General features: G+C 63.6%; 58 protein-coding genes (1 of these 58 cut by a window edge). 28 read left to right on the forward strand and 30 right to left on the reverse strand.

Translation table 11 applies throughout. From position 1 onward, the window contains the following. The 8 genes from VKR55_RS06745 to pqqA all read right to left on the reverse strand — a co-directional run. Positions 1–767 (reverse strand): FAD-dependent oxidoreductase (locus VKR55_RS06745; RefSeq protein WP_324401026.1); only part of this gene is annotated, 767 nt, incomplete at its 3' end. A gap of 247 nt (positions 768–1,014) precedes the next feature. Then, positions 1,015–1,689, reverse strand: a complete 675-nt coding sequence (locus tag VKR55_RS06750; RefSeq protein ID WP_324401027.1) for a hypothetical protein — start codon at positions 1,687–1,689, stop codon at positions 1,015–1,017. A 144-nt stretch (positions 1,690–1,833) separates the two neighbouring features. Beyond that, a complete protein-coding gene (pip, locus tag VKR55_RS06755; RefSeq protein WP_324401029.1) occupies positions 1,834–2,808 on the reverse strand; it encodes a prolyl aminopeptidase in 975 nt (324 codons plus the stop codon). Continuing rightward, positions 2,798–3,997 carry a pyrroloquinoline quinone biosynthesis protein PqqE gene (gene pqqE / locus VKR55_RS06760; RefSeq protein ID WP_324401031.1) on the reverse strand — a complete coding sequence of 400 codons (1,200 nt, stop codon included), beginning with the start codon at positions 3,995–3,997 and terminating at the stop codon, positions 2,798–2,800. Before pqqE ends, pip begins: the two co-directional genes overlap by 11 nt. Continuing rightward, a complete protein-coding gene (gene pqqD / locus VKR55_RS06765; RefSeq protein WP_324401033.1) occupies positions 3,994–4,305 on the reverse strand; it encodes a pyrroloquinoline quinone biosynthesis peptide chaperone PqqD in 312 nt (103 codons plus the stop codon). The genes pqqE and pqqD overlap by 4 nt, the downstream gene beginning before the upstream one ends. A 4-nt stretch (positions 4,306–4,309) precedes the next feature. Then, positions 4,310–5,062 (reverse strand): pyrroloquinoline-quinone synthase PqqC, encoded by a 753-nt coding sequence (gene pqqC / locus VKR55_RS06770; RefSeq protein WP_324401150.1) that lies wholly within the window; start codon positions 5,060–5,062, stop codon positions 4,310–4,312. Positions 5,063–5,082: 20 nt separating this feature from the next. Then, positions 5,083–6,012, reverse strand: a complete 930-nt coding sequence (pqqB, locus tag VKR55_RS06775) for a pyrroloquinoline quinone biosynthesis protein PqqB (RefSeq protein WP_324401035.1) — start codon at positions 6,010–6,012, stop codon at positions 5,083–5,085. 144 nt (positions 6,013–6,156) lie between these two features. Continuing rightward, entirely contained in the window at positions 6,157–6,237 is an 81-nt protein-coding gene (gene pqqA, locus VKR55_RS06780) for a pyrroloquinoline quinone precursor peptide PqqA (protein WP_280971080.1), read from the reverse strand. A gap of 307 nt (positions 6,238–6,544) precedes the next feature. On the opposite strand from pqqA, the gene VKR55_RS06785 reads away from it, so the two are divergent. The 7 genes from VKR55_RS06785 to VKR55_RS06815 all read left to right on the forward strand — a co-directional run bounded on the left by VKR55_RS06785 (position 6,545) and on the right by VKR55_RS06815 (position 12,205). Then, a complete protein-coding gene (locus VKR55_RS06785) occupies positions 6,545–6,802 on the forward strand; it encodes a DUF6894 family protein (RefSeq protein ID WP_324401038.1) in 258 nt (85 codons plus the stop codon). A 127-nt stretch (positions 6,803–6,929) separates the two neighbouring features. Then, positions 6,930–8,330 carry an amidase family protein gene (locus tag VKR55_RS06790; RefSeq protein WP_324401040.1) on the forward strand — a complete coding sequence of 467 codons (1,401 nt, stop codon included), beginning with the start codon at positions 6,930–6,932 and terminating at the stop codon, positions 8,328–8,330. A gap of 12 nt (positions 8,331–8,342) precedes the next feature. Further along, the gene (locus tag VKR55_RS06795) at positions 8,343–8,819 is read left to right on the forward strand and encodes a glutathione peroxidase (RefSeq protein WP_324401042.1); all 477 of its coding nucleotides are present in this window, start codon (positions 8,343–8,345) and stop codon (positions 8,817–8,819) included. Further along, a complete protein-coding gene (locus VKR55_RS06800) occupies positions 8,816–9,079 on the forward strand; it encodes a DUF3297 family protein (RefSeq protein WP_324401044.1) in 264 nt (87 codons plus the stop codon). The genes VKR55_RS06795 and VKR55_RS06800 overlap by 4 nt, the downstream gene beginning before the upstream one ends. Before the next feature lie 118 nt (positions 9,080–9,197). Next, positions 9,198–10,367, forward strand: coding sequence for a mandelate racemase/muconate lactonizing enzyme family protein (locus VKR55_RS06805; RefSeq protein ID WP_324401047.1), 1,170 nt, complete (start codon positions 9,198–9,200; stop codon positions 10,365–10,367). Between the two features lie 549 nt (positions 10,368–10,916). Further along, positions 10,917–11,252, forward strand: a complete 336-nt coding sequence (locus VKR55_RS06810) for a carboxymuconolactone decarboxylase family protein (protein ID WP_324401049.1) — start codon at positions 10,917–10,919, stop codon at positions 11,250–11,252. Between the two features lie 2 nt (positions 11,253–11,254). Next, positions 11,255–12,205 (forward strand): NAD(P)-dependent oxidoreductase, encoded by a 951-nt coding sequence (locus VKR55_RS06815; RefSeq protein ID WP_324401052.1) that lies wholly within the window; start codon positions 11,255–11,257, stop codon positions 12,203–12,205. 198 nt (positions 12,206–12,403) lie between these two features. Here VKR55_RS06815 and VKR55_RS06820 read toward each other — a convergent pair whose 3' ends face one another. From VKR55_RS06820 to VKR55_RS06830, 3 genes are all read right to left on the reverse strand, one after another. Further along, entirely contained in the window at positions 12,404–13,684 is a 1,281-nt protein-coding gene (locus VKR55_RS06820; RefSeq protein ID WP_324401054.1) for an adenylate/guanylate cyclase domain-containing protein, read from the reverse strand. A 1,022-nt stretch (positions 13,685–14,706) separates the two neighbouring features. Then, positions 14,707–16,059 carry a malonyl-CoA decarboxylase gene (locus tag VKR55_RS06825; RefSeq protein ID WP_324401056.1) on the reverse strand — a complete coding sequence of 451 codons (1,353 nt, stop codon included), beginning with the start codon at positions 16,057–16,059 and terminating at the stop codon, positions 14,707–14,709. Between the two features lie 208 nt (positions 16,060–16,267). Next, positions 16,268–17,065 (reverse strand): AraC family transcriptional regulator, encoded by a 798-nt coding sequence (locus VKR55_RS06830; protein WP_324401058.1) that lies wholly within the window; start codon positions 17,063–17,065, stop codon positions 16,268–16,270. A gap of 73 nt (positions 17,066–17,138) precedes the next feature. Between VKR55_RS06830 and VKR55_RS06835 the strand changes: the two genes are divergently transcribed. Further along, the gene (locus VKR55_RS06835; RefSeq protein ID WP_324401060.1) at positions 17,139–18,314 is read left to right on the forward strand and encodes an MFS transporter; all 1,176 of its coding nucleotides are present in this window, start codon (positions 17,139–17,141) and stop codon (positions 18,312–18,314) included. Positions 18,315–18,316: 2 nt separating this feature from the next. Here VKR55_RS06835 and VKR55_RS06840 read toward each other — a convergent pair whose 3' ends face one another. From VKR55_RS06840 to VKR55_RS06855, 4 genes are all read right to left on the reverse strand, one after another. Further along, positions 18,317–21,463 (reverse strand): efflux RND transporter permease subunit, encoded by a 3,147-nt coding sequence (locus tag VKR55_RS06840; RefSeq protein WP_324401062.1) that lies wholly within the window; start codon positions 21,461–21,463, stop codon positions 18,317–18,319. Between the two features lie 9 nt (positions 21,464–21,472). Continuing rightward, positions 21,473–22,681, reverse strand: coding sequence for an efflux RND transporter periplasmic adaptor subunit (locus tag VKR55_RS06845; RefSeq protein ID WP_324401156.1), 1,209 nt, complete (start codon positions 22,679–22,681; stop codon positions 21,473–21,475). Positions 22,682–23,002: 321 nt separating this feature from the next. After that, complete coding sequence (locus VKR55_RS06850; RefSeq protein WP_324401064.1) at positions 23,003–24,493, reverse strand: flavin-containing monooxygenase; 1,491 nt, start codon at positions 24,491–24,493, stop codon at positions 23,003–23,005. Between the two features lie 87 nt (positions 24,494–24,580). Next, a complete protein-coding gene (locus VKR55_RS06855; protein ID WP_324401066.1) occupies positions 24,581–25,030 on the reverse strand; it encodes a cupin domain-containing protein in 450 nt (149 codons plus the stop codon). Positions 25,031–25,216: 186 nt separating this feature from the next. Here VKR55_RS06855 and VKR55_RS06860 point away from each other — a divergent pair, with 186 nt between their 5' ends. After that, complete coding sequence (locus VKR55_RS06860) at positions 25,217–26,248, forward strand: AraC family transcriptional regulator (RefSeq protein WP_324401068.1); 1,032 nt, start codon at positions 25,217–25,219, stop codon at positions 26,246–26,248. Positions 26,249–26,387: 139 nt separating this feature from the next. Here VKR55_RS06860 and VKR55_RS06865 read toward each other — a convergent pair whose 3' ends face one another. Continuing rightward, positions 26,388–27,611, reverse strand: a complete 1,224-nt coding sequence (locus VKR55_RS06865) for a polyhydroxyalkanoate depolymerase (RefSeq protein ID WP_324401070.1) — start codon at positions 27,609–27,611, stop codon at positions 26,388–26,390. 173 nt (positions 27,612–27,784) lie between these two features. Here VKR55_RS06865 and VKR55_RS06870 point away from each other — a divergent pair, with 173 nt between their 5' ends. Further along, a complete protein-coding gene (locus tag VKR55_RS06870; protein ID WP_324401072.1) occupies positions 27,785–28,438 on the forward strand; it encodes a glutathione S-transferase family protein in 654 nt (217 codons plus the stop codon). Positions 28,439–28,680: 242 nt separating this feature from the next. Here the strand turns inward: VKR55_RS06870 and VKR55_RS06875 are convergent, their stop codons facing one another. Beyond that, positions 28,681–28,887 (reverse strand): hypothetical protein, encoded by a 207-nt coding sequence (locus VKR55_RS06875; RefSeq protein WP_324401074.1) that lies wholly within the window; start codon positions 28,885–28,887, stop codon positions 28,681–28,683. Between the two features lie 178 nt (positions 28,888–29,065). On the opposite strand from VKR55_RS06875, the gene VKR55_RS06880 reads away from it, so the two are divergent. Then, positions 29,066–29,437, forward strand: coding sequence for a hypothetical protein (locus VKR55_RS06880; RefSeq protein ID WP_324401077.1), 372 nt, complete (start codon positions 29,066–29,068; stop codon positions 29,435–29,437). An 11-nt stretch (positions 29,438–29,448) separates the two neighbouring features. On the opposite strand, the gene VKR55_RS06885 is transcribed toward VKR55_RS06880, so the two are convergent. Further along, complete coding sequence (locus VKR55_RS06885; protein ID WP_324401079.1) at positions 29,449–30,552, reverse strand: mandelate racemase/muconate lactonizing enzyme family protein; 1,104 nt, start codon at positions 30,550–30,552, stop codon at positions 29,449–29,451. A gap of 197 nt (positions 30,553–30,749) precedes the next feature. On the opposite strand from VKR55_RS06885, the gene VKR55_RS06890 reads away from it, so the two are divergent. The 4 genes from VKR55_RS06890 (at position 30,750) to VKR55_RS06905 (ending at position 35,055) form a co-directional block, all read left to right on the forward strand. Continuing rightward, entirely contained in the window at positions 30,750–31,583 is an 834-nt protein-coding gene (locus VKR55_RS06890) for an AraC family transcriptional regulator (RefSeq protein WP_324401081.1), read from the forward strand. 144 nt (positions 31,584–31,727) lie between these two features. Next, positions 31,728–32,654, forward strand: coding sequence for an SMP-30/gluconolactonase/LRE family protein (locus VKR55_RS06895; RefSeq protein WP_324401083.1), 927 nt, complete (start codon positions 31,728–31,730; stop codon positions 32,652–32,654). Positions 32,655–32,774: 120 nt separating this feature from the next. After that, positions 32,775–33,371: a GNAT family N-acetyltransferase gene (locus tag VKR55_RS06900; RefSeq protein ID WP_324401085.1), complete on the forward strand. Its 597-nt coding sequence runs from the start codon at positions 32,775–32,777 to the stop codon at positions 33,369–33,371. A 34-nt stretch (positions 33,372–33,405) separates the two neighbouring features. Next, the gene (locus VKR55_RS06905) at positions 33,406–35,055 is read left to right on the forward strand and encodes a GMC family oxidoreductase (RefSeq protein ID WP_324401087.1); all 1,650 of its coding nucleotides are present in this window, start codon (positions 33,406–33,408) and stop codon (positions 35,053–35,055) included. 106 nt (positions 35,056–35,161) lie between these two features. Here VKR55_RS06905 and VKR55_RS06910 read toward each other — a convergent pair whose 3' ends face one another. Then, positions 35,162–36,004, reverse strand: coding sequence for an AAA family ATPase (locus VKR55_RS06910; RefSeq protein ID WP_324401089.1), 843 nt, complete (start codon positions 36,002–36,004; stop codon positions 35,162–35,164). A gap of 118 nt (positions 36,005–36,122) precedes the next feature. Then, positions 36,123–36,368 (reverse strand): GlsB/YeaQ/YmgE family stress response membrane protein, encoded by a 246-nt coding sequence (locus tag VKR55_RS06915; protein ID WP_324401091.1) that lies wholly within the window; start codon positions 36,366–36,368, stop codon positions 36,123–36,125. 123 nt (positions 36,369–36,491) lie between these two features. Here VKR55_RS06915 and VKR55_RS06920 point away from each other — a divergent pair, with 123 nt between their 5' ends. The 3 genes from VKR55_RS06920 (at position 36,492) to sseA (ending at position 39,168) form a co-directional block, all read left to right on the forward strand. Further along, the gene (locus VKR55_RS06920; protein WP_324401093.1) at positions 36,492–37,667 is read left to right on the forward strand and encodes a vWA domain-containing protein; all 1,176 of its coding nucleotides are present in this window, start codon (positions 36,492–36,494) and stop codon (positions 37,665–37,667) included. Positions 37,668–37,723: 56 nt separating this feature from the next. Beyond that, the gene (locus VKR55_RS06925) at positions 37,724–38,137 is read left to right on the forward strand and encodes a rhodanese-like domain-containing protein (RefSeq protein WP_324401095.1); all 414 of its coding nucleotides are present in this window, start codon (positions 37,724–37,726) and stop codon (positions 38,135–38,137) included. 173 nt (positions 38,138–38,310) lie between these two features. Next, positions 38,311–39,168, forward strand: a complete 858-nt coding sequence (gene sseA, locus VKR55_RS06930; RefSeq protein ID WP_324401097.1) for a 3-mercaptopyruvate sulfurtransferase — start codon at positions 38,311–38,313, stop codon at positions 39,166–39,168. A 10-nt stretch (positions 39,169–39,178) separates the two neighbouring features. Here the strand turns inward: sseA and VKR55_RS06935 are convergent, their stop codons facing one another. Further along, positions 39,179–40,396, reverse strand: coding sequence for a hypothetical protein (locus tag VKR55_RS06935; RefSeq protein WP_324401099.1), 1,218 nt, complete (start codon positions 40,394–40,396; stop codon positions 39,179–39,181). 353 nt (positions 40,397–40,749) lie between these two features. Here VKR55_RS06935 and VKR55_RS06940 point away from each other — a divergent pair, with 353 nt between their 5' ends. After that, positions 40,750–41,949 (forward strand): L,D-transpeptidase, encoded by a 1,200-nt coding sequence (locus VKR55_RS06940; protein ID WP_324401101.1) that lies wholly within the window; start codon positions 40,750–40,752, stop codon positions 41,947–41,949. Positions 41,950–42,007: 58 nt separating this feature from the next. Here VKR55_RS06940 and VKR55_RS06945 read toward each other — a convergent pair whose 3' ends face one another. After that, the gene (locus tag VKR55_RS06945; RefSeq protein ID WP_324401103.1) at positions 42,008–42,967 is read right to left on the reverse strand and encodes a D-2-hydroxyacid dehydrogenase family protein; all 960 of its coding nucleotides are present in this window, start codon (positions 42,965–42,967) and stop codon (positions 42,008–42,010) included. Positions 42,968–43,094: 127 nt separating this feature from the next. After that, positions 43,095–43,307 carry a hypothetical protein gene (locus VKR55_RS06950; RefSeq protein WP_324401105.1) on the reverse strand — a complete coding sequence of 71 codons (213 nt, stop codon included), beginning with the start codon at positions 43,305–43,307 and terminating at the stop codon, positions 43,095–43,097. Between the two features lie 255 nt (positions 43,308–43,562). Here VKR55_RS06950 and ettA point away from each other — a divergent pair, with 255 nt between their 5' ends. The 3 genes from ettA to VKR55_RS06965 are packed head-to-tail and all read left to right on the forward strand — an operon-like array spanning position 43,563 to position 47,217. Further along, positions 43,563–45,212 (forward strand): energy-dependent translational throttle protein EttA, encoded by a 1,650-nt coding sequence (ettA, locus tag VKR55_RS06955; protein ID WP_324401107.1) that lies wholly within the window; start codon positions 43,563–43,565, stop codon positions 45,210–45,212. An 11-nt stretch (positions 45,213–45,223) separates the two neighbouring features. Next, the gene (tam, locus tag VKR55_RS06960) at positions 45,224–45,994 is read left to right on the forward strand and encodes a trans-aconitate 2-methyltransferase (protein WP_324401109.1); all 771 of its coding nucleotides are present in this window, start codon (positions 45,224–45,226) and stop codon (positions 45,992–45,994) included. Then, positions 45,991–47,217: a lytic murein transglycosylase gene (locus VKR55_RS06965; RefSeq protein WP_324401111.1), complete on the forward strand. Its 1,227-nt coding sequence runs from the start codon at positions 45,991–45,993 to the stop codon at positions 47,215–47,217. The genes tam and VKR55_RS06965 overlap by 4 nt, the downstream gene beginning before the upstream one ends. A gap of 81 nt (positions 47,218–47,298) precedes the next feature. Here the strand turns inward: VKR55_RS06965 and VKR55_RS06970 are convergent, their stop codons facing one another. Beyond that, positions 47,299–47,589 carry a hypothetical protein gene (locus tag VKR55_RS06970; RefSeq protein ID WP_324401113.1) on the reverse strand — a complete coding sequence of 97 codons (291 nt, stop codon included), beginning with the start codon at positions 47,587–47,589 and terminating at the stop codon, positions 47,299–47,301. 230 nt (positions 47,590–47,819) lie between these two features. After that, complete coding sequence (locus tag VKR55_RS06975; protein WP_324401115.1) at positions 47,820–48,116, reverse strand: hypothetical protein; 297 nt, start codon at positions 48,114–48,116, stop codon at positions 47,820–47,822. A 415-nt stretch (positions 48,117–48,531) separates the two neighbouring features. Between VKR55_RS06975 and VKR55_RS06980 the strand changes: the two genes are divergently transcribed. Then, on the forward strand, positions 48,532–48,798 hold the full coding sequence (locus VKR55_RS06980; protein WP_324401117.1) for a (2Fe-2S)-binding protein: 267 nt from the start codon (positions 48,532–48,534) through the stop codon (positions 48,796–48,798). 131 nt (positions 48,799–48,929) lie between these two features. Next, positions 48,930–49,412, forward strand: a complete 483-nt coding sequence (bfr, locus tag VKR55_RS06985; RefSeq protein ID WP_324401120.1) for a bacterioferritin — start codon at positions 48,930–48,932, stop codon at positions 49,410–49,412. A gap of 101 nt (positions 49,413–49,513) precedes the next feature. Here bfr and VKR55_RS06990 read toward each other — a convergent pair whose 3' ends face one another. Together VKR55_RS06990 and VKR55_RS06995 are read right to left on the reverse strand one after the other, a co-directional pair. Further along, positions 49,514–50,116, reverse strand: coding sequence for an MSMEG_1061 family FMN-dependent PPOX-type flavoprotein (locus VKR55_RS06990; protein ID WP_324401122.1), 603 nt, complete (start codon positions 50,114–50,116; stop codon positions 49,514–49,516). A 249-nt stretch (positions 50,117–50,365) separates the two neighbouring features. Then, positions 50,366–50,779, reverse strand: a complete 414-nt coding sequence (locus VKR55_RS06995) for a nuclear transport factor 2 family protein (protein WP_324401124.1) — start codon at positions 50,777–50,779, stop codon at positions 50,366–50,368. A gap of 125 nt (positions 50,780–50,904) precedes the next feature. On the opposite strand from VKR55_RS06995, the gene VKR55_RS07000 reads away from it, so the two are divergent. Beyond that, positions 50,905–51,600 (forward strand): ArsR/SmtB family transcription factor, encoded by a 696-nt coding sequence (locus tag VKR55_RS07000; protein WP_324401126.1) that lies wholly within the window; start codon positions 50,905–50,907, stop codon positions 51,598–51,600. Between the two features lie 3 nt (positions 51,601–51,603). On the opposite strand, the gene VKR55_RS07005 is transcribed toward VKR55_RS07000, so the two are convergent. Beyond that, positions 51,604–51,849 (reverse strand): DUF2188 domain-containing protein, encoded by a 246-nt coding sequence (locus VKR55_RS07005; RefSeq protein WP_324401128.1) that lies wholly within the window; start codon positions 51,847–51,849, stop codon positions 51,604–51,606. A gap of 119 nt (positions 51,850–51,968) precedes the next feature. On the opposite strand from VKR55_RS07005, the gene VKR55_RS07010 reads away from it, so the two are divergent. Next, entirely contained in the window at positions 51,969–52,235 is a 267-nt protein-coding gene (locus VKR55_RS07010; protein ID WP_324401130.1) for a DUF2277 domain-containing protein, read from the forward strand. A 162-nt stretch (positions 52,236–52,397) separates the two neighbouring features. After that, positions 52,398–52,814: a hypothetical protein gene (locus VKR55_RS07015; protein WP_324401132.1), complete on the forward strand. Its 417-nt coding sequence runs from the start codon at positions 52,398–52,400 to the stop codon at positions 52,812–52,814. An 86-nt stretch (positions 52,815–52,900) separates the two neighbouring features. Here VKR55_RS07015 and VKR55_RS07020 read toward each other — a convergent pair whose 3' ends face one another. Both VKR55_RS07020 and VKR55_RS07025 read right to left on the reverse strand, forming a co-directional pair. Further along, the gene (locus VKR55_RS07020) at positions 52,901–53,365 is read right to left on the reverse strand and encodes a collagen-like protein (protein WP_414642314.1); all 465 of its coding nucleotides are present in this window, start codon (positions 53,363–53,365) and stop codon (positions 52,901–52,903) included. A 113-nt stretch (positions 53,366–53,478) separates the two neighbouring features. Continuing rightward, positions 53,479–54,246, reverse strand: a complete 768-nt coding sequence (locus VKR55_RS07025; RefSeq protein WP_324401134.1) for an SDR family NAD(P)-dependent oxidoreductase — start codon at positions 54,244–54,246, stop codon at positions 53,479–53,481. A gap of 245 nt (positions 54,247–54,491) precedes the next feature. On the opposite strand from VKR55_RS07025, the gene VKR55_RS07030 reads away from it, so the two are divergent. Further along, positions 54,492–54,730 carry the beginning of a hypothetical protein gene (locus VKR55_RS07030; RefSeq protein ID WP_324401136.1) on the forward strand. 247 nt of this gene lie beyond the right edge of the window, so only the first 239 of its 486 coding nucleotides appear in the window; it begins with the start codon at positions 54,492–54,494; its stop codon lies off the right edge, out of view.

Here is a 54,730-nt window from a genome sequence, read left to right on the forward strand (position 1 = left end):
GACGTCCGGCAGCAGTCCATCGCCGTGTTGCCGACGCCGATGATGAGCACGCGCTCGCCGATCTTCGTCGTGTGCCCGAAGGCGACGGAGCCGAGCCAGTCGATGCCGATGTGGATGCGATCGGTGTCGTAGCGGCCGGGGATCTCGAGGTTCTTGCCGCGCGGCGCGCCGCTGCCGACGAAGACCGCGTCGTAGCCCTCGCGCAGGAGGGCCTTCATGCTCGTGATGGGGGCGCCGTAGCGGACCTGCACGCCCATGCCGAGGATCGCGTCGATCTCTTCCTGCAGGACCTTCTCGGGCAGGCGGAAGGAGGGGATGTTCGAGCGCATCAAGCCGCCTGCGACCGGGAGCTTCTCGTAGATCGTGACGTCGTAGCCGAGGGGCGCCAGGTCGTTCGCGACCGCGAGCGACGCCGGCCCGGCGCCGATGCACGCGACTCGCTTTCCGTTCTTCTGCGCCGGCGCCTTCGGCAGGCGATCGCGGATGTCACCGCGCAGGTCGGAGGCGACCCGCTTCAAGCGGCAGATCGCGACCGGGGTTTCCTCGACGCGGCCGCGACGGCAGGCCGGCTCGCAGGGTCGGTCGCAGGTGCGACCCAGAATTCCGGGAAACACGTTCGATTTCCAATTGATCATGTAGGCGTCGCTGTAGCGGCCTTCGGCGATCAAGCGGATGTATTCCGGGACGGGGGTATGTGCAGGGCAGGCCCACTGGCAATCGACTACCTTGTGGAAGTAGTCGGGGGCCGAAATATCAGTCGGTCTCATTCCTACCTACTATATCCGCGCAAGCACCCGGTCAGCGCGGCCTTTTCTCATTCAGAACGCAAAGTCCGCGCTCTTGTCGTTTCCGAATTGGATCATAGGCTTACCTTATTAGAGCCATTCAACTTGCTGCACAAAGCCAAATTTGCCTGATCGACTGCTTTTGACAGTACAGCCCCAAAAATTACCGTCACAGCGCCGCTTATGCGGCACTGCAGCAATCGAAATGATGCAAATTGACGCTCTGCTCTCAGGATGGCGGAAGGTCGCTTTTCGCGAGGTCCCACAACAGGTCGTAAATCCCCGATGAGATGAGCTGCGCATCTGCGGGGGCTGCGGTGCCGGTGAAGCGGGCGGCGAGCACGCCCGTGATCGCGCCGACATCCGTGCCGTCGATCAACACAAACCAGTCGGCCGCGCCGCCGCCTGCGGCCGGGATTTCCGAGGTGGCGCCGGAGAGCTTTGCATCGCTTTCGAGCAGGTGCATGGAGATGATGCCGGCGAGATCGCCGGGATCGAGCTTCTGCGTCAGCTCGGCGCGCAATGCGGCTTCCTTGCCCGCCTGCGGGCGCAGGCGCACGATGCCGAGTTTCGCCCCGCGGCCGACGCCGCGGCTATGGGTGATGCGCGCCACCACACGGATCATGTTCTTGAACCGCGCCATGGTCTTCTTCGACGCTTCGGTCGGGCTGTTGAGCCGCGCCCGATAGGGTGGGCTGTCCAGCACCTCGATCGTCCTGGTCGAATAGAGGAACAGGAATCGCGGGCTGCCGGCATGCGCGACGTAGCGCCGCGCCTCGAGGAAGCCGTCGATGGCGACGCGCTCCTCCAGATGCTCGCGGTCATACCAGTGGTTGAACTCGTCCTCATGCGCCGCGTCGATGTCCATCGACGTCAGCAACATGCCCTTTCCCGCAAGCGGCATTCCCTTATCCTTCCCCGTTTGGCCTATCCCCTCATGGTGAGGAGCCGCGAAGCGGCGTCTCGAACCATGAGGCCCCGATCGTTCCGGGCCTACACCCTTCGAGACGCGGCTGGCGCCGCTCCTCAGGGTGAGGGGATAGACCTTCTATTTCACAATCCTCGATGCGACATCCGCGATCGCCTTCATCACGGCGTTCCTCACCCCGGGATCATACAGCGTATGTCCGGCGGCCTCGACGATGCGGATTTCGGACTCGTTCCAGCGCTCGGCCACTGCTTGCGAGATCGCGGGCGGGCACAGCAGATCGTAGCGGCCTTGCACGATGATTCCGGGAATGCCTGCGAGCTTTCCCGCTTCCTCGAGAAGCTGGTTCGGCCGCATGAAGCAATCATTCACAAAATAATGCGCTTCCATGTAGGGCGTGGCGGGCAGCGCGCCGCCCGATTGGATCGCGGCGAGATCAAGCCGCGTGCGCGACGGCTTGTGCTCGGACAGGATGCGCTCGGTATCATGCCAGGCGCGCGCGGCGGGACCATGCACGGCCTGGTCCTCGCTCAGGATGCGTCGCCAATAGGCGTCGAGGGGACGGGCGCGTTCGGCGTCCGGCAAGAGGCTCAGAAAATCCTCGGCGAGGTCCGGATAGAAGCGCGGCAGCGTCTCGCAGAAGCCGGCTTCGATCTCGTCATAGGTGCCGAGGAAGGTCGCGCGCAGCACGATGCCGGAGACGCGCTCCGGATGAGCCTGTGCATACGCCAGCGCCAGCGTCGCGCCCCAGGAGCCGCCGACCACCATCCAGCGCTCAAAGCCGAATTTCTCGCGGATCACCTCCATGTCCGCGATCAGATGCGGCAAGGTGTTGGCCTCACGGCTGCCCTTCGGGGTGCTGCGGCCGCAGCCGCGCTGGTCGAACAGCACCGCATGGAAACGCTCGGGATCGAACAGGCGGCGGTGATCGGGCTGGCAGCCGCTTCCGGGACCGCCATGGAGGTAGACCGCGGGAATGCCGCCGGCGCGGCCGCCGCTCTCGACATAAAGCGCGTGGCCATCGCTGACCGCGAGCTGCTCTGATGTCAGCGGCGCAAAAGGATCGGTGCGCCCGTGACCTGCGTCAGGCGCCATGGTCGCCGCCTGCCTCCGGCGTCCCACCGGCGAAATTGCGATAGACGAAGCGGTTCTGCTCACCGGCCGCTTCCTGCTCGGCTTGCCGGAAGATCATCTCATGCAGCGGCGAGAGCGTGCAGGCCGGATCGGTATTGGCAGCGTCGCCGGAGAGCGCGAACGCCTGGCAGCGGCAGCCGCCGAGATCGATCTCGCGGAACTCGCAGGATTTGCACGGCTCCTTCATCCAGGTCGTGCCGCGATAGCGATTGAAGGCGTCCGAGTTCTGCCAGATCCAGGCGATCGAATGATTGGAGCGCACGGATTCGAACTGGAGCCCGGTGATGCTCTCCGCGGCATGGCAGGGCAAAACCTTGCCGGCCGGCGAGATGTTGAAGAACTGGCGGCCCCAGCCGCCCATGCATTTCTTCGGCCGCACCGCGTAATAGTCCGGCACGACATAGTCGATCGTGAGCCGGCCCTTCAGCCGCGCCTGCGCCTCCTCGACGAGGCGGCTGGTCTCCTCGATCTGCTGCGCCGTCGGCATCAGCGCGGCGCGGTTCTTCAGCGCCCAGCCGTAATACTGCACGTTGGCGACCTCGAGCCGGTCGGCGTCGAGATCGACCGCCATCTGGATGATGTCGGCAAGCTGATGCAGGTTCTGCCGGTGCATCACCGCATTCACGGTGAGCGGCAGATCGAGCTCGCGGGTCCACCTGGCGACTTCGAGCTTCTTGCGATGCGAATCCTTCAGGCCTGCGACGCGGTCGGCGATGATGGGCTCGTTGCCCTGGAAGCTGATCTGCACGTGGCAGAGCCCGGCATCGGCGAGATCGGCGAGCCGTTCGCGCGTCAGCAGCACCGCGGAGGTGATCAGATTGGTGTAGAGCCCGGCGTCATTGGCGTGCCTGGCGAGCTCGACCAGGTCCTTGCGCGCGGTCGGCTCGCCGCCGGAGAAATGCACCTGCAGCACGCCGATCTCGGCGAGCTCGGAGAGCACCTTCTTCCATTCGTCGGTGGTGAGCTCGGTCGAGGCGCGATCGAGCTCGAGCGGATTGGAGCAATAGGGGCATTGCAGCGGGCAGCGGTGCGTCAATTCCAGCAGCACGGCCACCGGAATGCCATAGGTCTCCGCGACCGACTTCTGCTTCTCCAGCACGGAGAAACTGTCGTTTGCCTCAGTTGCCTTGTGGTCCGCAAGCTCGCTCATGAAGTCTTCTCGCGCGCCTCCGTCAGAAATCCCTTGTCGGCCAGGTCCTGCAGCATCGCGACCACATCGGTCGCAATCGCCTCGCGCGGGGCGGCATATTTCTGCGCAAGCGAGTCGACCATATCGGCGACGCAGCGCACGCCATCGCAGAGCTGCAGCACCTCGACCGCGATCTCGTCCGGCGCCAATATGCGTTCCGGCGCCAGGATCACCCAGACTTTTCGCGTCTCGTCGTATTTCAGCTTGGCATGGCGCGGCAGCACCGGCCGGCTTGCCTCGCTGACAGTGATGTGGCGGTCGCTTGCCATGGTTTCAAGCTTTCGGGACGAAGGCGCCGGGCGGAATGTGGCCCTCGACATAGGCGTGATAGAGTGCATCGAGCTGCACCCAGAGCACGTTGGTCTTGAAGATCAGCGCGTTGCACACGGCCTCGCGCTGTTCCGGCGTCTTCGCATGTTCCCTGACGTAGTCGAGCGCAAAGCCGGCATCGCGCGGCGCCTGCTGCAGGCGGCGGCTGAAATAGCTCATGATGTCGGGATTGACGAAATCATAGTGCTGCAGCATGCCCGCGATGCGTTCTTCATGCAGGTTCGGCGCGAACAGCTCGGTGAGCGAGGAGGCGATCGCTTCCAGCGGCGTCTTGTCGCGGCAGAAATGCACATAGGCTTCCACCGCAAAGCGCGTGGCGGGAAGGATACCTTCCGTCGATTCCACATAGGCGGTGTCGAGCCCGAGGCCTTCGGTCAGCTTCAGCCAGCGCTCGATGCCGCCTTCGCTGCCTCGATCGCCGTCATGGTCCTCGATGCGGTGCCGCCATTCCAGGCGGATGCCGCGCTCGCGGAAGCGCGAGATCACCACGGCGTCCTTCAGCGGGATCGTGCTCTGGTAATAGTGCCGATTCAGCGCCCAGGCCTGCACCTGGCCCTTGTTGAGCTTGCCGCCGTGCAACAGGCGATGGAACGGGTGCAGCGAGTGATAGCGCGTCGCGCCGATATGGCGCAGCGCCGCTTCGAGCTCTTCGGCATTGTTGAGCGGCACGCCCTTGCCGACCGAGTAGGCCGTCATAGTGCCAAAGGGAACCACGTTCACAGCACGATCTCCGTTCCATCCGCGCCGATCTGCCAGCCGGCGCCTTCCGCCAGTTTGCGCTCCTTCGAGCCGGCCAGCAGCGCCGGATTGGAATTATTGATATGCAGAAATATCTTCCTGTCGATAGCGAGATCGGCCAGCGCGGCGATCGCGCCATGATCGCCCGACATCGCGATATGTCCCATGCCCTGGCCGGTCTTGGCGCCAAGGCCGGCCGCGATCAGCTCGTCGTCGCGCCAGACCGTGCCGTCGAAGAAGACGAGCGGCGCGCCTTTGAGCCTTGCCTTCAATTCGGGCGTCACATGGGCGCAGGCGGCAAGAAAGAAGAAATGCCTGTTCGTTGCCCTGTCGCGGATGCGAAGGCCGAGCGTGTCGCCGGCGCCGTCGTCGCCGCCCGGATGCGCCTTGCCCTCGAGATACCAGGCGCCCTTGCCGGGCACGGTGAAGGCCAGGACCTCGATGCCGCTTGGCGAGCCGTCGGGCAGGGCCGGCTCAAACGCCTGATCGATCCCGATCGGTACGCGCTTCACGGTCTTCTCGCCCAGCACGTTGAAAATGCTGTTCGACTTCAGGATCGCCAGCACTTTCGGATGGGCATGGATCGAAAACGGCGAGCCCTCGCGCATCGAGAGCAGGCCGGTGACAGCATCGATCTCGCCATTGGTCAGGATCACGCCTGCGATCGGCGAATGGCGGAGCGCGCCGGCCTTGGGATGAAGCTGCGGCGTGGCGATCAGTTGCTGGCGCAGGTCGGGGGACGCGTTGACGAGAAACCAGTGCGCGCCATCGGCACTGAATGCGATCGAGGCCTGCGAACGCTTAAGCTCAGGTTGGTCGCTTCGCGCAGCCCGGCACACCTCGCACCTGCAATTCCACTGCGGAACGCCGCCGCCCGCCGCGGCGCCCAGGACGACGACGCGAAGCATGATCCGTCTCCTGGCGGTCTCGTACTTTGAACTCTAGGTTATTCGGACATCACAAAGGTGGCCTTCGGCGGGCACACACATTCCCCTCCGGGAACGCGTCGCACCGAAGGTCCACCCTGTTTGAATGCGGAGATTTCGCGCCGCTTACTTGCGGGTCGCGCTCACATACATGTTGATTTCCATGCCGCACGGCACTTCGACGATCCTCGGTGCTTTCCAGGCCATTTTGGCTCTCCTTGGGTATAATGGACGACCTTCCGCCCTCGCCGATAAACTAACCTGTGACGCAAAGTTCGCCAGTGAATTTTTCCCTTTCTCGCCTTGGTGCGGCTTCTCGCCTTGTTGCGGCGCAGCGGCGCCTTCCACAGGGCGTCGCGTGGCAGGCCAAAGCAAAGGGAGATCAAGGGTTTCGCTCTGTTCCGTGCTGAGCCCGCGCAGGCCCGTCCGAAGTCCCCGGTACGCGCTTGCGGATAAAGAACTTGTGAGTAGGGTCGACCTTCCAATTCGCCCGCGCCCGCCCCAAGGAATCCCAATGCCGAGATATTTCTTCAACACCCGGATCGGCGATGAGCTGATCGACGATCCCGAAGGCGAGGAATTGCGCGACCCTGATCGCGCCTGGGAAGTGGCGCGCGCCATGATCATCGAATTGATCCGGAGCGAGGGCGCCGACGGCGCGCTGCTCAACGCCGTCATCGAGGTTACGGACGACGACGGGGACATCGTGCTGGAGTTTCCCTTCGCCGAAGCCTTGCTCGACCCGCCGGATAGCCTGCAGACCCGGCATTGAGCTGTCTCTCGTCTCGGACCGTTCGGTCCTCCCCTCGCATGGCCTGGCGTGGGGAGGGTGCGGAACCGGTGTGCTGGCCATGCTCCCCGCGTGACGCTAAAAGGCGAGCAGTCAAACGGAGCCCCACATGCAAGATCTCTGGCGCCTGTCGGCCGCCGACCTCGCCGCCCTCGTCAAATCGAAGAAAATCTCCGCTCACGAGGCCGCGACTTCGGCGCTGGCGCGGCTCGATGCGGTCAATCCCAAAATCAACGCGGTGGTCGATCACAGGCCCGACGATGTGCTCAAGCAGGCCGCCGCAGTCGATGTCGCGATCGCGCGTGGCGAGGATCCGGGCCTGCTCGCCGGCGTGCCGGTGACGGTGAAGGTCAACATCGACCAGGTAGGCTATGCCAACACCAACGGGCTCAAGCTGCAGAAGGATGCGATCGCGACTGCCAACAACCCGGTGATCGACAATTTCCGCAAAGCCGGTGCCGTCATCCTCGGCCGCACCAATTGCCCGGCGGTCTCCTACCGCTGGTTCACCTCCAATCTCATTCATGGCGACACCAAGAACCCCCGCGACCCCTCGCTCACGCCGGGCGGCTCGTCGGGTGGCGCGGGTTCGGCGGTAGCAAGCGGCATCGGCCACATCGCGCACGGCACCGATATCGCGGGCTCGATCCGCTATCCAGCCTACGCCTGCGGTGTGCACGGCCTGCGTCCGACGCTCGGCCGCGTCGCCGCCTTCAATCCCTGCCTGCCGGAGCGCGCCATCGGGCCGCAGATGTGCGCCGTCTCCGGCCCGCTCGCGCGCACGATTCAAGACGTGCGGATTGCGCTCGCCGCGCTGTCGGCGCGGGATCCGCGCGATCCCTGGTGGGTGCCGGCACCGCTCGAAGGACCGGCGGTGCCGAAACGCGCCGCGCTCTGCCTCAACCCGGACGGGCTCGATCCTGTCGCCGAAGTGAGGGCAGCGGTCGCCGACGCCGGCGAGCGGCTCAGGCGCGCAGGTTGGACGGTGGAGGAAATTCCGGACACGCCGCCGCTCCGCGAGGCGGCCGACTGGAACACAAAGCTCTGGCTCGGCGATCTTTATGAGGCGCAGCTTGCGACCGCAGAGAAGGAAGGCGATCCCGGCGCGCTTGCGTGTCTCCGCGGCAAGCGCGCGGACGTGTTTCCGTTCGACCAGGCGGCGTTCTCGAAGGCGCTGACGCGGCGCGCGACGCTGCTGCGTGAATGGCTGCTGTTGTTCGAAAAATACGCGGTACTGGTGATGCCGGTCTCCGGTGAATTGCCATTCCCGGACCAACTCGACCGCAAGGACGAGGCGTCGTTCAAGCGGGTCTGGCATGCGCAACTCACCCAAATTGCCACTCCCTTCGTGGGCCTGCCTGGGCTAACCGTCTCGACGGGTTTGGTCGGTAAAAGTGCCGTCGGCGTGCAGGTCGTCTCCGGCCGCTACCGTGAGGACCTCTGCCTCGCCGCGGGCGAAGCGATCGAGGCGGGCGGCACACCGCCGATGCCGATCGATCCGGTAAGTTAGCGAGAACCGCGGATGTCCAGCGTCTACGACTTCACCGCCAAATTGCTGTCGGGCGACGACGTGCCCTTGAAGCGATTCGAGGGCAAGGTGCTCTTGATCGTCAACACTGCAAGCAAATGCGGGTTCACGCCGCAATATGAAGGGCTGGAAGCGCTGCATCGGGAGCTCTCGCCCCGCGGCTTTTCCGTGCTCGGCTTTCCCTGCAATCAGTTCGGCGCCCAGGAGCCGGGCGACGCGAAAGCGATTGCCGATTTCTGCGAGAGCAAATATGACGTGAGCTTCCCGCTGTTCGCCAAGATCGACGTCAACGGTGCCCGTGCGCATCCGCTCTACAACTATTTGAAGGGCGAAAAGAGCGGCCTGCTCGGCGCGTCGATCAAATGGAATTTCACCAAATTCCTGGTCGATCGCGCGGGCCGTGTGGTCGCGCGCCACGCGCCGACCGCAACCCCGCAAGGATTGAAGAAAGACATCGAGGCGCTGTTGTGAACGAGAAGAATGAAGCTGCAACGGAGGTGCTGCCGGACCGTCTCTCGGTCGACCCGCGCAGCCCCTACTACAACGCGGAGATTCTCGCGCGCGATGTCGGGATTCGTTTCAAGGGCGTCGAGAAGACCAATGTCGAGGAATATTGCGTCAGCGAGGGCTGGGTGCGCGTGACCGCCGGCAACGCCAAGGATCGTTACGGCAATCCGCTGACGATCAAGGTGCACGGCCAGGTCGAGCCGTACTTCAGGGATAAAAAATAACCTCAAACGTCATTGCGAGGAGCGCAAGCGACGAAGCAATCCAGACTGCATCCGCGGAGATAGCATGGATTGCTTCGCTTCGCTCGCAATGACGAACAACAACCAAAGAGCCAATCTCATGTCCGTCCGTATCGTCGACGTCTGCGAAGTCACAAAACCGATCTCCTCGCCAATCCGCAACGCCTATATCGATTTCACCAAAATGACGACGAGCCTCGTTGCCGTCGTCACCGATGCCAAACGCGACGGCAGGCGCGTGGTCGGCTACGGTTTCAATTCTAACGGCCGCTACGGGCAGGGCGGGCTGATCCGCGAGCGCTTTGCGCCGCGGCTGACGGAGGTCGACCCGAAATCGCTGCTCAACGAGGCCGGCGACAACCTTGATCCGGACAAGGTCTGGGCCACCATGATGTCGAACGAGAAGCCCGGCGGCCACGGCGAGCGCTCGGTTGCGGTTGGCACCATCGACATGGCGGTGTGGGATGCGGCGGCGAAGATCGCAGGAAAGCCGCTGTTCCGCCTGCTCGCCGAGCGCCACAAGCGGAGCGCCGATCCGCGCGTCTTCGTCTATGCCGCCGGCGGCTATTATTATCCCGGCAAGGATCTTTCGATGCTGCGTGCGGAGATGCGCGGCTATCTTGACCGCGGCTACAACGTCGTGAAGATGAAGATCGGCGGCGCGCCGATCTCAGAAGACCGCCAGCGCATCGAGGCCGTGCTGAAGGAGATCGGCAACGAGGCGCACCTCGCCGTCGACGCCAACGGCCGCTTCGATCTGGAGACTGCGATCGCTTACGCGAAAATGCTGCGGGAGTATCCGCTGTTCTGGTACGAGGAGGCGGGCGATCCGCTCGACTACGCGCTGCAGGCTGCGCTGGCCGAGTTCTATCCCGCGCCGATGGCGACCGGCGAGAACCTGTTCAGCCATCAGGACGCGCGAAATCTCATTCGCTATGGCGGCATGCGCCCCGACCGCGACTTTCTGCAATTCGACTGCGCGCTGTCCTATGGCCTCTGCGAATATCAGCGCACGCTGAAGGTGCTGCACATGCACGGCTGGTCGCCGAGCCGCTGCATCCCGCATGGCGGCCACCAGATGTCGCTGGCTATCGCTGCCGGCCTTGGGCTTGGCGGCAACGAAAGCTATCCCGACGTGTTCCAGCCCTATGGCGGCTTCCCCGACGGCGTCCGCGTCGAGGCTGGCCACATCACCATGCCGGAGCTGCCCGGCATCGGCTTTGAAGGGAAGTCGGATCTCTATGCGGAGATGAAGGCGCTGGCGGCGTGATCCTGCGGGCTACTCGCTAGCCCGGCGCCTGTGCGGACCCCGTCATTGCGAGCGAAGCGAAGCAATCCAGACTTGAGCTGCGGAAAGAATCTGGATTGCTTCGTCGCTGTTGCTCCTCGCAATGACGGCCTGGGCAGGCTACCTGGAGAAGCGTATGCAGCGCAGCAAGCTTCGGATGACGCCTAGTGAATGGATCGCAGGTTGCCTGGTATTCGTGGTAACGATTCTCTGCGGCGTTGCATCCACAAATTGGTCCGTACGAGCCTTTTCACGGCCGGCATCCACGTCAGCGGCGAAAGCTCCGCACACGCGCACCTGCATCACCGTCGACGGCAAGCGCTTCGAATGGAATTTCCCGAACCCGCCGTTCGGCACGCAGAGCTGCTCGGAGTGAGCACGCGGCTTGCCGTGAAGCCCGGCGGCTGGCGCATGCGCCTTTGCGAAATCTCCGCGCGCATAGGCCGGCGCGCCCCTTGAGCGTTCATGCGACCTATAAGATGCTCAACTCTGCGCGTTGAAGCGATAACAACAAACGACAGGGAGAGCCCAATGGCCAAGGCACCGCCGTCAGCCAGGCGAGACCGCATCAAGAATTTCACGCCTGCACTGGTCGATTACACCAACGACGTCATCTATGGCGACCTGTGGGAGCGCAAGGGTCTTTCGAAGCGCGACCGCAGCCTGATCACGGTCGCGGCGCTTGTTGCGACCTACCGGCCCGAGCAACTCGTCTCCCACCTGTCGCGCGCGATCAACAACGGCGTCACCCAGGAGGAGATCACCGAGGTGATCACGCACATGGCGTTCTATGCCGGATGGCCGGCAGCGATGTCGGCGGCGCAGGTGGCCTATACCGTGCTGGTCGAAGGCAACAAGGGGGAATGACGATGCCAAACGACGTGACCGTCGGCTACATCGGGCTCGGCACCATGGGCGGCAGGATGGCCACCAACATCCAGAAGGCCGGCTACAAGCTCATCGTGCACGATCTGCATCGCCAGTCGGCGAGCCATCACCTGCAGAACGGCGCCGAATGGGCGGATACGCCGCGCGCGCTGGCTGAGCGATGCGATGTCATCTTCACCTCGCTTCCCGAGCCCGCCGATGTCGAGCGGGTCGCGCTCGGCGCGGACGGCCTGATCGAAGGCGTGCGGAACGGAGCCGTCTATTTCGACATGTCGACCAATGCGCAAAGCGTGGTGAAGAAGATCCACGACGCTTTTGCGGCCAGGGGCGCGCATATGCTCGACGCGCCGGTGAGCGGTGGGCCGTCGGGCGCTCAATCGCGCAAGATGGCGATCTGGGTCGGCGGCGAAAGGGGCTCCTTCGATAAATACAAGGCCGTGCTCGACGCGATGGGCGATCGTCCGGCCTACATTGGCGCAATCGGCAGCGCGACCGTTGCAAAGCTCGTGCACAATATGTCGAGCTACGCCGTCACCTGCGCGCTCGCCGAGACTTTCACCATGGGCGTGAAGGCCGGCATGGATCCGGTCGCGCTGTGGGAAGCCGTGCGCCAGGGCGTCAGCGGCCGGCGTCCGACCTTCGATGGCCTGCTCGAGCAGTTCCTGCCGGGCAAATACGATCCGGCGAATTTTGCGCTCAAGCTCGCCACCAAGGACGTCAAGCTCGCAACCGAGCTCGGACGCGAGCTCGGCGTGCCGATGCGCATCTGCAACCTGGCTTATGCCGAGATGAGCGAGGCCTGCAACCGCGGCTGGGAGGGACGCGACTCGCGCGTGGTGATGCTGCTGCAGGAGGAGCGCGCCGGCGTGACGATTGCGTCCGATCCGGAGCGCGTGAGGCAGGCCGCGGAACGCGCAAGGGGAGGCGGGTGACGGTTCACCTCTCCCCGGCGGGGAGAGGTCGGATTGCTTCTGGCGATGCGAAGCATCGTCCAGTGCAATCCGGGTGAGGGGCGCGCGGCTTGCTCGATAGACCGTAACCCCTCACCCGATTTGCTGCGCAAATCGACCTCTCCCAAAGGGAGAGGTGAACATCCGATGCCGCTCCGGTTCAATCCAATCTCATATGCTTTAAAGGGCGACAGACGTTGTTCCGATCGACGGCTCCTGTGCGGGGCCGACTGCCTTCCTGCCGATCACGTGCCACACCTCGGTCGGACCCGCTCCCTTCACGTCGATCACGCCCAGCGCGTCGCAGTCAAACTCGTCCTTGACGAGCTCGTAGGTCGCGCGCGTGATCTGAATGCATCGGCTCTTGCCGTGCGACTCCATGCGGCTCGCCAGATTCACCGCCTCGCCCCACAGGTCGTAGATGAATTTCTTGCGGCCGATGACGCCAGCGACCACCGGCCCCGAGTTGATGCCGATGCGGAACGACAATTGACGGCCGCCGAACCGGCGCTCGGCAATGACGGCTTGCATGTCGAGCGCGAGGTTGACAATCGCGCTGGCATGATCGGCTCTTGGCCGGGGCGCACCGGAGGCGACCATGTAACAATCGCCGATGGTCTTGATCTTCTCGAGATCGTACGTCTCGACCAGATTGTCAAAGGATTGAAACACCTCGTTGAGGAGATCGACCAGCTCCAACGGCGTCATGCTGGCGGCCATCGGCGTGAAGTTGACGACGTCGGCAAACAGGATGCTGGCGGTGGGGAACTGATCGGCGATGGTCCGCGGCCGCGCTTTGAGAATCTCCGAGATTTCCTTGGGCAGGATGTTGAGCAGCAGCATCTCGGAACGCTCCTGGAAGAAATTTCGCCTGTCGACGAAGTAGTAAAGCAGTCCGAAGATGATGATGGTCACCATGCCGAGGTTGAGCACGAAAAACCATCTGACGAAGATCTCGGGCAATGCCGGAGGCGACAGATAAGGCTCAAGAAGCGCGCCAGCGATCAGCAGGGCGACGAAGCCGGCAATCCAGAACAGGGTCCGGCGCAGATCGTCCAGCAGAAGCGAGCCGAGCGGCGACAAGGTCGCCCACAGGATGACGGCGCTCGATGACCGGAAGCCGCCCAGCGCCATCATCACGAGCCAGGGCAGAATCAGGACGAACAGGAGCTGGGTGAAGCGATAGATCGCGAGGTTGCGCGTGCGCGCGAAGATGAAGGTGTTGATCGGCGTGAACACCGAGTAGAAGCCGGGAATCGCGGCGGCGAGCGGTGCGCCGGCGGCGAGATAGATCACGCTCCAGACGATGGTGAAAGGTAACGTTCCGGCAAAAAGCGCAATCGCGACACGCTTGCGCAACGCCGTCTCGTCGCTATCGCCCGTCGCGACGCCGATGCGTCCCGCGAGATCGAACAGTTGCTCGCTGCAGCTTGAAATCCAGTGGCTGACAGCCTGCGTCATGGCTTCGTGTCTCCTGGCGCGCGCACTCGCCCAGTGATGTCGACCCTGTATTCTCCAACATTAGCACGTTGCGGCCTCCGGAGTGTGGAGACGGAAGAGGCGATTTGCCCGACGGGTCCATCGATATGCGCGGTGTCTTGCCTGTCGGGGCGTCCGCGAAAGCGTCGGAACGATGCGAATTCGCATGCGCGTAACGGCTATATTCGCGAACGAATTCAAGCTGATTTGGCCTGTCCAGCCCTCCGCGCAAAAATATTTGTCTTTGCGAAAAACAGAAATCATGAATTCATGCGCGTGTCCCGCGCTCATGAAGAGGGGCGTTACGCGTCGTCACGAACGTGGAGCGCGGGATGCGATGGACGCCGGCTTCGTCAACTGACGAGTGACGATGCGGCGGACGGCAAAGGCGTGTGGTCCCGATCCCCCGATGCCGGGATCAACCCCCGGGTCATCAGCCCGGGAGGACGGTGGCAAGAAAGCCCGGTCGCCGAGGAGAGCACGCTATAAGCCGTAAACCATTGCGCAGGGAATGCCGGTTGTTTCGGCTGCCCTGTTGTTGCTTGCGTGCGCAAGTGCACTTTCTTTTGCACGCAAGGCTCGCGGGTGCGGCCTGCATCCGGCATTCCCTGCGCCCTCCTCATCTTCGAGGGCGATGCAATCAACCAAGACTCGGGCAAATCATGCCGCGGGAATGCGGACGCGCGCACCACCGTCATTGCGAGCGAAGCGAAGGAATCCAGACCGTGTCCGCGGGCAAAAATGTGGATTGCTTCGTCGCTTCCGCCTTCGCGCTCGTGCGCTTCGGCGGACTCCTGCCCGGCGTAGCTCGCGCAGCGAGCGTAGACGGGTCGCTCCTCGCAATGACGGAGGCGCTGTTTGACAATCGAATCAGAAAACCCAGCGTCGTCCCGGACAAAATCGTAGGGTGGGCAAAGCGAAGCGTGCCCACCATTCCGAGTGTCGATGCTGGGAGTTGGTGGGCACGGCGCGTGCGCGCCTTTGCCCACCCTACGTTCAGCGGCTCACCCCAGCCGCATATCGAGCAGCCGTCGACCTTCGCTCTTCAACAGCTTCTTCACGGCGCTCGAGGCAACAACCTCGCCGTCATTGGCGTAGGCTTCGTGGTTCTTCTCGATGTCGTCGAGGCGGTAAAGGTAATTTACCATGATGCCAGCGGATTCGCGCAGGCCTTTCGAAGAGAGGTCGCCGAGCCAGTTGATGCGCTCCAGCCGCGCGCCGTTGCCGAGATGGAAGCGCGCCACCGAGTCGATGATGCGGCCCTTGGAGTTGCGCGCGCGCAGGAAATAATAGGCGGCGAGCGGCTCCAGCAATTCGCGCAGCTCGTTGGTGATCGGCTCGCTCTCGATCCAGCTGGGATCGTCGAGCTGCTTGACGAGCTCGCGATCCGCGTCCGACAGCGGCACGTCGCTGCCCTGCTGCAGCCAGGACATGAAGCCGGGCACCGGCGACAGCGTCACGAAGGTGTCGAGCTTGGGCAGCTCGCGGCGCAGCTCTTCGACCACCTGCTTGATCAGGAAGTTGCCGAAGGAGATGCCGCCAAGCCCGCGCTGGGTATTGGAGATCGAGTAAAACACCGCGGTGCGGGCGCGCTCGATCGGCACCGGCTGGCGATTCACCGCAAGCAGGGGCGCGATCGCCGACGGGATCGCCTCCGTCAGCGCCACCTCGACGAAGATCAGCGGCGCATCGGCAAGCGCGGGATGGAAGAAGGCGTAGCAGCGGCGATCGGCCGGATCGATGCGACGGCGCAGGTCGTCCCAGTCGCGGATCTCATGCACGGCTTCGTAGCGGATGATCTGCTCCAGGATGTTTGCCGGTGTCGACCAGTCGATCCTGCGCAGCACGAGAAACCCCCTGTTGAACCACGAGCCGAGCAGGTGCACCACGTCGCGGTCGAGCGCGGCCAGATCCTTGCGGCCATTCATGTGATCGAGCAAATCGGCGCGCATCGCAACGAGATCACCGGTGCCCCCCGGCGCCCGGTTCAGCCGGCGGATCAGTTCCTGACGCCGCGGTTCGGACGCGAAGTGCAGGTTGGAGCCATTGCCGTCGCCGGGCAGTGCCTGCCAGGCCTCGATCGCCTTGGCGAGCTTTTCCTTGTCCGGCCCGAAGTCGCGCGCCAACGCCTCGAAGAACATGCGCCGGCCGTCGTCGTTGAGGTCGTGGTAGCGGTCGAGCACCTCGCGCGCCATCGCGGTGCCCGACGCCTCGCCCCGGCCCGACAGCAGCGCTTCGCAAAGCTCGGCCAGGTCGGAGGCATCATCCTTGCCGTCGGTCGGCCCGTTGCGCCGCAAGAGATTGCGGCCGCGCTCGGAGATCGTTGCAAGCAGGTCGGAGAAGAAGGCGTTGGCCATGACGATTCAGTCTAAACCGGGTGACGCCGAATCCTACATAGGATTTAAGGCGAAGTTGGAGACAATCAAGCGAGACGTGTGGCCAAGGCGGTCGGCGGCAGAAACAGGCTCGTCGTGGCCGGGCTTGTCCCGGCCATCCATCCTAGAACAAAGAAGCCTTCAAAAAGGGATGGACACGCGGGTCAAACCCGCGTGTGACGATTGGAGGTTATTTCGTCTCCACAAATTCCGTCGGCGTCTTGCCGGTGATCTGCCGGAAGGCGTGGGAAAAAGCCGGAACGCTGGCGTAGCCCAGGTCGGCGGCGAGGTGTTTAACCGAGACGTTGCCGTCGACCGAGAGCTTCTGGACCGCGGCAGCGATGCGGGCGCGCTGGCACCAACTCTTGAAGCTCAATTGCGTCTCTGCGGCAAACAGTCGCGACAGTGTCCGTGCCGAAGTGCCGACCTTTTGCGCCAGCGTGTCGATGTCGTGCGCGGCGCCAGGTGCGGCCAGCACGATATCGGCGGCACGGCGGCAGCGCACTTCCTGCGGCAGCGGAATGAAGGTCGCGGAATCTTCCGCCCGATGCAATTCCAGCATCACGAGCCTGATCAACAGCGCCGTGCGCTCGGGTGCGTTGTCCTTGTCGAACAGCGCGACGATGGCCTGGTGCAAGAGAGGGGAGACCCTGACCACGAATTCCGACTTCAGGCCCGCGCTCAGCCGTTCGCGCTTCAGCCAGGAGAGATCGAAATAAAGCGTGCGCATCTCGATGTCGGCGAGCACGTCGATGGCGTGGGCGAAGCGGGCGGGCACCCAGACCGCGCGGTCGGGCGGCACCAGCCAGCGTCCCTTCGGCGTCGTTACCTGCATGGTGCCGCGCGCCGCGTAGACGAGCTGGGACTCGCGATGCATGTGCGGGTCGAGGCGCGTGCCCTTCTTGTAGCTGCGCGCGACCAGATGCAGCCCGCCGGTCGAGCGGCGGTCGTCGGGGACGATATGGATTGGCGCTTCCACGATAGTCATTGGCTGCATCGCGTCAGGATAAGAACCTATAACGGAGCGGTCAAATGTCGGGAATCGTCTTTGGGAAATATCAATGAACAGCCCCAGCCGGGTCATCGTCTTCATTAACGCCGCGCATTTCATCGACCATTATGCGATGCTGATCTTTGCCGCCGCCGTCATCATCATGGGGCCGGCGCTGGGCATGGCCTATTCGGAGCTTTTGCCTTACGCGACGCCGGGCTTCATCGCGTTCGGCGCGGGATCGCTGCTCACGGGTTGGCTCGGCGACCGCTGGAGCCGGCGGCACATGATGGTGATTTTCTTCATCGGCATCGGGCTATCGATGATCTCGGTCGGCTTCGTGCAGACGCCCTTGCAGCTCGGCGCAGCACTGCTTGCGATCGGCATCTTCGCCTCGATCTATCATCCCGTCGGCACCGCGATGATCGTGTCCTATGCCGACAAGCTCGGCCGCGAGATGGGCTTGAACGGCGTCTGGGGCAATCTCGGGGTAGCGTCGTCGGCGCTCGTCACCGGCGTGATCGGGCAATATCTCGGCTGGCGTTTCGCCTTCATCATTCCGGGTGCGGTGACGGTCATGATCGGCATCGCCTTTGCGGTGATGGTGGTGCATGAGGACCGCAAGGGCTCGCGACAGGCGGCGGCTCAGGCGCGCGTCGCCAAGCGGGACATGTGGCGGGTGATCGTATCGCTCCTGATCGTGGTGATCGCGATCTCCACCACCTTCAACGCGGTGACGGTGGCGCTGCCAAAACTGTTCGCGGAGCGGCTTGCCTTCACCAAGAGCCCGGCGCTGCTCGGGTTGATCGCCGCCGGCGTCTATGTGTTCGGCGCGATGACACAGTATACCATCGGCAAGCTGCTCGACCGGCATTCGCTGAAGACGGTGGCGCTGCCGCTATCGTTCCTGCTGGCGCCATTCCTCTATCTCGCCGCGACCTTGCAAAACCTGCCGCTGATCGCGGCCTCGATCGGCATCGTGATGGGGGCGTTCGGGCAGGTGACCGTCAATGATGCGATGGTCGGCAAATACACCTCGGAGGAGTGGCGCTCGCGGGCGTACTCGGTGCGCTATTTCCTCGGCTTCACCGCGGCCGGCGCCTCCGTCGGCCTCGTGGCATGGCTCTACCAGCAGGGCGGGTTCGTCACCATGCTGCACGCGTTCGGCGCGCTCTGCCTGCTCGCGATTCTTGCGGCCCTGATCCTGCCGCGCGAGATTCCGGTGCCGGCACCGCAGGCAAAGTGAGGTTACGCCTGTGCGGCAGGCTTGGCTGCAGCGGCCTTCTTCTCGCGGCGCCAGGTCTCGAAGCGCTGCACCACGACGAAGAAGGCCGGCACGAACAGCACCGCAAGGCAGGTCGAGGCGAGCATGCCGGAGAACACCGTGATGCCGATCGATTTGCGCGCATTGGCGCCGGCGCCGGTCGCAAGCACCAGCGGCACGACGCCGAGGATGAAGGCAAACGACGTCATCAGGATCGGACGGAAGCGCGCCCGCGCCGCCTCGATGGCAGACTCGACGATCGATTTGCCCTTGTCGTGCAGCTCGATCGCGACCTCGACGATCAGGATCGCGTTCTTGGCCGACAGCGCGATCAGCAGGATCAACCCGATCTGGACATAGAGATTGTTCTCGATTCCGAGCCCCTCCAGCACCGCCATCGGCCCGAGCAGCGACAGCGGCACCGCGAGGATCACCGAGATCGGCGCATACCAGCTCTCATACTGGCCGGCGAGCACGAGGTAGACCAGCAGCATGGCAAGCCCGAACACGTAGTAGATCTGGTTCGAGACCGCCTTCTCCTGGTACGACATGGCCGTCCATTCGTAGCCGGTGCCGTGCGGCAGGGTCTTGCCCGCGATGTCTTCCATCAGGCTCAGCGACTGCCCGGACGAGTAGCCCTGCGCCGGCAGGCCGACGATGGTCGAGGAGGGATAGAGATTGTAGAGGCTGATCAGCGACGGGCCGACCGAGGGCGTGATCTTGGCGATCGTGCCGATCGGGATCATGTCGCCGTTCGAGTTGCGCACAGTCATGTTCTGGATGTCGCGCAGCGACAGGCGGTATTGCGCGTCCGCCTGCGCGTAGACCTGGAACACGCGGCCGAACTTGTTGAACTGGTTGACGTAGGACGAGCCCAGATAACCCGCCAGGGCCGAGAACACCTGGTCGGTGGTGACGTGCAGCGTCTGGGTCTTGATGCGGTCGACCTCGACGTCGAATTGCGGCACGGTCGCGCGGAACGGCGACTGCACGCGCTGCAACGCGCTCTGGCTCTGGGCGTTGCGCACCATCGCGCCGGTGATCGCCTGCAGCTCGGCAAAGTCGGTGTTGCCGTCGCGCAATTCCACCTGCATCGCAAAGCCGGCGGCGTTGCCGATGCCCTGGATCGGCGGCGGCGGCAGCACCAGCGTCCGCGCCTCCATGATGGCGGCGACCTTGTCGTTCAAGCCGTAGACCAGCGAGCGCAGATCTTCGCCCGGCCCGCGCGCCGTCCAGTCCTTCAGGATGATGTAGGCGACGCCGGCGTTCGCGAGACTCGCGCTGTTGTCGAGCGCCGAGATGCCGGCGATGGTGATGACCTGGGAGACGCCCGGCGTCTTGCCGACGATCTCGCTGACCTTGTCCAGCACTTTCTGGGTCCGGTCGAGCGCTGCGCCATCGGGCAACTGCACGGCGGCGATCAAGTAGCCCTGGTCCTCGATCGGCAGGAAGCCGGTCGGCACGCGCGCGATGCCATAGAAGCCGATCGCAATCAGGATCAGGGCTGCGATGACGGACGTGGTGGCATGCCTGGCAAGCCCGCCGATCAGCCGGACATAGCCGCGCTCCATCCGGCCATAGACGTTGTTGAAGCCGCGGTAGAAGACGTTGCGCTGCTCCGGCGCCACAGGCGGGCGCAGCCACAGCGCACATTGCGTCGGCTTCAGCGTCGCGGCATTGACCGCGGAGAGCAGCGCGGTCGCGGCGATGACGAGCGCGAACTGCGCGTAGATGCGTCCCGTCAATCCCGGCAGGAAGGAGGCCGGCAGGAACACCGAGATCAACACCAGCGTGATGCCGACGATCGGCGCGAACAGCGCGTCCATCGCCTTGATCGCGGCGTCGTGGCCGGATAGGCCCTGCTCGATATTATGCGCCGCGCCCTCGACCACGACGATGGCGTCGTCGACTACGATGCCGATCGCAAGCACGATCGCGAACAGCGTCGACAGGTTGATGGTGAAGCCAAGCGCTGCCATCGCCGCGAACGCGCCGATGATCGTGACCGGCACGGTGGTCGCCGGCACCAGCATCGCGCGCCAGTCCTGCAGGAACACCAGGATCACGATCAGCACGAGGACGCCGGCCTCGATCAGGGTCTTGTAGACTTCGTGGATGGAGGCGGTGACGAATTTCGTGGTGTCGAAGGGCGTGTCGTATTTGATGCCCTGCGGAAACGCCTTCGCAAGCTCCGCCATCTTCTTCTCGACCGCCTGCTCGACCTGGAGCGCATTGGCGCCGGGCGCCTGGAAGACACCGATGCCCACGGCAGGCTGCTTGTTCAGCGAAAAGATCTGACTATAGGTCTGCGCCCCCAATTCGACCCGACCGACGTCGCGGACCCGTGTCACATCGCCATTGTTGCCGGTCTTGACGATGATGTCTTCGAACTGACCGGGATCGTCGAGCCGGCCGTTGACATTGAGCGTGTACTGGAAGGGCTGACCGGGCGGTGTCGGCGGCATCCCGACCTGGCCCGCGGTGACCTGCTGGCTCTGCTGCTGGATCGCTTGCACCACGTCCTGAGGCATCAGCCCACGCACCTGCAGCTTGTTCGGATCGAGCCAGACGCGCATCGAATATTGTCCGGCGCCGAACACCGTGACATTGCCGACCCCCGACAGCCGCGCCAGTTCGTCCTTCAGGTTGAGCGTGGCGTAATTACTGAGATAAAGGCTGTCATATTTCGAATCCGGCGAGGTCAGCGTCACGAACAGCAGGATCGAGGTCGATTTCTTCTGGACCGTGACGCCCTGGTTCTGCACCGCCTGCGGCAATTGCGCGAGCGCGCTGGAGACGCGGTTCTGCACCAGCACCTGCGCGAAGTTGAGATCGGTGCCGATCTTGAACGTCACGGTGAGGTTATAGCTGCCATCGGCGCCGCTGTAGGACTGCATGTACAGCATGTCCTCGACGCCGTTGACCTGCTGCTCGATCGGCAGCGCCACGGTATCGATCACGGTCTTGGCGCTGGCACCGGGATAGCGCGTCGTGACCTGCACGGTCGGCGGCACCACGTCGGGATATTGCGCGACCGCGAGGTTGAACAGCGCTACGCCGCCGATCAGGATCATCAGCAACGCGATGACGTTGGAGAGAACCGGCCGCTCGATGAAGAATTTGGAGATCATGGCCCGGTCCTACTTGGACGTTGCCTTGGTGTCTGGCGTTTTGGCGTCGGTCGGCTTGGCTTCAGCCGTCTTGGACTCTTCGATCTTCTGCAATTGCGGATCGACCTTCTGGCCGGGGATGGCCCTGAGCAGGCCCGCGATGACGACGCGGTCGTCCGGCTTCAGCCCACTCTCGATCACGCGCAGTCCGCCGTCGAGTTGGCCGGTCTGCACCTTGCGCTGTTCGACGGTGTTGTCGTTGGCCACGACCAGCACGTAGCGGCCGCCCTGATCGCTGCCGAGCGCGGTATCGGGCACGAGCAGCGCATTCTGCTCTTGATCGAAAGGCACACGAACGCGGACGAAAAAGCCCGGCAGCAGCACGCGGTCGGGATTGGGGATAACGCCGCGCACCTGCAGCGTTCCGGTCGATTGATTGACCGTGGGGTTCGCGTAATCGAGGTTGCCTTCATGCGGATAGCCGTCCTCGGTCTGCAACCCCACTTGCACCGGAAGACGCGTCAGCTCGCCGGGTGTCATGCCGCGCCGACGCGCTTCCGCGCGGACCCGCAGCACGTCCTGCTCGTTGACATTGAAGTTCACATAGATCGGATCGAGCGCGACGATGGTCGCAAGCTGGGTCGGCGAGGTGGCGCCGACGTATTCGCCGACTGAGACCAGATGCGCGGTGACGATCCCGTCAAACGGTGCGGTCACCTTGGTGTAGCCGTAATTGACCTCGGCGATTCTGGTGTTGACCTGTGCCTGCTGCAGATTGGCCTGCGCATTGTCGCGCGTCGAGGTGGAGGTTTCGAGCGTTGCCTGCGAGACCGCCTGTCTGGCGACGAGATCCTTCTGCCGGTTGAAATCGGCTTCGGCCTGCTTGACCGTGGCCTGGGCGCCGGCCTCCGCCGCTTGCGCCTGCTGAAGCTTCAGCTTGTAGGTCTCGGGTTCGATCGTGAACAGGGCCGTGCCTTGCTTCACGAAGGTGCCGTCCTTGTAGTCGATCGCCTCCAGGAAGCCTGGCACGCGCGCCACCAGATCGACCGATTTGATCGCGGCAGTGTTGCCGGTTGCCTCCAGATAGCGGGTAATCGGGCGCTGCAGGGGAATTGCGACGTCGACCTTCGGCGGCGGCGGCGCGACGTACGCATTTTGCTCGCAGCCGGCGAGCGCGACGGCGGTCAGGGTGGCGAGCGCGGCCAAGCTCAGTGGCCGCAAATTCCTGCCGTCGATCATTGGGCGAAAAGATGGACGTGCGGGCTTCATTGCAAGGCCCCTATCTCTCAACGCCTGCGAGCAGGCTACTCCTTGATCTCAATATCAACAATCCTGTCTCGGTGGAACCCGAGAGCACGGCCAAGCTAAACGCACTCATTGGCAGCGCGGAATCCCATGATCATGGTGTGACAATTTTATCGTTCCGGTGGCAATCTGAACCACCAACGCCAGCGACGCTCGATCACAATGACACGCAGGGCGGTGAAGCAGGCCCGCAGGACCTATGGCACTAACGGGTTGAAGGACAAGCCGATGCGGACGCAATAGAAAGCGCTTCGCTCAGGCCGTCGCCCGGTAGGCCGGCGCCGAGGCCAGGAATTGCGCGTAGGCGTCCGCGTCGGGCGGCGTGAACATCTCCTTGAGCGGGCCGCGGCGGCGTTTGGTGGCGCCGATATCGGCGAGCAACTCGTCGAAATGCTTGTAGTGATAAGGCGCAACGCACAGGCCGCCATAGACGCCGGCGGCCGGCCGCTCGACGCGCTTGAAATGCAGCATCATTTCGATGTTGTCGCGCATGTCTTGCGCGCTCGGCTGCTGGGCAAGCTTGCCGTCGGCGTAGCGCACGAGCCAGTGCGCGGCCAGGTCGGCGCAGAGCACGGTGCAGAAGCTGGAATTGAATCCGACAAAGCCGAGATCGGGCAGGTCGGGATTGGCGATCAGACGATAGAGGCGGTATTGCCCGTCCGCATCGACGAGCTTCTTGCGATAGTCCTCAGGGACGAAGGGCACGCCGAGCTTGTAGCCGATCGCGAGCACCGCAATGTCGGCCGCCACGCGCTCGCCATTGCTCATGACGATGCTCCTGCCGTCATAATGGTCGAACGTGCCGCAGATCGCCCTGATGCGTCCATCCGCCACCATCGGGTGGAAGCCGGGGGTCGCGATCGGGACCGAACAGTTGACGCCGTCCTCGATTCTTGTGTTCGGCACCATCTTGCACTTGGACAGCTTGAGCTGGGCCTTCAGCAGGCTTTCCAGTCCACGCCAGTTCGCCCATACAAGCGGCTTCGCAATCGCATGCGCCAGTCGCGCCGCGCTGCCGATGCCCCAACTCGCAAACATCTGCTCCTGGGCGCGGATGTAGAGGATGCGCTTGAAATTGACGAGGCCGCCGATGAAGTAAGGGATGCGCCACACCGGCTCGCGGTAGACGATTGTGACTTCGCTCGCGCCGGAATTGACCGCGTTGACGGCGATGTCGGTCGCCGATTTCGAACCGCCGAGCACCACCAGCTTGCGGCCCTTGGCGAGCGCAGCATCGCCATACTTCGACGAGTGCAGGATTTGTCCTCCCTGCGCCGTGAAGGCATCTTCGCCGGGAAGCGTAAGCGTCTGCGGCTCGCTGAATTGCCCCGTGCAGATCGCGACGAAATCGAAGTCCTCCCTTGTTGTTCCATTGGAGTTCACGAGATCGAGCGTCCAGCCGGGCTTGCCGTCGGAGCGGCGGCTCATCGCTCGCACTTCTGTCTTGAACCGCATCATCCGCTCGAGATCGTGGTCGCGCGCATAGTCGGAGAGATAGGCGTGGACCTGCGGACCCTTCGGCCATTCCGGATAGGAGTCCGGCATCGGCTTGTCGGTGTAGCGATAGAGGTCCTTGGGGCTTTGGGTCTGCACGTCCGGGTAGGACCGCGCCGGATCCCAGACGCCGCCGAGGTTGGAGCTCTTCTCGATGATGGTGACCTTGTGGCCGTGCGCCGCAAACGCCTTGGCGGCCGCCAGTCCCGATACGCCGGCGCCGATCACGCAAACCTGTTTCGGGCTTACCATGTGATCCTCCTCTCGTCTTGGGCAGCCGTCGTCGTTCGCGCTTCCGCAATGTCGCGCGGCGTGCCCTTCAGGAAAATGCGTGTGAGGCTAGTCGTTGGCCTCAGGCGGCAGGAAATCAACCTCGTGTTGCGCGGAGATGCGCACGACCTCGGCCGGATCGGTGAGGTTGTGCAGCTTGTCGAACAGGGCTTCCAGCTTCTGCATCGGCGAGACCCAGAACAGCGCGCGTGCCGGCTTGTCGGACTTGTTGAAATAGCCGTGCGGGATGCCGCGCGGCATGCGCACGAGGTCGCCGGCCTTCGCCTTCACCCAGACGCCGTCGAGCTTGAGGTCGAGCACGCCGTCCTGCACCAGGATGAACTCGTCCTGGGTCGGGTGCACATGCACCGGTACGAACTGGCCGGGTTCGCTGTTGGTCTCGAAGGCGAAGGTGGAATCGGTCACGGCCTTGGGGAAATAGATCTGGCCCAGGATGTTCCAGGTCTTGCCGCGATATCCTTGACCGTTCGGGGTGATGCCTTTCTCGAGCGCTGCCATGACGTCCTCCTTCGCTTTGGCGTGGTGGCGAGCATCCGGCGGCGGGACGGCCTTGTCTATCCGCTAAACGAATCCGGTAGCCCCGGCGGAAGCGGCAGAAGGCCTGCCCATTGTTTGGCCGTGCAACCCACTTTCCAGATGCCGAAATTATTGTAAGCTTAAAACAATTTCAGGAGGCGGTTGCTGATGGCTGAGGGGGTCATTCGGAATGCCGGTCTCGATCGCCCGCGCGGAACCGAACGGCTCGCGGGCTTTTGCCGCGTGGCCACCGATAATGTCGATGAAGCGGCCGAAGAGATCGGGCGCATCTTCTGTCCTCACGACCTCAAGCCGCTGCGCACAAGCGAGCCCGGCTTCTTTGCCCGGCACAATTGCGCGGCCTTCGACGGATTTTCCATCAACTACGTCGCCTATGGCGGCTCGGTGTCGATCGACCCGGGCTGCCTTGAGCGCTTCTTCCTGATGCAGCTTCCGTTACGTGGATCGGCGCTGGTGTCGACGTCCTCGCGCGACATCGCAACCACGCCCGGTAGCACCGCCTCGGTGCTGTCGCCGACCCTGCCGACGCGCATGGCCTGGAAGAACGATTGCGCCCAGCTCATTTTGCTGGTCGAGCGGAAGCTGGTCGAGCAGCGCGCCGCGGCGCTGGCCGGCAAGGCGGTGCAGACAATCGAGTTCGACCCGGTGGTCGATCTGAAGGCGCCGGCCGCCCAGGCTTTGCAGGCGCAGATGCTAGGGCTCGTCAATCTGGCCGAAGGCCTGCGGCCGAAGCGCAACCTGTCGCCGGCTGCCGCCGCAAATTGGCGCGAGGGCATCCTCGATCGGCTGCTGACCGGTCAGCCTCACGGCTTGTCGCAAGCGATCAAGACGTTCGCGGGCGAGGGCGAGACGCTGCCGCAGGCGCTGCGGCGGGCGCGCGACTATCTCGTGGCGCACGCGGCTGATCCGTTTGACCTGGTGCAACTTGCAACCGCCGCCGGCATCGGCATCCGCGCGCTGCAACTCGGCTTTCAGCGCCATTTCGGGATGTCGATCTCACAGATGCTGCTCGATCTTCGCCTGGCGCATCTCAATACGAGGCTGAAGGCAGCACCACCGGACGCGCGCATCATCGATATCGCGTTTGATCTCGGCTTCACTCATGTGAGCCGGATGGCCGGCGCCTACCGGCAAAAATTCGGCGAAACGCCATCGGCGACGCTGCGGCGATTGCATTGAGATGACGTTGCGTGTGCCGAAGCGGCATCGGTCCCGTCATTGCGAGCGAAGCGAAGCAATCCAGACTTTCTCCGCGGGAACAGTCTGGATTGCTTCGTCGCTGCGCTCCCCGCAATGACGTGGAGGGTGCGTAACAGGCTCACGAATTGACGTAGATGAAATCGCGCAAGAGCGGATAGATCTCGCTATTCCACTTCTTGCCGCTGAACACGCCGTAGTGCCCGACGCCGGCCTGCATGTGGTGAACGCGGCGATAAGCGCGCACGCCGGTGCAGAGCTCCTGTGCTGCGAGCGTCTGTCCGATCGAACAGATGTCGTCCTTCTCGCCTTCGACCGTCATCAGGCCCATGCGCCTGATCGCGGCCGGGTTCACCGGGCGACCGCGGAAGGTGAGCTTGCCCAGTGGCAAGAGATGATCCTGGAACACGTCGCGGACGGTCTCGATGTAGAACTCTGCCGGCAGATCCATGACCGCGAAATATTCGTCATAGAAAGTCTTGATGACCGCGGCCTTTTCCTTCTCGCCCTTCACCAGGTGATTGTGCAGGTCCACATGCTGCTTGATGTGGCGCTCGAGGTTCATCGAGACGAAGGCGGCAAGTTGCACGAAGCCCGGATAGACTTTCCGGAACGCGCCTTTGCACTGAAACGGCACGTAGCTGATCAGGTTGCGCTCGAACCATTTGAGCGGTTTGCTCTTGGCGAATTCGTTGACCTTGGTCGGCTGGATGCGGGTGTCGATCGGTCCCGCCATCAGCGTCAACGTCGCCGGGCGCGAGGGATGATTGTCCTCGCACATGATCGCGGCAGCAGCCAGCGCCGATACCGACGGCTGGCAGATCGCCACCATGTGCGCGCGCGGCCCCAGATGGCCGAGGAAATCAATGAGATGCTGAGTGTAATCGTCGAGGCCGAAACGGCCGGCGCTGAAGGGAATGTCGCGCGGGTTGTGCCAGTCGGTGATGTAGACGTCGTGGTCCTGCAGCAGCGTCTTCACCGTGCCGCGCAACAGCGTGGCGAAATGACCGGACATCGGTGCGACCAGGAGCACCCGCGGCTGCTCGGGCGCGCTCTCTCTCTTGAAGCGCAACAGCGAGCCGAATGGCGTCGCCTGGACCACCTCTTCCTTCACCGCGAGCTCGCGGTTGCCGACCGCGACGCGGTCGATGCCGTAAGCCGGGCGGGTGTAGGTGAGGGAGGAACGCGAGATCAATTCGAGCGCCGCCGCGAGCCGCGGGAACAGCCTGTCGGAGAGGCCTTGCGGGATCAGATTGAGGTAGCGCGCCGCCGATGCGGCCCCTGACCGCCATGGCTGGGTGAGGTCCATGTGGTTCTGATAGGCCTGATAAAGCATTGACATCATTCACCCCCGCCCATCCCCATATTGCCATGCAATATCGAAGCCGGAGCGGAGTCAAATCGCCCCTGTGAATTGGCATGTGCCTTGCTGCATACTGCGCGAAGTCGCACAGGGAACCGGCACTCGCCGGGGGCGTCCACGCTCTCGGGTTGCGTCGAAGCATTGAGGGGTAGCTTATGGCGAAGGCGACACTGACCATCAGCAGCAAGAACTATTCATCGTGGTCGCTGCGCGGCTGGCTGATGACCAGGTTTTCCGGCCTGCCGTTCGAGGAAGTCGCCATCGCACCGGATGATCCGTCCGCGCGGGCGGAGATCCTTTTGCTCTCGCCCACCATCCTCGTACCGTGCCTCAGGCATGACGGCGCCATCATCTGGGATACGCTCGCGATCGGCGAGTACCTCAACGAGGTCATGTCGGAGGCCCGGCTGCTCCCGGCCAATCGAATCGAGCGAGCGCATTGTCGCGCGATCTGCGGCGAGATTCATTCCGGCTTCACGACACTGCGGGCATCGCTGCCGGTCAATCTGAAGGGCCATTTCCCGGGCTTCAAGATCTGGACCCGCGCCCAGGCCGATATCGATCGGGTCTGCACGATCTGGCGCGAATGCCTCGCCAAATCCGGTGGGCCGTTCCTGTTCGGCGAGCACACCATGGCGGACGCGATGTACGCGCCGGTCGTGACGCGTTTCATCACCTATGACGTGAAGCTCGAGCCGCAACTGAAGGCCTATGCCGACGCCGTCATGGCGATGCCCGAGATGATCGAATGGGTCGAGGCCGCGAAGGCCGAGCCCGACGAAATCGAGGAGCTCGATGTCGAATATTAGCGCATGATCCGGCCAAGCGACGTCGCCGCCACGATTAACGTTTCTCGCCGGCCCTTGGCTTGCGCAAAACCGCACTTGTACTCGATGTGGTGCGCCACGTTGGCGGCGCGCCGACATCTAGCCGTGAACAGATGAGTACGGGCCCCGGCCGCTGATTCGGGCGCGATTCGTTCGCACCGCGTTCCGAATCTTAAAAGCCGGTGGCGAGCCGTCGCATTTTGATACGGCGGCCGGCTTCGCCGCTAATGCCGCGGCATGCGCCATCCCACAACGGTCGCCTCGACCATCCCGCCTGATTCGTGATTGTGCCACCGGCCATCCAGGTAGTGGCATGAGAACGGCAATTGATAGGTTCCGCTGTGGTCCTCGCAAAGCACCTGGACCGGCAGACCCGGTGGCGGCACCCCTGCGCCATCGAATTCCGCCAGTCTTCGTTCGCGTGTTGCCATTTGATCTATTCCCCTAAATGCGCGGCGCGCCGCGCCGCATCTGAAAATTCCCGCCCGCTTTCCTCGTCCCACCGCCACCTGCAAATCACAGCGCCGGAATGAGGTAGCAATGTGATATCTCTCGCTCCCCGCGCCCGCTCAATTTGGTGTGAGGCGTGCCCGTGAACGCGAGGATGTGATGGGTTTCAAGAATCTTGCTGCCGTGCTTGCCCTCCTGCTCCTGATCGCGATACCGCTAGAACCAGTTCACGCGCAGGATGTTCCGGGCATCGAGATTTGCACGGTCGAGAAGACGATGGAGCGGCGCACGTCTTGCTTGCAGAGCAATGTGGACTTCCTGCAGAAGACGCTCAACAAGCTCAACGCCGATCATCAGCAGAAGATCGACGCCGCCAATCGGCAGATCGAGGCGCTGAAGGCGACGGTCGTGGCGCTGCAGAAGGTGGTCACCGATATGCAGGCCGCCGAGAGGCAGATGGCCGACGATTTGAAGAAGAAGGCCGATGTGCCGCCGAAGGATATCCCGGCGGCGAAAAAAGGGGTCAAGTGACCGCGGGCGCGTCACGACACCCGATACTGCTCCATCACGTTGAGGTCCGGCTCGTAGCCGAGGCCGGGGCCTTCCGGCACTGCGATGTTGCCATTGGCGTCGACATCGACGCGGTCGCGCCACAGGTTGGCGGCGCGCTTCATATAGAAGGCTTCGATATAGCCTTCGCCGCGCACCGACATCAGTTGCAGCGTCGCGAGGAAGCCGGGCCCGAAATAGGGCGAGTGTGGAATGATTGTCACGCCAAGCTCGTCGGCTGCGGCGGCCACTTTCAGGAATTCGGTGATGCCGCCAACCTTGATCACCGAAGGCTGCGCGTGGCTGACGGCGCCGGCGTTCATCATCTGACGGAACTGATATTCGGTGCAGGCATTCTCTCCCGCCGCAATATCGAGCCCGCCTTGCCTGCGCACCTGCGCCAGCGTCGCGAAATCCTCCGGCGGCCAGACCGGCTCTTCCAGGAACATGGGCGCGGCGTCGCGGCAGGCATGCGCAAAGGCAATCGCATCCTTGCCGCTGAGCGGGCAGTTCATGTCGACCATCAAGGGCACGCCGTCGCCGATCGCTTGACGCGCGGCAAACACCGCGGGCGTGGTGGTCTCATGCAGCTTGATCGCCGAATAGCCGCGTTTTCGCGCGCCCTCGCATTCGCCGGCGATCGCATCCGGCTTGCCGATCCGGAGCAGGCTCGCGTAAGCCGGAATCTTCGCGCGCTTCGCTCCGCCGATCAGTCGATGCAGCGGCACGCCATTGATCTTGGCGGCGAGATCCCACAACGCGATGTCGAGCCCGGAGATCGCAAACATGGTGATGCCGTAGCGGCCGAACAGATGCAGGTTGCGCTGGATCTGCTCCATCAGCCTGGGGATATTCTCGGGCTCCGGCACGTCCTGGCCGCGCGCTTGCGGCGCGATCATCTCGTCGACCGCGGTGCAGGTGGTGCGTGGGCAGACACAGGCAAAGGCATCGCCCCAGCCGGTGAGGCCGCCATCGGTCGTGACCTCGACCACGACCATGTCGAGCGCAGAGATGGCCGAAGCACCCTGGCGGAAGCTCGCCGGCCCTGCATCATAGGGAATGCGGATGTGATGCGCGCGGACATTGGTGATTTTCATGGTTGTTTCTCGTCTGTTTTTGGCCATCGTACGCAACGTCACCTGCGTCATTCCGGGCACGGTGGTGACGCATCACCCCGGAACAACGAAGGCCCGATTGCGCGGTGGATTTTTGCCGTTCCGCAGCAACGCCGGTCAAGCGCCATCGTCCTCATGCGGGCATGATCAGCGCGCTTCGGAAGGAAAGGCCGTGATCCATGAATCCTGCGCAAAAGGCGCTGTGGTATGTCGAAAGCCATCTCGCGGGTCCGCTGACGCTCGACGAGATTTCGGAAGTCGCGGGAGTCTCGCGCTTCCATCTCGTGCGGGCCTTTGCCGCCGCGACCGGCTTTTCGGTGATGCGCTACGTGCGTGCCCGCCGTCTCACTGAGGCGGCGCGCGCGCTCGCAGCCGGTGCACCCGATATCCTGCGCGTTGCGCTGGATGCGGAATACGGCTCCCACGAAGCATTCACCCGCGCGTTCCGCGACCATTTCGGGGTCACGCCCGAATCCGTTCGCGCCACGACGTGTCTCGACAAACTCAAGCTTCAGGAGCCGATCCTCATGGATTCCACCGCATTGGACAAAATCGCACCGCCCCGTTTCGAGACCGGCAAGGCCATGCTGATTGCCGGTGTCGGCGAGCGCATCAATTGCGAGAGCAGCGCCGGCATTCCCGGCCTGTGGCATCGCTTCCATCAGACCATCGACAACGTCCCCGCCCGAAACGGGACTATTGCCTACGGCGTTTGCTGCAACAGCGATGATTCCGGCAATTTCGATTATATCGCCGGCGTCGAAGTTGCCGACTTCTCCGACCTGCCGCGCGAGTTCAGCCGCGTCCGCATCCCAGCGCAAAAATACGCGGTCTTCACCCATAGCGACCATATCTCGACGATCCGCCGCACCGTCAACACCATCTGGAATCACTGGCTGCCGGCGTCGGGCCACGAGGTCGCCGATGCGCCCAACTTCGAGCGCTATGACGAGAAGTTCGATCCTGTGACCGGCAATGGCGGCCTCGAGATCTGGGTGCCGATCAAGAGCTAATCTCTCTGCAACGCAGCCTTGCGAGCGCCTGCGCTTGCTTGGCAATCCCCCGCCACTTTGCCATAACGGCAGCGACGATCCGTTGCGTGCGCGGGGGCTTTTCGCAAAATCCGCCTGCAGCCAAGAAGAAGCGGGAGGATTTTCATGGGCAATGTTCGCGTTCTCGCCACCGGCCTCGAATTTCCGGAGGGGCCGGTCGTCATGCCCGATGGCTCGGTGGTGCTGGTCGAGATCCGCGGGCAGCGGCTGACGCGGGTTCATCCCGATGGTCGCAAGGAAGTGGTCGCGCAGATGCCGGGCGGGCCGAACGGCGCGGCCCTCGGTCCCGACGGCAAGATCTATGTCTGCAACAATGGCGGCTTCACCTGGATTCCGACGCGCAACATGATCATGCCTGGCCCGCAGCCGGACGATTATCGCGGCGGCTCGATCCAGCGCGTCGACTTGCAGAGCGGTAAGGTCGAGACCGTGGTCGACAAGTGCGGCGAGCACGGCTTGCGCGGGCCGAACGATCTCGTGTTCGACAGGCATGGCGGCTTGTGGTTTTCCGACCTTGGCAAGCGCCGCCATCGCGAGATGGATGCCGCCGGGGTCTACTACCTCAAACCGGGCATGAAGGAGATCGTCGAGGTGGTGTTCGGCGTGCTGCCGGCCAACGGCATCGGCCTGTCACCGGATGAGAACACCGTCTATGTCGCGGAGACGCCGACGGCGCGGCTGTGGGCCTATGAGCTTTCCGCGCCCGGCACGCTCAAACCGCGCGAGGTGATCTATCGCGGCGAGCGCGGCAAGCCGATCGCGGGCCTCGGCGGCTACCAGATGTTCGATTCGCTTGCCCTCGAAGCGAACGGCAATGTGTGCGTCGCTACCCTGATCTCGGGTTGCATCTCGGTGATCGCACCGGACGGCACGCTGGTCGAGCAGGTGCCGACCGGCGACCGCGTCACCACCAACATCGCCTTCGGCGGACCCGGTCTGAAGACCGCCTACATCACGCTCTCGGGCAAGGGTGAGCTGGTCGCGATGGACTGGTCGCGACCGGGGCTGCCGCTGAATTTCCTTAACAAGTGACGTCCAGCACCCCCGAATTTTCGAATCTGGCTCTTTCGAAGCGTCCTTGAATGGCCATAGCTGGAGAGCTTCACCGCCCGCGATCCTCGCGATGGCGGAAGTGAAGCAAGGAGATTTGTGATGCCCTGGCCTGAACCTGTCACCCTGCGCGGCGAGCATGCGCGGCTCGAGCCGTTGTCGCACGACCATCACGCGGGGCTCGTCGAGGCCGTGAAAGACGGCGAGCTCTTCAAGCTCTGGTATACCTTCGTGCCAAAGCCGGAGGACATGACCAAGGAAATCGACCGGAGGCTTGGCCTGCAGAAGGCGGGATCGATGCTACCATTCACGGTCTTCGATGCCGCAGGCCGGATCGCCGGCATGTCCACCTACATGAACATCGATGCCACCAACCGCCGCGTCGAGATCGGCTCGACCTGGTATGCAAAGCGCGTGCAGCGCACACCGCTCAATACCCAGTGCAAATTGTTGTTGCTAGGGCACGCTTTTGAAGCCATCAACTGCATCGCGGTCGAGTTCCGCACCCATTTCTTCAACCATCAGAGCCGGCGGGCGATCGAGCGGCTGGGTGCCAAACAGGACGGAATTTTACGCAATCACCAGATTGCGCCGAACGGCACGCTGCGCGACACTGTGGTCTTCTCGATCATCGCGTCCGAATGGCCGACCGTGAAGGCGCATTTGACCTATCAGCTCAACGACAAGCCGCGGGACTAACCGCGCTCCAACGAAAAAAGAGATAAAGGGAACGATGGAAACGTTCGATTATGTCATCATCGGCTCCGGCTCCGCCGGCAGCGTGCTCGCCAACCGCCTCAGCGAAGACAGTAACACCACGATCTGCGTGCTCGAGGCCGGCCCCAGCGATTGGCATCCCTACATCCACCTGCCGGCGGGCTTCATCAAGACCTTCCACATGAAGAGCATCAACTGGGCTTACCAGCAGGAGCCCGGTCCCTATACCGGCGGCCGCAGCATCTACGCGCCGCGCGGCAAGACGCTCGGCGGCTCGTCCTCGATCAACGGTCACATCTATAACCGCGGCCAGCGCCAGGATTTCGACACCTGGGCGCAGATGGGCAATCGCGGCTGGGGCTATGCCGACATATTGCCTTACTTCAAGCGGCTGGAGCGGCGGGTCGGCGAGGGGGATGAGACCTATCGCGGGCGCGACGGCAGCCTCACCGTCACGACCATGGACTGGAAGGACCCGCTCTGCGAGGCCTTCATGGCCGGCGCGGTCAGTCTCGGCATTCCCAAAAATCCCGATTACAACGGCGCCATCCAGGAAGGCGTCTCCTATTGCCAGCGCACCATCGAAAAAGGCCTGCGCATGAGCGCGGCCAAGGCGTTCCTGCATCCGGCGCGCAAGCGGCCGAACGTGCATGTGCGCACCCACGCGCATGCCACCAGCATCATCTTCGAGGGCAAGCGCGCCGTCGGCGTGCGCTTTCTCAAGGGCGGCCGTGGCGGCACGCCGATGGAGGTGCGCGCCAGCAAGGAAGTGATCCTGTCCGGCGGCACCTACAATTCACCGCAGCTCCTGCAATTGTCGGGCGTTGGCTCGCCGGAGCTGTTGAAATCGCACGGCATCGAGGTGCGCCACGCGCTGCCCGGCGTCGGCGAGGGCCTGCAGGATCACTATGCGCCGCGTTCGGTCGCGCGCGTGAAGAACATTCAGACCATCAACGAGCTTCGGCAGGGCTGGCATCTCTGGGTCGAGGCGCTGAAATGGGCGACGACGCGGCGCGGCCTGCTCTCGCTGTCGCCGACCATGGTCTATTGCTTCTGGCATTCGGGCGAGACCGCCGAGAGTTCCGACCTGCAGCTCACCTTCACGCCGGCAAGCTACAAGGAGGGGGTGCAGGGACAGCTCGAGGACGAGCCCGGCATGACGGTGGCATCCTGGCAGCAGCGGCCGGAGAGCCGCGGCTATGTCCGCATCCGATCGGCCGATCCCCTTGCGCCGCCGATCATCCAGACCAACTATCTCACACATGAGCTCGACCGCCGCGTCGTCGTGGCCGGCTTGAAGCTCGCGCGGCGTCTGCTCAAGTCCGAGCCGCTCGCGCAATATTACGACTACGAGGACTTCCCCGGACCCACGGTGCAGAGCGACGAGGAGCTTCTGGCAGCCGCCACTCAGCGCGGCACCACGACCTTCCATCCCGGCTGCACCTGCCGCATGGGCCCTGCCGGAAGCAGCGGGGCTGTGGTCGATGATCAGCTTCGCGTCCATGGCCTGCAAGGGCTGCGCGTGATCGACGCCTCGATCATGCCGCGCATGATCTCCGCCAACCTCAATGCGTCCACCATGATGATCGCGGACAAGGCTTCCGATCTGGTCCGCGGCAAGGCGGCGCCGGAGGCGGTGAAGCTGCCGGAAGCGGCGGTGGCTTAACTGGGTTAACCGGCAACGTCGTCATTGCGAGGAGCGTAAGCGACGAAGCAATCCACCTTCCGGAAAGGTCTGGATTGCTTCGCTTCGCTCGCAATGACGAATGGGCCTACACCTCGCGCCGGCTCAGGAACGCCAGCCGCTCGAACAGGTGCACGTCCTGCTCGTTCTTCAGGAGCGCGCCGTGCAGCGGCGGGATCAGCTTGCGCGGGTCGCGCTCGCGCAGCATCTCCGGCGTGATGTCCTCGTTGAGCAGGAGTTTCAGCCAGTCGAGCAACTCCGAGGTCGACGGCTTCTTCTTCAGCCCCGGCACCTCGCGCACTTCGAAGAAGATGCGCAGCGCCTCCTCGACCAGGCGCTTCTTGATGCCCGGGAAATGCACGTCGACGATCCGGCTCATGGTCTCGGCGTCGGGAAACTTGATGTAGTGGAAGAAGCAGCGGCGCAGGAAGGCGTCCGGCAGCTCCTTTTCGTTGTTCGAGGTGATCATCACGATCGGGCGCAGCTTTGCCTTGATGTTCTCGCCGGTCTCGTAGACGAAGAACTCCATGCGATCGAGCTCGAGCAAGAGGTCGTTCGGAAACTCGATGTCGGCCTTGTCAATCTCGTCGATCAGGAGCACCGGGCGCTTCGCGCTGGTGAAGGCATCCCACAGCTTGCCGCGCTTGATGTAGTTGGAAATGTCGGACACCCGCGCGTCGCCGAGCTGGCTGTCGCGCAGGCGCGAGACCGCGTCATATTCGTAGAGGCCCTGTTGGGCCTTGGTGGTCGACTTGATGTGCCAGGTCAGAAGCGGCGCGCCGATCGCTTTCGCGACCTCCTCGGCCAGCACCGTCTTGCCGGTGCCGGGCTCGCCCTTGATCAGCAGCGGGCGCTCGAGCACGATCGAGGCATTGACGGCGACCTTGAGGTCCTCGGTCGCGACATAATCCTTGGTGCCGGTAAACTTCATCTATTCTTGCCTCGTTCGGGCGCTTGGTAAAGGATTCTCGGGGCGCAGCGGTTCCGCTCCGCCTTTAGCAGGAAAATCCAGCCGAAACAGCCTGCGTTTTCGGGAATGGGGGGATGCGTCAGGCGCGCCTGACCAGGGATAATATGACGAGTATAATAACAGCTCCGATGGTCGCGTCCAGGATCGAGCCCAGCGTACCGGACGCGAGCATGACGCCGAGCTGCGGCAGGATCCAGCTTGCGACCAGCGCACCGAGGATGCCGATGACGATGTTGCCGATCAGTCCGAACCCGGCGCCGCGCACGATCAAGCCGGCGAGCCAGCCGGCGATCGCGCCGATCACGAGCGCTGCGATGATACCCATTTGGGAAAACCCCTGCCAAAACCGCTGATGGGGCAATTCTAGATGAAAAAGCCTGCTGGTCTAGGCCTCAGGGCCACAGCTTCCACCCTTGACGTTCACCATGCGACGGGCAATCTGTAGTCCATGTTCCTGCAATTCTTCACCTCGCTGCGCGATGCCCAGGTCCCCGTGACCTTGCGCGAATATCTGACGCTGATGGAGGCGCTCGACGCCGATCTCGCCGAGCAGACGGTCGAGAATTTCTACTATCTGTCGCGCGCGGCGCTGGTGAAGGACGAGCGCAATCTCGACAAGTTCGACCGCGTCTTCGGCACCGTGTTCAAGGGGCTGGAAAGCCTGCTCGACGCCATGGACAAGGCGGAGATCCCCGAGGAGTGGCTGAAGAAGCTCGCCGAAAAATATCTCACCGAGGAAGAGAAGAAGCAGATCGAGGCCATGGGCTGGGACAAGCTCATGGAGACGCTGCGCAAGCGCCTTGCTGAGCAGAAGGGCCGCCACCAGGGCGGCAGCAAGTGGATCGGCACCGCCGGCACCTCGCCTTTCGGCGCGCATGGCTACAACCCCGAAGGCGTGCGCATCGGCCAGGAGAAGAACCGCAACAACCGCGCGGTAAAGGTGTGGGACCGGCGCGAGTTCAGGGACCTCGACGGCAATGTCGAGCTCGGCATCCGCAACATCAAGATCGCGCTGAGACGGCTGCGCAAGTTCGCCCGCACCGGCGCGCCCGACGAGCTCGACCTCGATTCCACCATCAAGGAAACGGCGAACCACGGCTATCTCGACGTGGTCATGCGCCCCGAGCGGCGCAACGCGGTCAAGGTCCTGGTGTTCTTCGACATCGGCGGCTCGATGGATTCCCATATCGAGCAGGTCGAGGAGCTATTCTCCGCCGCGAAGACCGAATTCAAGCACATGGAATATTTCTACTTCCACAACTGCCTCTATGAGGGCGTCTGGAAGCAGAACAAGCGGCGCTTCACCGATCGCACGCCGACCTGGGACGTGCTCCACAAATATCCGCATGACTACAAGGTGGTGTTCGTCGGCGACGCCTCGATGTCGCCCTACGAGATCATGGTGCCGGGCGGCTCGGTCGAGCATGTCAACGAGGAGGCCGGGGCGGTCTGGCTCGACCGCATCGCGCGCACCTATCCGCATGCGGTCTGGCTCAATCCGGTGGCGCAAAAGCACTGGGACTATTCGGAATCGACCACCATCATCCGCCGCATCTTCTCGCAGCGCATGTATCCGATCACGATCGAGGGTCTGGAGAATGCGATGAAGCAGCTGGTGCGGTAAGCCTCACACGTGACGCGTGCCTCGACAGCGCGCCAATAAAACCAAGGGAGAGGCCCATGCCCCAGACCATTCACCGCGGCATCAAGGCGCTGGTCGACGAGGCCAATGCCGAGATCGAGACCATCAGCGCGGCTGACGCCATCAAGCTCGCGTCGAACAGGGACATCGTCATCGTGGACATCCGCGATCCCCGGGAGATCGAGCGCGAGGGCAGGATCCCCGGCGCCTTCTCCTGCACGCGCGGCATGCTGGAGTTCTGGATCGATCCGGCGAGCCCCTACGCCAAGCCGATCTTCCAGGAGGACAGGAAATTCATCTTCCATTGCGCCGGTGGCCTGCGCTCGGTGCTCGCGGCCAAGACTGCGCAGGACATGGGCCTGAAGCCGGTCGCCCATATGGGCGGCGGTTTCGCCGCCTGGCGCGATGCCGGGGGGCCCGTGGAGAAGTGGGAGCCGAAGAAGAAGGGCTGAGGTTCGTCGCTCGCGGGCTTGCCGGCTTCGCCAAGAGGCTTCGCCGACCACGTGACTGAAAGCCCGGCGAAGCACTTGCGTAGCCGGGACCCGCGTGCCCATCCTTTCAAAAAAGATGGATGGCCGGATCAAGTCCGGCCATGACGATTTGAGAAGACGTCGGAGAGCTTCTGATGAGTGCCACCAGCGACCCCCTTGTTTCCACCGAATGGCTCGGCGCGCATCTTGGCGAGGCGAATGTGAAAGTCCTCGACGCCACATTCAAATTGCCGGGTGTGCTGCCGCTGCCGAAGGACGATTACCTCGCCGCACATCTTCCCGGCGCCGTGTACTTCGACGTGGACGCGGTGTCGGATCATGCCAATCCGCTCCCGCACATGTTTCCGAGCGCCGAGCAGTTCGGCCGCGACGTCGGCGCACTCGGCATCAGCAATGCCGACACCGTAGTGGTCTATGATTCCGGGACCTGGGTTGCCGCGCCACGAACGTGGTGGATGTTCCTGTCCTACGGCCACAGCGACGTACGCGTGCTCGATGGCGGCCTGAAGAAGTGGAGGGCCGAGGGCCGCAAGGTCGAGAGCGGCGAAGTGAAACCAAAGCCCGCGACTTTCAAGGCATCCTACGATCCGAAGCGCGTGCGCAGTGTCAAGCAGATGATCGCCAATGTCGAAAGCCGCGCCGAGCAGGTGATCGACGCACGTGCGGCCGAACGTTTCGAGGGACGCGCGGCGGAGCCGCGGCCGGGCATCCGCTCCGGACACATTCCAGGTGCCCGTAATCTGCCCTACAACACCCTGTTCGACGCCGCGACCGGTGCGATGAAGCCGCTCGAGGATTTGCGCAAGGCGTTTTCCGGCGCCGGCGTGAAGCTCGATGCGCCGATCGTCACGAGCTGCGGCTCGGGCGTCTCGGCCGCAGCCTTGACGATCGCGCTCTATCGCCTCGGCATCACCGACACCGCGCTCTATGACGGCTCCTGGTCGGAATGGGGGCAGGCGGGCGGGCCGCCGATCGCGACCGGCCCGGCCTGATCCGCGCGCTTTACGGATTAGCCGCCGGCGTCGGTCGTTGCTTCCGAGTACGTGGCGGCGTCGGAGTAAGCGCCGGCGTCGGCTGCTGCGCGAACACGCCGAACGGCTGCTGTTGAGCCAGTGCCTGCTGGCGCGCCGCGCGCGCCCGCAGCGCCGCCAACCTGCGACGCGCTTTCTTCCGTGCTTCCGCCCTCGCGTCCGCGCGCAGCCGCGCCTTGTCGGCGCTCCGGTCCGGCTTGTCGTCCGCCTCCTTGAGCGCTGACGGCGCGGCCTTCGCCGTCGGCTCGCCCACCGCTACGGCTTTGGTCTTCGCGGTGTCGGCTGCGGGCAACGCGGGCGTGGCCGACGGCTCGTCCTTGGCACTTTCAGTGACGTTCGGACCAGGCGTATCGGTCGCGGCTGCGGGTGACGCATCGCTTGCCGGTGGCTTCTTCTCTTCGACTGCGGTGGTCTTGGCCGTCGTGGTCTCGCCTGCGGGCAAGGCGGGAGCGGCCGCCGGCTCGTCCTCGGCGGGCTCGCTTTCGGCAACCTTCGGAACAGGCGTATCGGTTGCCGCTGCGCTTGCCTCCGGCTTCTCCTCTTCGACTGCGGCGGTCTTGGCCGTCGTGGTCTCGCTGGCGGGCAAAGCGGGAGCGGCCGCCGGCTCATCCTTGGCAGGCTCACCTTCCGCGACCGTCGGGACAGGCGTATCAGTCGCGGCTGCGGGTGCCGCATCGCTTGCGGTTGGCCTGGCCGCTTCGACGACCGCGGCCTTGGTCTCCGCGATGGGAGCGGACGGCTCGACGATGGCAGGCGCAGGGGTCGCGTCACGCGCGCCCGACGCCGGCGTCGCTGTCGTCGAATCTGCCGTTGGCGGGGGTGCCTCTGGCGCGGTCAACGCTGTAACGTCAGGCATTTCGGGTGCGACCAAAACCACCGATTCCGGCTCGGCGGGGGCGGATGCCGCGGGTGAGTCCGTCAGCGGCTGGCCAGCCGGCGCATTGGCGGCGGGAATGTCAGGATTCGCGTGCGGCGCGGGCTGCGGATCGGCTCGCAGCATGGCAAGGACGGGTTGGGCCGGCTCGCTCTGTTGCGCAAGCAGCGGCGGCTCCGGCGCCGCGCGCCAGGACGAGTCTGATGAGAATTCCTCATGCGCGGCCCGCAGCAGCGCCGCGGCGCCCAGGCCGAAAACGAGAATCGAGACCGACAGCGTGATGGCGGCAAACAGGAAACGGATACCTGGGAGCATTTCTGGATGCGATTCCGCCTCGGCAGGCTTGCCGCCGGGCCCTGGAGCCAAAGAGGAACGCGGTGACTACTGCTGGAGGTGGATCGGCCCTCGTTCGCCGCCGCGAATCAGGCTCGATTCGAGGATACCGCAAGCCATGTTCAGCGTTTGTTAAAAAACGTTGCTGAAGATGGTATACGGCGCCTGTCGATGCGATTTTGGCTCCAATTGCGGTTTTGGCGCCACGCCGTTGATGGAACATCACAATTTATGGAAATCAGGCACAAGTCAGCAGGATTTGTCTTGAATGCGCCGCGATCTTCCGCAATGTGCGGTTAACGGCCCGGTGTCGCCTTGGGGACTATACAGAAAAGATGACGATCACCCGTTCGCTGATGATCTCTGCTGTCGTGATGGCTGGCGCGGCAACGCTGTCGGTTGTCCACGCTCAGCAGACCTATCCGGTTCCCCAGGGGACCTATTCGCAGGCGCCGCAGTCTTATCCGCCCGCTTATCCCTCGGATGATCGCCGGCCGAATTTCGATCAATTGCAGGACGATCAGGCCAATGCGGCGGCGCAGCCGCCACGTGCTCCGACTGGTCCGATTCTGTCGCCGGATGACCCGCGCTACGCCAACGCGGTGCCGCAGGGGCCGGTGATGTCTCCGAACGATCCGCGCTACGGCCGCCCGGCCGGTCCGCCGCCGGTGATCTATGGGGATCGCCCGCCGGGCGCGCCCCAAGGATACCCCAACCAAGGCTACGCCAACCAAGCATACCCCAACCAAGGCTATGCGAACCAAGCCTATGGCGATCCCAACGCGCCGCGTCCGCCCGAGGCCGTCGGGCCTGGTGGCCCGGCGCCGGCGGTGACTGGGTCGGTTGAGCAGCAGCCGACCGCAGCGCCCGATGGGCGACCGGTGACGATTGCAGCGCTTCCGCCGGAAGAGCAGCCCGATGCGGCGCCCGCCCAACTGGCACCGAACCTGCGCCGGCAGGAAGTCAATTTCGCCACGAAAGAGCCGGCGGGCACGATCGTCGTCGATACGTCGAATACCTATCTTTACTACGTGCTCGGCAATGGCCGGGCGATCCGCTACGGCGTGCGTGTCGGGCGCGACGGCTTTACCTGGTCCGGCGTGCAGAAGATCACGCGCAAGAAGGAATGGCCGGACTGGTATCCGCCGAGCGAGATGATCGACCGGCAGCCCTATCTGCCGCGCTTCATGGCCGGTGGCCCGGGCAATCCGCTTGGCGCGCGCGCCATGTATCTCGGCAATACGGTCTATCGCATCCACGGCACCAACCAGCCCTCGACCATCGGCAAGTTCGTCTCCTCGGGCTGCATCGGCATGCTGAACGAGGATGTCTCGGACCTGTTCGATCGCGTGAAGGTTGGCACCCGGGTGGTCGTGCTGCCGGGTGGCCCGCCGCCGGGAACGGCTACGGCGACCGCTTCCGCCGCCCCGGTGCCCGGACCGTCAGCCGCACAGCCAGCGCAGGCTTCGGCCGCCCCCGGCTACGGTCAGCCGACGGTGGTGCCACCGCTGCCCGCGCCGGTCACGGTGCGCTGAGCCCGGACAACTTGAGGATTTCCAATCGCCCCTCTCGAAAAGCGAGGGGCGATTTTCATTACGCCAGTCGCCGCAGCGGCTCGCCCTTGAACCAGGCGTCGATGCCCTCGACCATCTGGGTGTAGTGGCCGCGGAAGATCTCCTCGGTGGCGTAGCCGAGGTGCGGCGTGATCACCATGTTGTCGAGCTTGCGGAAGGGATGATCCACCGGCAGCGGCTCGACCGAGAATACGTCGATGCCGGCGCCCGCGATCTTCCGCTGCTGCAGCACTTCCAGGAGCGCCGCCTCGTCGATGATCGGCCCGCGTGCGGTGTTGACGATGTAGGCGGTCGGCTTCATGCGCGACAGCTCCTCGCGGCCGACCAGGCCGCGCGAGCGCGGGCCCAGCACCACATGGATGGTGACGACGTCGGCCGTTGAAAACAGCTCCTCCTTGGAGGCGTAGGTGACGCCGGCTTCCTGGCATTTCTCCGGCGTCAGATTCGGACTCCAGGCGATCACCTTCATGCCGAAGGCCTGCCCAAGCTTGGCTACTTTGGTGCCGAGCTTGCCGAGACCGATCACGCCAAGCGTGCGGCCCTCGATCTCGATGCCGAGATGAGCCTGCCAGGCTTGGCCTGCGTGCATGCGCGCGTTTTCACGGCCAATATTGCGTGTCAATTCCAGGATCAGGCCCATGGCGAGCGGCGCGGTCGGATCGCGGGCAAAGTTGGTGCCGCACAGGACCACATGGTGGTCCTTGGCCGCGTCGAAATCGATGGCGGCGTTGCGCATGCCCGAGGTGATCATCAGCTTGAGCTTCGGGAGTGCCCCAAACAGCGAGCGCGGAAACGCGGTGCGCTCGCGCATCGCCAGGATGATCTCGAAATCCTTCAACGCCGCGGCTGCTTCGCCCTCGGACTTGAACGGCTTCTCGAAGACCGTCAATTCGACCCGGTCGGTGATCTTGGACCAGTCTGCGGAGGTCAGCGAGAGTTTGAAATAGTCGTCAAGGATTGCACAGCGCAGCCGCGTCATGGGAAAAGTCCGTTCATGGCGAGAAGGACGGCAGCGAAAGCGCCGTCGGGAAAGGTCGCCATGGTTGCGCGCCGTGCTTTCGCGCGCAAGCGGCTTGCGGCTTCAAAAGCGCGTATGCCGCGCGTCCTCAGATGTCGGATTTGAGCCGGAACGCGGCCTGGTCGCCGTACTTGGCGCGCCAGGCGGGCCCGGGTCCGCGCATATAGTGCAGTTCCGGCCGATAGGGGTCGAAGGCGCGGGCGAAGAACTGCCGCCAGAGGGCCCTGAAGCCGGTCGAAGAGTCCCGTCCGTTCCGGCCGATCGCCGGTGAGGAGAGGGTGGTTGAAATCGTCGTCGCCATGACGCTGGCTCACTGTTTTCGGTTCGCGGCTTTTGCCGCTTGGATGCGCTTTTGTGCGCCGAAAACGAGCTTTCGCCTGATTTATTAAAATGCAGTTTCAATTGTCGTGATCTCCGCCACACATGGTATCGGACCCGTATTCATGCGTGGTGAACGAAGAGAAAACGGCCCTCCCGCGGTTGCCCTTTAGGGCCTGCGCGGCTACATGAGCCGCAGCAAAATTTCCTCAAATCCGCTCGTTTCCCAGGGATCGCGATGGCTCGCCAGTTCGTCTATTTCATGCAGGGTCTGACCAAGAGCTACCCGACCCGGAAGGTGCTCGATAACATCCACTTAAGCTTCTATCCGGACGCCAAGATCGGCGTGCTCGGCGTCAACGGCTCGGGCAAGTCGACGCTGCTCAAGATCATGGCCGGCCTCGACAAGGAATATACCGGCGAGGCCTGGGTCGCCGAGGGGGCGCGTGTCGGCTATCTCGAGCAGGAGCCGCAGCTCGATCCCAAGCTTTCGGCGCGCGAGAACGTCATGCAGGGCGTCGCCAAGCAGAAGGCGATCCTGGAGCGGTATAACGAGCTTGCCGCGAACTACTCCGACGAGACCGCGGACGAAATGACAAAACTGCAGGACGAGATCGAGGCGCAGGGCCTCTGGGATCTCGACAGCAAGGTCGACCAGGCAATGGACGCGCTGCGCTGCCCGCCGGACGACGCCGACGTGACCAAGCTCTCTGGCGGCGAGCGCCGCCGTGTCGCGCTGTGCAGGCTGCTGCTCGACCAGCCCGACCTCCTGCTCCTGGACGAGCCGACCAACCACCTCGACGCGGAGTCCGTATCCTGGCTCGAAGGCCATTTGCGCAACTATCCCGGCGCGATCCTGATCGTCACCCACGACCGCTACTTCCTCGACAACGTCACGGGATGGATCCTCGAGCTCGACCGCGGCCGCGGCATCCCCTATGAGGGCAACTATTCCTCCTGGCTTGTGCAGAAGCAGAAGCGGCTGGAGCAGGAGGGGCGCGAGGAAGCGGCGCGCCAGCGCACGCTCGCCCGCGAGCAGGAATGGATCGCGGCTTCGCCCAAGGCGCGTCAGGCCAAGTCCAAGGCGCGCTATACGCGCTATGAGGACTTGCTCAAGCAGGCGAGCGAGAAGCAGACCCAGACCGCGCAGATCATCATCCCCGTCGCCGAGCGGCTCGGCCAGAACGTCATCGACTTCGAGGGCTTGAGCAAAGGTTACGGCGACCGCGTCTTGATCGACGATCTCACCTTCAAGCTGCCGCCGGGCGGCATCGTCGGCGTCATCGGCGCCAACGGCGCCGGCAAGACCACCCTGTTCCGCATGATCACCAAGCAGGAGCAGCCGGACAAGGGTACGATCACCATTGGCGAGTCCGTGCATCTGGGCTATGTCGACCAGTCGCGCGACGATCTCGAGGCCAACAAGACCGTGTGGGAGGAGATTTCCGGCGGCAACGAGTTGATCCCGCTCGGCAAGAAGGAAGTGAACTCGCGCGGCTACTGCTCGTCGTTCAACTTCAAGGGCGCCGACCAGCAGAAGAAAGTCGGCGCGCTCTCGGGCGGCGAGCGCAACCGCGTGCATATGGCCAAGATGCTGCGTTCCGGCGCCAACGTGCTGCTGCTCGACGAGCCCACCAACGATCTCGACGTCGACACCCTGCGCGCACTGGAAGAGGCGCTGGAGGATTTTGCCGGCTGTGCCGTCATCATCAGCCACGACCGCTGGTTCCTCGACCGCATCGCGACCCACATCCTGTCGTTCGAAGGCGACAGCCATGTCGAATGGTTCGAGGGGAATTTCCAGGACTATGAGAAGGACAAGATGCGCCGGCTCGGTCAGGACTCGATCATCCCGCACCGGGTGAAGTACAAGAAGCTGACGCGATAGATGGATAGCTGATGGCGGACTGGAGCGCGGAGCAGTATCTCAAATTCGAGGACGAGCGCACGCGCCCGTCACGCGACCTCCTGGCGCAGATTCCAATTTCCGATCCGTACCAGATCGTCGACATCGGCTGCGGTCCTGGCAACTCGACCGAGCTTCTGGTCAGGCGCTGGCCCAACGCCACCGTCATCGGCATCGACACCTCTGCCGAAATGTTGCGCCAGGCGCGCGAGCGTCTGCCGAAGCAGACCTTCATCGAGACCAATGTCGCCCATTGGGTACCACCCGACGGGACCGACCTCTTGTTCGGCAACGCGATCTTCCAGTGGGTGCCGGGCCATCTGAAGCAGTTGCAGCGGCTGCTCGCCAAGCTTCCGCAAGGCGGCGTGCTCGCGGTGCAGCTTCCCGACAGCCTCAATGAGCCGGCGCATATTCTGATGCGCGAGGTCGCCCAGCAGGGACCGTGGGCCAAGCAGCTCTCCGAGAAGGCGCGCGCGCGTGACGAATTGCCGACAGCGGGCGGCTACTATGACGCACTGAGCCCGCTCTGCACGCAGATCGAGATCTGGCACACGATCTATAACCACGTCCTCGATGACGCGGCTTCAGTGGTCGAATGGGTCAAGGGCACGGGCTTGCGGCCGTTCCTGGAAATGCTGGAGACGGCCGAGCGCAAGGATTATCTCGTCGAATACACCGCACGCGTGGTGGCCGCCTATCAACCGCAGGCCGATGGCAAGGTGCTGTTTCGCTTTCCGCGGATTTTCATCGTGGCGGTGAAATGAGAGCCGGTGCGTGTGCACTTTTTCTCGCAGCGATCATCTCAGGGTCCTCGCCTGCCCGTGCCGCGGATGCCGCCTTCACACAATTCATTGCTTCGCTCTGGCCGGACGCACAAGCCGCCGGCGTGTCGCGCGCGACGTTCGATGCGGAAACGCGAGGGCTCGAGCCCGATTACAAGCTACCCGATCTGATCCTGCCCGGGCGTCCGGCGACCGGCGCACCGTCGCAGGCCGAGTTCGTGCAGGTGCCGGCCGACTACATCAAGGAAGCGAGCATCACGCGGCTCGCCGAGCGGGGCCAGAAGCTGATGCAGCAATATCGGCGCTCGCTGGATGCGATCGAATCCCGCTTCGGTGTGCCAGCCAGCATCGTGCTCGCGATCTGGGGCCGCGAGACCGACTTTGGCCGCTACACGTTGCCTTACGATGAGATTCGCGTCCTGGCTACGCAGGCTTATGTCGGCCGGCGGAAGGACAAATATCGCAACGAATTCATCCTCGCCCTGAAGATGCTGAGCGACGGCGTGGTGGCGCGCAAGGACATGCGCGCGTCCTGGGCCGGCGCCACCGGGCTCACGCAATTTCTGCCATCGGAATTCTACAAGCATGGCGTCGACCTCGACGGCGACGGCAGGGTCGACATCTGGCACTCGGTGCCGGATGCGCTTGCCTCCGCGGCCCGGCAGCTCGTCAGCAAGGGCTGGCAGAGCGGCGTGCGCTGGGCCTACGAGGTCAAGGCCCCGGCAAACGTCGACTGCACCATCGGCGTGCCCGAAGTGACGAAGCCGATCGGCGAGTGGCTGCGTGCGGGCTTCGTGCCCGTGCGCGGGCAAAAGCTGGGCGCGGCCGAACGGGCGCAATCGGCATCGCTGTTGCAGCCGGAAGGCATCTACGGCCCGGCCTTCCTCACCACGAAGAACTACTTCGTCATCAAGGAATACAACTTCTCCGACCTCTACGTACTGTTCGTCGGCCATCTCTCTGACCGCATGAAAAGTCCCCTGCCGTTTGCGACTTCCTGGTCGGCGTCGACGCAGCTTCGCACAGCTGACGTCGAAGCGATGCAGCAGGGGCTCACGCGCGTCGGGCTCTACAAGGACAAGATCGACGGCAAGGCAGGGATGCTGACGCGCGCAGCGCTTGGCGCCTATCAGAAGAAGGCAGGGCTCAAGGTCGATTGCTGGCCGAGCGAAGCGGTGCTGCAGTCGATCAACGCCACGCGCTGAATGTCTCCGGATGCGAAACGAAAAAGAAGAAGCCCGGCCGTCCGGCCGGGCTCTTCACGCGTTTCGATGCCGATCGTTAGCTCAATAGCAGACGCGAACCGGGTGATAGTACCAACCGTAGCCGTCCCAATAGCGCCGCTGTTGCCAGTAGCAGCCGGGAGGCGGGGGCGGCGCGCCTTCATAGTACACTGGTCCGGGGGGATAATAGTCCGGGGCTGGCCGGCTGGCCGCAATCGCGCCGCCGACGAGGGCGCCCCCGAGCAGGCCGGCCGCGAGGCCGACGCCCACGCCGTCATGCGCTTTCGCGGGCGTCGCGGAAAGCGAACCCGCGATCGACGCGACCGCAAGCAGGGCAGCAAAGGTCTTCTTCATGTTGGATCAACTCCTGGAGATGGCGCTCTCGGCGCCGGGCTTTGGCGGAACTCAGCAGTCATTTTCGGGACGGCCCGTTGGCTCTAAAGAAACTCCAAAACGGTCAATCCCCGGTAAACGGCCACAGCCTCGTGATCTGAAAAAGCGGTCTTTTTCAGGCGGTTGAACGAACAGCGCGCCGGCAGGACCCGGCGCGCGGCATGTCGGCAGATTTAATGAAGCTGAACGTGCTACTCGCAGACCCGTACGCTGCGGACCCGCCAGCCATAGCCGTCCCAGAAGCGCTGATGCTGCCAGTAGCACGGACCGTAAGGACCACCATCATAACCCGGGCCGTAGTAATAGCCGGGGCCGCCGTAATAGCCGTACGGATAGGGGTTGGAGGCGATCGCGCCGCCGATGATGGCGCCGCCGATCACGCCCGCGGCAAGACCCGGACCCCAACCGCCGCGCCAGGCATAGGCAGGCGAGGCCATCGATACGGCGAGGGTTGCGACGGTGGCGAGCGCCAACAGTGATTTCTTCATGGGCATTCCCCTTAGTTACGAAGCCAATGTAACTCGGCTTCGACAGAAAAGCCTTCTGTTCTTGAGAAAGTTTCACATTCCCGTTGAACGATCAATGAACGCTGTTGCCATATTTTCGATCAATTGTGGCGACGCCTTCTGGCGCAAAAGCGTCGTATTTTCAGGGAGAAAGGGCCCTGGATCCCATCCCTGCGGCTCTTCCGGCACTTCCGTTAGTGGCGGCGGCCGACGTCGGCGGCGGCGATTAGCGCCGCTGGATGTGATCTATCGCAACGACAAAGTCTTAGATCGATTCCAAAAAAGCACGGAAATTTCCGGGGTCAGTTTGGAATCACTTCAAAACCCGGCTTTTCCCTTTGCATCGCGCTGTCGCCTCCAATATCGATGACGGCATCACGGAAGGCTTGCTGTCCTAATGATTGTTTGTTCCTGCAACGTGCTGAGTGATCACGACGTCCGCCACGCCGTGAATTCCGCCGACGACCTTCCGCGAAGCGCCAAGCAACTCTATGGCTGCCTTGGGTGCAGCGCCGAATGCGGCCGCTGCGCGCGCACCATCAAGGGCATCATCGACGAAGCGCTGGGTGCCTGCGCCCTGGCCTGTCAGGCCGGCTGCCCGCACAGCCACGGTGGTGGTGCTGTCAGCCCGGTCGAGACCGAATTCGCCCTCGCGGCCTCCTGATTTTCCTCTTGTCATTGTTGTCCTGTGGCCACCTGCGGCATCAGCAGGGTTGCTCACGCATTCAAACTTTCTTAGAAGCCTTCTAAACTTGAAGTGAGGGCCGCCTTCGGCCCCAATCCTTGGAGTGCACCATGCAGGGCGACCCAAAAGTCATCGACTATCTCAACAAGGGCCTGCGTCACGAGCTGACCGCCGTCAATCAGTACTGGCTGCATTACCGCCTCCTGGACAATTGGGGCCTGTTGGAGATGGCCAAGGTCTGGCGCAAGGAATCGATCGAGGAAATGCACCATGCCGATCGCTTCACCGATCGCATCCTGTTCCTGGAAGGCTTTCCCAACATGCAGGTGCTCGATCCGTTGCGGATCGGCCAGAATGTGAAAGAGATCATCGAGTGCGACCTCGCCGCCGAGCACAGCGCGCGCAATCTCTACCAGGAGGCCGCGACCTATTGCCATGGCGTGAAGGACTTCGTCTCGCGCGATCTGTTCGAGGCGCTGATGAAGGACGAGGAAGAGCACATCGACTTCCTCGAGACGCAGCTCGACCTGATCAAGCGCGTCGGGCTTGAGCTCTACACCCAGAAACATATCGGCGGGTTGGAGAAGGACTGAGAGATTGCTTCGTAGGGTGGGCACTCGCGCGGTGCCCACCATCTTTCCATGATAGCAAACTGGTGGGCACGCTTCGCTTTGCCCACCCTACTAGGCGACAGCTAGAGTTGCGTCTTGTACCGCGCTTCGACCACGGCTTGCGGCTCGGGCTCGCCGAGCGTGGTCTGGTCGTGGATCACCTCAGAGATGCTCGGGAACGACTTGCGCTCGACCTGCGCGGCCGACCACAGCTTTGAGCGCATCAGCGCCTTGCCACAGTGGAAATAGGCCTCGCTCACTGCGACGCGCAGCACCGCGCGCGGCGGCTTGCCGAACTCTTCCATCGCAGCGAGCAGCTTTGGATCCGCGCTCACCGTGCCCCTGCCGCCGACGCGCAGCGTCTCGTCGATCCCGGGCACGAAGAAGATCATCTGCAGCGAGCCCGAGCCCTCGACGATGTTGCGGAAGCTGTCGATGCGGTTGTTGCCGGAACGGTCGGGCATCAACAGAAGGTTCGGACCCTCGACATGGATGAAGCCGGGATTGCCGCCGCGGGGCGAAGCATCGACGCTGCCGTCGGAGCCGGATGTTGCGAGCACGCAGAACGGCGACATCGCGATGAACTTCCTTGCATGCACATCGATCGAGGGCCGCGCCTTCGCGATCACGCGCGGCGTGGGCTTCGGATAGATCGTGGCGAGGTCGCTTGCGGCAAGGTTGGTCACGGCAGGTCTCCCGGATTTCGCTCCGATCACACTATCACCTGCAATCCTGGGCGTCATCCGGCGCTGGCGCGATTCTGGCCCGTCATTGCGAGCGAAGCGAAGCAATCCGGAAATTCGATCCGCACTCAAACTGGATTGCTTCGTCGCGGAGCCTGTCATCGGGCTGCGCTTCGCGCGGACCCGTTGGCTCCTCGCAATGACGCGGGAGCGCCCTAAGTCGTGGTATGCGCGCCCGCCGCCGCTGAATTCCTATTGATGGCCGTCCCGGAGCACGTTCAGCGCATACCAGCCCCAATAGACGCGGTGGCGCCGGATCAGGCCGTCCTCGATATCCATCACCTCGACGAGGTCCATCTGCTCGCCCTCGGGCGAGGAGCGCGGATATTCCCAGGTCAGCACGCGGCCGTCGGTGAAGAAGCCCTGCTTGAAGCGCTTGCGCTGCGGCGGATTGGTCTCGAATACCTTTGTGATGAACGTTCGCAGATTCTCCCTGCCGCGCACGATACCGTCGCGCTGCTTCAGGAGATGCTGCACCAGCGGGCTTTCGATCGAGGCGTCGTCCGCATAGAGCGAGAGCGAGGCTTCGAGGTCGCGTTTGCCGAGCGCCTCGTCCCAGGCGCGGTAGATACGTTCGATGTCCTGGCGGTGGGTGGTGCCGGTCATGGCTTGTTCCCTCATCTTGATTGAGCCTGCGGCGAAGCTCGCAAACTCGCGCGGCCTCATGTTTCATCGAATTCTGAAATGACGCCGCCCGGAACCGGCTATGATCGGAGGCGAGAGAGACTTAAATGATGGTGATGAGGCAGACCGTACAATCCGGATTTTCCCGCATTGCGGAGGCGCTCGGCGATCCCGCGCGCGAAGCCATGGTCTCTGCGCTGGCGCAAGGCAAGGCGATGCCGGCGGGGGAGCTCGCAGCGTTGGCCGGCGTGTCGCCGCAAAGCGCGAGCGCGCATCTGCAGAAGCTCGTGGACGCGAACGTGCTCTCGGTCTGGGCCCAGGGCCGCTTCCGTTACTATCGGATCAGCGACGATGATGTCGCAACACTGGTCGAGAACCTCGTCAATCTCGCGACCAAAACCGCCGCGTCAGGTCACCGCCGCGTGCACATTGCCGAAGAGCTGCGGCAATCGCGCACCTGCTATTGCCATCTCGCTGGCCGGCTCGGCGTGCTCTTGTCCGACGCACTGATGCGTCGCAAGCTCGTCACCGTGAGCGACCGCGACGGGCAGGTGACGAGAAAGGGGATGGCCTGGTGCGAGTCCGAGCAGATCGACTTCAATCCGGCGCGCAGCCCCCATCTCCGGCTCTGCAATGACTGGACCGAGCGCGTGCCGCATTTTTCCGGCGCGTTTCCCAACGCGATCCTGACGCGGCTGTTGGATACGCGGTGCGTCGAGCCTCGGCAAATTCCACGCGCGCTGCGGCTGACGCGCAAGGGCCGCGCCTTCTTCGATCGGCTTGGGGTGGCGGTTCCGTTTTGATCTCTAAGCCGAGTCCTCAACATCCGTCTCGGGACGGTCGCTGCCGGACGCCGTCTCGACGCGCCACTTGCCGTCCCTGGTTTCGTACTGGATCACCTCGGTGCGGCCGGGTGTGCGTTGCTCGGCAGCGACACGCCTGGCGGCGGCAAGCGCCGCAGCATGGCTACGGAAGGTTTCCGAGAACACGCCGTCAACGGTGTAGGCCCAGCCGCCGTCGTGCTCGACGATCTTGTAGATGATCCGGCTCATCGGGAACCCACGGGAAGAGAATGGACCCCACCGGTATTCTAGGCCAAAACGGGTGAGCGATGTAGGATTTTGGCCTGTCCGATCGTTCCCTCAGGAGAGAGGACCTGGAGAGCAAGAAAATGTGCCGCAACATCAAGACGCTGTTCAATTTCGAGCCGCCCGCGACCGAAGACGAAATCCGCGCCTCCGCGCTGCAATTCGTCCGCAAACTGTCCGGCTTCAGCCGGCCGTCGCAGGCCAACGAGGCGGCGTTCAACCGCGCGGTCGACGAAGTGACCGACGCCGCACGGCGGCTCTTGACCTCGCTGCACACGAGCGCTCCCGCGCGCGACCGCGAGGTGGAAGCGGAGAAGGCGCGCGAGCGCTCGCGGCTGCGCTTCGGCTAGAGCATGATCCGGAAAAAGCCTGCCCCGCACTCGATGCGGGGTGAGTAGCGGTTTTCCGATAAAATCACGCTCAGATAGAAGACTTGCAAACAGCGTGACGCAGCTCACGGTGAATTTGCATGGCATTGCGCATGATGGCATCGCTGCAAGCGGAGCTGCGCCATGAGGTTGAACTCGACCACGTCGCTCAAATGGGGCGGATTCGTCGGCGCTCTGCTGTGGAGCGGCTGGATGATGTGGTGGGTCGGATCCTTTGATCTCGCTGCCATCGTCATCATCGCGATCGGCGGTGTCGTGTTCGGCCTGTGCTGGTACCTTGCGATGCGATTCCTGTTCCAGCGCCGGCTGCCACGCGACCGCGATACCGATGCCCCTCGCGGAAAACTCTATCCCTGGATTGTCTGGGCCACCCTGATGACGGTGACGGGAATTGCGACCGCATGCTTGCTCGACCTCGTCGACCCGCTCATTCCCTCCGGCGACTGGCATTGGCTGATCAGGTCGCTGTTCGTCATCGTGGTCTGGCCGGCGCTGATCTGGCCGCTGCGGCCGTTCGTGAAGCGGCATCTGCCGGCCTGAGCTGCGTCAAATATCCATCGTTGGGATCGAAGCTTGGCCGTTATCCTACAGGCGATCAGGCAAGACGAAGTGAGGATGGGCGAGGCTCACTCCTCGTTGTCGTCCTCGTACTTCTCCTTATTCTTGCGCTTGTCTTTCTTGCGCTTCTTCTTTTTCTTCTTGCGATCGTCGTCCTCATCGTCGTCCGACATATGATCCTGCACGGCAGCCTCCAGCGCCGCGCGATCGGCGATGTCTCGCTCGGCTTCGTCACGGGCGTCCTGCTCGCGCTTCCTCCTGTAGTCTTCATAGGCGTCGAAGATCAGGTGCAGCCAGGGCATCACCTGCTCGATCGACGGGAGCGCGCCGGGCGGACCTTGCTCGCCGCGCGGACCTTGTGACCCCTGCGGGCCTTGCTTGCCCTGCGGACCCTGCTCGCCGCGCTTGCCCTCCGGTCCAGGCTTGCCTTGCGGCCCCGGCTTGCCGCGCGCGCCTTCCGGCCCTTGCCGCCCGGGATGGCCTTGTGGTCCCGGAGGCCCCTGTCGTCCCTGACGCATCGGTTCGTTGGCCACGTGCGCGCTCCCTTGTTGACGTCGGGCTTCTTAGCAGACGTTTCAGAACGGCTTCAATTGTGCGCGCCGGACGGGCCCTGCGTGTCAACAGCAAGATGCGCGCTGGCTAAGGATCAAATCGTCCGGTAGCCGCCGTCGACCATCACGATCGAGCCTGACACATAGGCCGACATGTCGGAGGCGAGGAAAATGGCGGGGCCGACGATGTCTTCCGGTTTGCCGGGGCGGCCGAGCGGGGTGTGGTCGATGAAGACTTTCACGAGGTCGGGATTGGCGGCGCGCACCTTCTCGTTCAACGGCGTTTCGATGAAGCCCGGACCGATCGCGTTGACGCGTACGCCGTCCTTGCCGAGCTCGGCCGCGAGCGCCTTGGTGAAGCCGAGCACGCCGTGCTTGGAGGCGGTGTAGGCCGGCGAGCTCGGGGTGCGCAGATGCACGAAGGACTGGATCGAGCCGATATTGACGATGCGGCCTTTGCTGGCGCGGAGCGCGCCGAGAAACGCATGCGTCACATTGAAGACGCCGTTGAGATTGATCGCGATGATGTCCTCCCAATCGTTGATCACGGCTTCCGCCGCGCCCAGCATGCCGTTGCGGCGGGCGATGCCGGCATTGTTGCAGAGGATCGAGACGGGGCCGACCTTGTCGGCGACCTGCTTGGCCATTGCGATGCAATCGTCGCGTCTCGTGACATCGAGCGCAAAGCTCTCGGCCTTGCCGCCGGCGTCGCGGATCTCCTTCGCGGTCGTCGCTGCCGCCTGCTGGTTGATATCGAGCACCACGACGCGCGCACCCTCGCGCGCATAACCGCCGGCGATCGCGCGGCCAATTCCGGAGCCCGCGCCGGTGACGACGGCGATGTGATTTGAAAGCAGGGGCATGACGTTTCCTCTTGTTGGTTGTTGAGGCAATATATCAGGCGGTCTTGCTCGAGCCAGCCCGCATGAGCGTAAGCGATATGCTGGATGCGCTGGTGCCGGACCTCGCGGAGCCTGTCGTTGTCGGCGAGGCCGAACAGCACGAGTTGGACCGTGAGCATGGCGATCCCAGCGGTTCGAGGTAGGAGCAAGCTAATTCAAAATTGAGCGGATGGAAACGCTTCGCGCGCCTTCGGCGTTTTGATGTCATGGACGCGCAAGTTGCGAACTGGAAGCACGCGGTCGAAAAGCTCTGGTCGGCACCATCGCCGGACTGGCACGGGGCGGCGAGGCTGATTGCGGAGATCGCAGCCGCCAGCCAGGACGATACGCTGCGGCGGGCCGCGACGCAGGCCCTGCCGATCCTGCGTCATGCCTCGGTGCCCCGCGCTCCGCGTCCGACGCTCGATGCGGCGCGACGGCGCCTCAGCATCGTGCGCGATGTGCT

It is taken from the genome of Bradyrhizobium sp. (assembly GCF_035309285.1).
Lineage (GTDB): Bacteria > Pseudomonadota > Alphaproteobacteria > Rhizobiales > Xanthobacteraceae > Bradyrhizobium.

Coding starts and splice junctions, on each gene's coding strand:
- VKR55_RS06750 (WP_324401027.1), bottom strand. CDS start 1,689: ATGCCGCTTGCGGGAAAGGGCATGTTGCTGACGTCGATGGACATCGAC.
- pip (WP_324401029.1), bottom strand. CDS start 2,808: ATGGCGCCTGACGCAGGTCACGGGCGCACCGATCCTTTTGCGCCGCTG.
- pqqE (WP_324401031.1), bottom strand. CDS start 3,997: ATGAGCGAGCTTGCGGACCACAAGGCAACTGAGGCAAACGACAGTTTC.
- pqqD (WP_324401033.1), bottom strand. CDS start 4,305: ATGGCAAGCGACCGCCACATCACTGTCAGCGAGGCAAGCCGGCCGGTG.
- pqqC (WP_324401150.1), bottom strand. CDS start 5,062: ATGACGGCCTACTCGGTCGGCAAGGGCGTGCCGCTCAACAATGCCGAA.
- pqqB (WP_324401035.1), bottom strand. CDS start 6,012: ATGCTTCGCGTCGTCGTCCTGGGCGCCGCGGCGGGCGGCGGCGTTCCG.
- pqqA (WP_280971080.1), bottom strand. CDS start 6,237: ATGGCCTGGAAAGCACCGAGGATCGTCGAAGTGCCGTGCGGCATGGAA.
- VKR55_RS06785 (WP_324401038.1), top strand. CDS start 6,545: ATGCCGAGATATTTCTTCAACACCCGGATCGGCGATGAGCTGATCGAC.
- VKR55_RS06790 (WP_324401040.1), top strand. CDS start 6,930: ATGCAAGATCTCTGGCGCCTGTCGGCCGCCGACCTCGCCGCCCTCGTC.
- VKR55_RS06795 (WP_324401042.1), top strand. CDS start 8,343: ATGTCCAGCGTCTACGACTTCACCGCCAAATTGCTGTCGGGCGACGAC.
- VKR55_RS06805 (WP_324401047.1), top strand. CDS start 9,198: ATGTCCGTCCGTATCGTCGACGTCTGCGAAGTCACAAAACCGATCTCC.
- VKR55_RS06810 (WP_324401049.1), top strand. CDS start 10,917: ATGGCCAAGGCACCGCCGTCAGCCAGGCGAGACCGCATCAAGAATTTC.
- VKR55_RS06815 (WP_324401052.1), top strand. CDS start 11,255: ATGCCAAACGACGTGACCGTCGGCTACATCGGGCTCGGCACCATGGGC.
- VKR55_RS06820 (WP_324401054.1), bottom strand. CDS start 13,684: ATGACGCAGGCTGTCAGCCACTGGATTTCAAGCTGCAGCGAGCAACTG.
- VKR55_RS06825 (WP_324401056.1), bottom strand. CDS start 16,059: ATGGCCAACGCCTTCTTCTCCGACCTGCTTGCAACGATCTCCGAGCGC.
- VKR55_RS06830 (WP_324401058.1), bottom strand. CDS start 17,065: ATGACTATCGTGGAAGCGCCAATCCATATCGTCCCCGACGACCGCCGC.
- VKR55_RS06835 (WP_324401060.1), top strand. CDS start 17,139: ATGAACAGCCCCAGCCGGGTCATCGTCTTCATTAACGCCGCGCATTTC.
- VKR55_RS06840 (WP_324401062.1), bottom strand. CDS start 21,463: ATGATCTCCAAATTCTTCATCGAGCGGCCGGTTCTCTCCAACGTCATC.
- VKR55_RS06845 (WP_324401156.1), bottom strand. CDS start 22,681: ATGATCGACGGCAGGAATTTGCGGCCACTGAGCTTGGCCGCGCTCGCC.
- VKR55_RS06850 (WP_324401064.1), bottom strand. CDS start 24,493: ATGGTAAGCCCGAAACAGGTTTGCGTGATCGGCGCCGGCGTATCGGGA.
- VKR55_RS06855 (WP_324401066.1), bottom strand. CDS start 25,030: ATGGCAGCGCTCGAGAAAGGCATCACCCCGAACGGTCAAGGATATCGC.
- VKR55_RS06860 (WP_324401068.1), top strand. CDS start 25,217: ATGGCTGAGGGGGTCATTCGGAATGCCGGTCTCGATCGCCCGCGCGGA.
- VKR55_RS06865 (WP_324401070.1), bottom strand. CDS start 27,611: ATGATGTCAATGCTTTATCAGGCCTATCAGAACCACATGGACCTCACC.
- VKR55_RS06870 (WP_324401072.1), top strand. CDS start 27,785: ATGGCGAAGGCGACACTGACCATCAGCAGCAAGAACTATTCATCGTGG.
- VKR55_RS06875 (WP_324401074.1), bottom strand. CDS start 28,887: ATGGCAACACGCGAACGAAGACTGGCGGAATTCGATGGCGCAGGGGTG.
- VKR55_RS06880 (WP_324401077.1), top strand. CDS start 29,066: ATGGGTTTCAAGAATCTTGCTGCCGTGCTTGCCCTCCTGCTCCTGATC.
- VKR55_RS06885 (WP_324401079.1), bottom strand. CDS start 30,552: ATGAAAATCACCAATGTCCGCGCGCATCACATCCGCATTCCCTATGAT.
- VKR55_RS06890 (WP_324401081.1), top strand. CDS start 30,750: ATGAATCCTGCGCAAAAGGCGCTGTGGTATGTCGAAAGCCATCTCGCG.
- VKR55_RS06895 (WP_324401083.1), top strand. CDS start 31,728: ATGGGCAATGTTCGCGTTCTCGCCACCGGCCTCGAATTTCCGGAGGGG.
- VKR55_RS06900 (WP_324401085.1), top strand. CDS start 32,775: ATGCCCTGGCCTGAACCTGTCACCCTGCGCGGCGAGCATGCGCGGCTC.
- VKR55_RS06905 (WP_324401087.1), top strand. CDS start 33,406: ATGGAAACGTTCGATTATGTCATCATCGGCTCCGGCTCCGCCGGCAGC.
- VKR55_RS06910 (WP_324401089.1), bottom strand. CDS start 36,004: ATGAAGTTTACCGGCACCAAGGATTATGTCGCGACCGAGGACCTCAAG.
- VKR55_RS06915 (WP_324401091.1), bottom strand. CDS start 36,368: ATGGGTATCATCGCAGCGCTCGTGATCGGCGCGATCGCCGGCTGGCTC.
- VKR55_RS06920 (WP_324401093.1), top strand. CDS start 36,492: ATGTTCCTGCAATTCTTCACCTCGCTGCGCGATGCCCAGGTCCCCGTG.
- VKR55_RS06925 (WP_324401095.1), top strand. CDS start 37,724: ATGCCCCAGACCATTCACCGCGGCATCAAGGCGCTGGTCGACGAGGCC.
- sseA (WP_324401097.1), top strand. CDS start 38,311: ATGAGTGCCACCAGCGACCCCCTTGTTTCCACCGAATGGCTCGGCGCG.
- VKR55_RS06935 (WP_324401099.1), bottom strand. CDS start 40,396: ATGCTCCCAGGTATCCGTTTCCTGTTTGCCGCCATCACGCTGTCGGTC.
- VKR55_RS06940 (WP_324401101.1), top strand. CDS start 40,750: ATGACGATCACCCGTTCGCTGATGATCTCTGCTGTCGTGATGGCTGGC.
- VKR55_RS06945 (WP_324401103.1), bottom strand. CDS start 42,967: ATGACGCGGCTGCGCTGTGCAATCCTTGACGACTATTTCAAACTCTCG.
- VKR55_RS06950 (WP_324401105.1), bottom strand. CDS start 43,307: ATGGCGACGACGATTTCAACCACCCTCTCCTCACCGGCGATCGGCCGG.
- ettA (WP_324401107.1), top strand. CDS start 43,563: ATGGCTCGCCAGTTCGTCTATTTCATGCAGGGTCTGACCAAGAGCTAC.
- tam (WP_324401109.1), top strand. CDS start 45,224: ATGGCGGACTGGAGCGCGGAGCAGTATCTCAAATTCGAGGACGAGCGC.
- VKR55_RS06965 (WP_324401111.1), top strand. CDS start 45,991: ATGAGAGCCGGTGCGTGTGCACTTTTTCTCGCAGCGATCATCTCAGGG.
- VKR55_RS06970 (WP_324401113.1), bottom strand. CDS start 47,589: ATGAAGAAGACCTTTGCTGCCCTGCTTGCGGTCGCGTCGATCGCGGGT.
- VKR55_RS06975 (WP_324401115.1), bottom strand. CDS start 48,116: ATGAAGAAATCACTGTTGGCGCTCGCCACCGTCGCAACCCTCGCCGTA.
- VKR55_RS06980 (WP_324401117.1), top strand. CDS start 48,532: ATGATTGTTTGTTCCTGCAACGTGCTGAGTGATCACGACGTCCGCCAC.
- bfr (WP_324401120.1), top strand. CDS start 48,930: ATGCAGGGCGACCCAAAAGTCATCGACTATCTCAACAAGGGCCTGCGT.
- VKR55_RS06995 (WP_324401124.1), bottom strand. CDS start 50,779: ATGACCGGCACCACCCACCGCCAGGACATCGAACGTATCTACCGCGCC.
- VKR55_RS07000 (WP_324401126.1), top strand. CDS start 50,905: ATGATGGTGATGAGGCAGACCGTACAATCCGGATTTTCCCGCATTGCG.
- VKR55_RS07005 (WP_324401128.1), bottom strand. CDS start 51,849: ATGAGCCGGATCATCTACAAGATCGTCGAGCACGACGGCGGCTGGGCC.
- VKR55_RS07010 (WP_324401130.1), top strand. CDS start 51,969: ATGTGCCGCAACATCAAGACGCTGTTCAATTTCGAGCCGCCCGCGACC.
- VKR55_RS07015 (WP_324401132.1), top strand. CDS start 52,398: ATGAGGTTGAACTCGACCACGTCGCTCAAATGGGGCGGATTCGTCGGC.
- VKR55_RS07025 (WP_324401134.1), bottom strand. CDS start 54,246: ATGCCCCTGCTTTCAAATCACATCGCCGTCGTCACCGGCGCGGGCTCC.